Genomic DNA, 57,671 nt, shown 5'->3' on the forward strand with positions numbered 1-57,671 from the left:
GCTTGGTAAATATAGATAGCTAACAAAAGTATCTAGTTCCCAAGAAGCTCCCACTTCAATCAGACCGCAAGGTCGATAAGTGGTGAGTAGTTCACCTGTGCGGACTATGCCCAAAATCCTGAATTATTAATGGGGCATGTTTTTGGGATTAAAAAAGGTGCATATACAGGCGCTTCTCAAGATGAGATTGGATTAGTAGAACAAGCGAATGGTGGAATTCTTTTTCTCGATGAAATCCATCGATTACCACCAGTAGGACAAGAAATGCTTTTTTATTTAATGGATAAAGGAGTATATAGACGATTAGGAGAGGCTGGAGTCGATCGGAAAGCACAAGTGATTTTAATCGGTGCGACAACAGAGTCCCTTGAAGAAACACTTTTGCCAACTTTACTGCGGCGTTTTTCACTAAAGCTTACTGTTCCAGCATTAAGAGAGCGCTCCGAAAAAGAAAGAAAACGATTGCTTTATTTCTTTTTAGAAAGAGAGGCAAAAAAAATGGGAGTGCCTCTATTTATCACTGCTGATTGTCGAGAAGGATTTCTTCAATATGCATGTACGGGAAATATTGGGCAATTAAAAAGTGATATTCAAATTTCTTGTGCTCGTGCATTTTTACGGTATATTCAGCAGAATGGAACAGAAGTGACGATTAAAAAGCAAGATTTGCCGTCTTATGTGACGAGCAGCTTGATGCCTGAAAAAGAAATGATTGCGGATGAACAAAAAATCTTAACCTCTCCTTTCAATGAGACATATCCATTTCCCAATATTTATTCACAGATTAAAGGTGCATCCAGCGAAAATTCATCCCCGAAAAATGATCAGCTGCAAGCCATTGTTGAACATTATATCAATGAATTAAAAGAGAGTTCTGAAAAGCGAGCGGAGGCTGAGCCAGCTTGGGCTCGATTTATTGATCATGATATATTAGAAGCCCTTAGAGAGGCCGCATTTTATTTTAAAAATGAATTTCCTTTTGACTATCACATGAAGCACTTGGTCATTATTGGCATGCATTTACAAGCTTTTCGAAAACATTTATTAGATGGAGAGCGGACTCAGCGGCTCCCTCTTCATGATGTAGCCAAACCAATTTATCGAGAAGCAGCTCAAAGGCTGGCTGACTTTTTACAAGAAAGAATCCATCTGCACTTGCCGCGAGAAGAAGTTGAGTTGATTGCGCATTTCTTTGCACCACAAGAGGATGGAAAAAGAGAAAGACGCAGCGTTGCTATTTTGGTCGCTACCCACGGTGATTCTACTGCTAGTTCAATGGCATCAGTTACAAATTATTTATTAGGAAACCAGGTGATTCATGCCATTGATATGCCATTAAATGAACCTACAAGTGTTACTTATCATCGGCTATTTAAAAAGATAGAACAGATTCATCAAGGTTCAGGTGTTCTGATGCTTGTAGATATTGGCTCACTCGTAACAATAGGGGATACGCTGAAAAAAGATCTAGGCATTCAAATTATGACGCTTGCCAATGTGAATTTGCCGATGGTGATTGAAGCAGGAAGAAAATCACTGATAAAGGAAAATGAATTAGAGTCTGTTTTTGAAGCAACTAAAAAAGCCTTTTTAACGCTTGCACCAGAAAGACAGCGTGGAGGTTATCATAAAAAAAAGCAGCGCTTAATTGCAACGGTTTGTTTTACTGGGGAAGGGACGGCGCAATTACTGCAAGACTGGCTGGAAAAACAGTTAGTTGAAACAGATTGTGATGTTGTTATTAAAGCAATCCGGATTGATCCTGTCAGTCGTGACGCAAGTATCCTTCTAAAACTTAAAGAACAATATGAGTTGATCGGTGTTGTCGGAACCGTTCCTGTAGAAATAGATGGTATTGCTTTTATTCCAGCATGGGAATTGCTGCAGGAAGATGGAAAGACGCGGCTTCATCATTTATTGGAATTTTCTCGTCCACCCGAGAAAGAAGAGGACAGTGATATACAAATCGAGGAAATACCTATTCTTGTTGAACAAGGATTAAGTCAAATTGTTCATTGTCTTAATCCAAAATTGCTTTGTCAGCTTTTAAAGACCCATCTACCTTCCATAAAAGCGGCCTATCATTGGGATATCAACCGTGAGCTTGGGATGTGGATGCATATAGGCAGCGTCGTCGATCAAATGATTCAATCAGAGCTCGAAAATGGTGTTATCTCTCTTCACAGAGATAATGATGTTCAAACTGTCAAAACAACGGAGACAGATAGCGGAATATGGCGGCCTTTATTTCAGGCGATTGAAGAGAATTTTCATATTATCATTCCAGAAACAATTCAAATGGAGCTGATTGCTTTAGGAATGGCACAGTAATTGCTAGAGAAGAATGATTGTGAGAGACTGATGAAATTGACGAATAATGGAAAGTAAAAGAGGGCATTCATTCAACGGCCTAATGATATTCTTATCATATACCCTATTAATTAATGTAAGGAGATGAGCAGCCATTCCAATTAGTATATTAGAAAACGTATACGAAGCTTCTGTATTACTGCTAGTCTTATGTTCATTTTTTTATTTTATCCCACATCTAACTGGCAGTAAGACCCCCACCTCAAGATTTAAGAGGAATCGAAGTCTAGGTGGGGGATAACTGCCAGTAAATGTCCGATTGGTTCAACTAACCATGAGTGGGGGATGAGAGAAAACCCCCACTCATGGAAGTTTCACTTTATACAGCTAAGAAGAATGAAAAGAAAGAAAACTTTCTCTTTTTGAATTTACAATGTATATGGTCATTCAACTTGCATATTTTCTTTGGGCAGGCAGTTCTCTTCTTATCATTTTGTCAACATAAAAATGGAATAATCATGTCATTAGGGTCTGCCCTAAAAGTTAAACAAATAGACTTTGGATCAGTCCTTTTTCATATGATCATTCCATTAGAGTTGGCTGAAAAATAGCGTTTTATAAACATATCAAGTGTGCAATGTGTGCAGATATTCATTTTGCACACTTTTTTTTGTTGCAAAAAAGCAGCAGCCATGCGGTGTCATCATGTTGGCACAGTAATTGCTAGTAAGGATGTTTGTGAGAGACTTTTTCATTTAATAAAGAAGGGAGGTTACTGAAATGAGTCGTTTTGCTAAACTTTATGTAATCGTTTTTTCCGTTATTTGGATTGGTTTTGGCCTACTTTGTGTCATTCAGAAAAAACCAGCTGGATTAACGGTGCTGCTTTTCGGTATTGCTTTTTCTGTCGTTTTTTTCTTTGCTACATGGTTTAGTCAATGGGTGTTATGCAATTATCAGAAAGTTGATCGACAAAGCAAAGAAATAGCAGCTCAATTAAAGAATTAGTAAGTAGACTTTAAAAAAGGAAGCATCTCTCACAAAATAAAAGTTGGAGGAAAAAAAAATGAGTGAACAGATTAAATTAATTATTTTATGCAGTTGGGGAGCAACTTCTAGCCAATTAGCCAAAAAAGTACAGGAAGCAGCAAGCAAACGAAATCTCAATGTCATTGCAGATGCAGGAGGCACCGGAGAATTTAAGAAAAAAGCAAAAGATTACCATGTTGCTCTCCTGGAGCCGCAAGTTCGCCATTTAAAAAAAGAAATGACAAAAGTAGCAGAGGAATATGGTGTTCCAATTGATCTTGTCGAACAAAGAGCCTTTGCATTAATGGACGGAGATAAAGTGCTTGATCAAGTGTTGAAATTGCTCGAAAAATAATCGGGGAGGAATAAAAAATGAATGCTGTTCAATTTCTTGAAGATCGTTTGATGGGGCCTTTAAGTAGATTTGCACAAAACATTTATTTACAATCAATTCGTGATGCCTTTGTCATTTTTGCCTTGCCAGTTATTTTAACAGGAGCGATCTTTCTTATTATTGCTAATCCTCCAACTACCATTGATTGGGGAATCATTCATGCGTGGGAAAGAGGTATTGCTCCCATTCAAGCTCAAATTATGTTCCCGTTTCAATTAACGTTTGGTATCATGGCCTTGACTGTTGCTTTTGGTGTCGGATACAGCCTAGCTGAGAGGCGAGATATTGACTCTGTCATGGCTGGCATTCTTTCGATGTTAGCGTTTTTAATGACGACATTCCCAGTCACTGACATTACGCAAGTGCCATTCGGAGAAATTTTAGATTATTTAGGTGGACAAGGTTTATTTGTTGCAATTTTGCTAGGGATTATGACAACAGAGTTGATGGCTTTTTTTATTAAGAAAGGCTTTGCTTTTGAAATGCCGGCAGGAGTACCGCCATATGTGATGAGGACTTTTCGCGCACTTGTTCCATTTATGGTGATCCTTCCACTTGTGTGGGCAATGGAGTGGATTGTGTGGTCTAACTTTGGGATCACGATTCCACAAGCAGTCTTAAATATTTTTAAACCGCTTGTCTCAGCATCAAACTCCTATTTTGCGGCAATTGGTATGAGTTTGCTGATGATGATCCTATGGTCTATGGGGATTCACGGGATGAATGTTGTATCTTCTGTTGCTTATCCTTTTTGGATGAGTCAGCTTGCCCAAAACGCAGATGCTATTAGTGCAGGGAAACAAGCAACTGGTATCGTAACAGAACCGTTTTTTCATATGTTTACACATATTGGCGGGTCTGGGGTTACATTAGGATTAGTCATTTTCATGTTATTTTCAGCTTCCAAACAGATAAAACAAGTTGGTAAAACAAGCTTAATACCATCTATTTTTAATATTAATGAACCAGTTATTTTTGGATTGCCAATTGTATTAAACCCGATACTGATTATTCCATTTATTTTAGCTCCAACAGTTATTGTGACATTGAATTATATTTTATTCGCAACCGGAATCTTACCGCCAGTAGTCATTCAGCCTCCATTTACAGTCCCGATTTTTATAGGTGGTTTCATTGCGACTGGGGGATCTGTTTTCGCTGGTTTCATACAAATTGTAAACGTCGTTATTGCCGCTCTTATTTACTTGCCATTCTTTAAACGTTATGAAAAAACACTTGTCAAACAGGAGCAGGAAGCTGCTGCTTCTGAAGCATAAAATATAGAAAGCACATTGAAAATGAGGTGATTTGCAATGAGTTATGAAGATACATCATTTCAACTTATATTACATGGCGGAAATGCTCGTGGAGAAGCCTACGAAGCACTTGACGCCGCCGAAGCATTTGATTTTGAATTAGCTGAAAAACATTTGGAAGCAGCAGAAAAGGAATTTGTAGAAGGACACAAATGGCAAACGAAGCTTATTCAGAGAGACAATAAAGAGGATGAACCGAACTTTTTGATGATCCATGCACAGGACCATTTAATGACAGCACAGGCGGAATTAAACTTGATTAAGCGCCAAATAGAAAGTTATCGCCTGATAAAAAAAATGGAACAACGCATTGCAGTATTAGAAAAACACTGTGCTGCTGAAAAATAGGAAACTCCTTATATCATGATAATTATTGGTTTCATTTTGCAATTAAAGTAGAGATACGTTATGATAGAATGAAATAAAATAGTGATCACATGTTACTGATTCGACCAGGCATGGTGAAACTTTACAAAAGTGTTTCTACGCTTTTGTTTCGTTCACCGTGCCTTTTTTGTTTGTCACGTGCAAGTTACAAACTCGTTAGGCTATTGTATTGGCCTAGAATCTTACGAGAAGAAATGAGGGATTTTCATAGAGCTGGAGAAATCATGAAGTTAATAAGAAATACCTAGTTCTTTGCTTATATCTAGGTGAGAGAGCAAGGGGTGATGCAATTGAAGATTAAAAAAATCTTGAATAACAATGCTGTCGTTGTAATGAGTGGGCAATTGGAGAAGATTGCGATTGGTTCTGGCATCGCTTTTCATAAAAAGAAAAATGACCTCATTAATCCTAATAAGGTGGAAAAGATGTTTGTGATGGAAGAACATGATAAATTTCAGCAGCTGCTTCTCCAAGTTCCAGAAGAGCACTTTACTTTGTCGGAGGACATTATTTCCTATGCTGAAATGAAGCTGGGTTGTAAGTTAAACAATCATATTCATATTGCTTTAACTGATCATTTGTCATTTGCAATTGAGCGAGCTAAAGAAGGCATTCATTTGCGAAATAAACTGCTTCATGAAATCAAAGTACTTTATAAAAAAGAATTTTCCATTGGTACATGGGCGCTTCATCGTGTGAAAGAAAAACTTGACGTGCACATGCCTATTGATGAAGCCGCCTACATAGCACTTCATCTGCATACAGCAAAGCTTCCTGAAGGCAATATGCAGCAAACAGTCCGGCAAACAACGATTATTAGCGACATGGTTCGAGCTATAAGTGAATACTTGCAAATTGAAATCGAAGATGATGACATTGCCTATCAAAGACTCATCACTCACTTGCGCTTTGTCATTACACGGTCTGATCACATAGAACTGCATACAATGGACAAAGAAATGTTAGACATGATCAAGAAAAAATTTCCTGTTAGTTTTCGCTGTTCCCAGGAGGTGGCCCGCTTATTAAAGCGTGATTTTGCCATACAGCTTCCTGTTCAAGAACTGGGGTTTATTGCTCTTCATATTGAACGTTTACAGAAGCGCTCGAATGAAGATTAATGCAACATTAAAATGAAGATGGAGGTATGGATGATGTTAGGTTATCTTCAAAGACTTGGTAAATCATTGATGCTGCCTATCGCAGTATTGCCAGCAGCTGCATTATTGCTGCGGCTAGGGCAAGATGATTTATTAGATATTCCAGTAATGGCCCAGGCTGGTGATGCTCTCTTTAAAAATTTGGCATTGCTATTTGCGTTAGGAATTGCCATTGGGTTATCAAAAGATGGCAGCGGGGCTGCTGCTTTATCTGGTGCCATCGGTTATTTAGTTCTCACATATGTATTGGCAGCCATAGATGAAAATATTGATATGGGCGTATTAGGAGGGTTTATAACCGGAATTATATCGGGTCATCTGTACAATCGCTTTCATACAATTAAACTGCCAGATTGGCTTGGATTTTTCGGTGGGAAACGGTTTGTTCCCATTATTACCTCGATTACAATGATGATCGTTGGGGTTCTTTTCGGATTTGTCTGGCCGCCAATCCAAGAATTTATCAATTCAATCGGAGAGTGGATTATTGGAGCTGGCGCACTAGGAGCGGGAGTATATGGTCTCTTAAACCGGCTGTTGATACCTCTAGGACTTCATCATGTCATCAATACGTTAGTATGGTTTGTTTTTGGTGAATATAACGGGCAGACAGGGGATATTGCTCGTTTCTTTGAAGGCGATCCAACTGCTGGAACGTTTATGACAGGTTTTTTCCCGATTATGATGTTTGCATTGCCAGCGGCAGCGTTTGCGATGATTCTCGCTGCTAAAAAAGAAAATCGCAAGCTTATATCAGGCATGCTGATTGGTCTTGCTTTCACTTCCTTTTTAACAGGTGTGACAGAGCCGATTGAATTTATGTTTATGTTTCTATCGCCATTGTTGTATATCATTCATGCCTTATTAACTGGGTTATCAATGGGATTAGCAGCAATGTTTGGCATAAAGAGCGGCTTCGGTTTTTCAGCCGGAGCAATTGACTACTTGCTTAACCTGGGGATCGCAACAAAACCACTGCTTATTATTCCGATTGGGCTTATCTATGCAGCTGTCTACTTTATCATTTTTTATTTCTTAATTGTGAAATTGGATTTAAAAACGCCGGGCCGTGGGGACGATGATGAGTTCCTTATGGACGTGGATGCTGATAATGAGGTTGCGGCGGGCAGCGGCCTATCAAAATATCAATCTCTTTCTGTTCGTTATTTAGCTGCGCTTGGCGGCAAAGAAAATGTCACTTCTATCGATAATTGTGTAACGAGATTACGATTAAAAGTAAAGGATGCCGATCGTGTGGATGAACCGGAACTTAAACGACTAGGTGCACGGGCAGTTGTAAAATTAAGCAAGACAGATATTCAAGTGGTTATAGGGACAGATGTGGAGTTTATTGCAAATGAATTAAAGAAATATTGAATATAACTAGAGGATAGTGATGTTCATTAATGGGCAAGTAAGAGCCATCAATGGGGGAGATGAGAAACCCCCATTGATGGTCGTTTCACTTTTTGTACGCTTGTATGACTCTTTGCGAATGTGTATACACATTCAACCTCCTATTGCGAATAAAACCTACGGCTGTAATGCCAAGGTCATGGGCAAGATCAAGGGCAAGCGACGTTGGTGCTGATTTAGAAAGAATAATGCCTGCACCGATTTTGGCTACTTTTAATAGAACTTCAGAGGAAATGCGGCCGCTAAAGACGATGACTTTATCACGGTGGGCAATATGATTGAGCAGGCAGCTGCCATAGATTTTATCGAGAGCATTGTGGCGGCCGATATCAGAATAGCCAACAAGCAGCTTTTCTGTAGAACAGAGAGCGGCGGTATGGACACCGCCGGTTAGTTGAAAATCGGCAGAAAAATGCTGCATTTGCTCCATTAAGTTGAAACATTGTTGAATGCTAATGGTTGTTTGACTCGTAATCGTTTTAGCTGTTCTAGCATCATTATGAAAATAAAATTGTCTGCTCTTCCCACAACAAGAACCGATAAACCGTTTTGAAAAAAACTCCTTGTTAATCGTTTGTTTTTGTACTAGCTCAACATATGCAAATCCCCGAGCTTCATCTATGGAAAGAGCATTAATTTCTTCAGGGCGGCGGATAAAACCTTCTGAAGCTAAAAAGCCGATGACTAGTTCTTTAAGATGAGTTGGCGTACAAACCATTGTCGCAAATTCATCGCCGTCAACGTAAATGGTGAAGGGGAACTCCACTGCAATTTCATCTGTTGCTTGTTTAAAGGAGTTTCCATCAAATTTCAGAATCTGTTTACTTCGTCTTATTGGATTGTCCATCGTCTCACCTATTTCTAACTAATCTCCATCTCTAAATCTTCAATTCTTTTTTCTACGTATTTTGTATCTTTTTGGGCATGGAAGGTTTCTGCCTTTTCCACGACAACACCAGTATTATATTCAGGAATCCCAGCGTATTTTTCATATACGCCTTTTGGAATTAAGACATTTCCTTCCGGCCAGTATACTTGGATGTTGCCTTCCCGTGTATCAGCATACTTTGCTCTGCCATGGTAAACGCCAAATTTATTATAGGCAACAATTGCTTCCCCTTCTTTAATATTTAATTCATTCGCATCTGCTTCATTGATAAGAATATCGTAGCGATCAGCATTGTTAAATGCATCTTTTTCTCCATAAATCATTGAGTTAAACTGTTTGCCACGTCTTGTTGTCACATAGAAGTGTCCTTCAGGCTTCCTTAGCTCTGGAAGCTCAATTGGCAAGAGATTTCCTTTACCATCAGCGGTTGGACAGATGCCATCTTCACAAAGCCAAGCCCCTCCCCACTGAAATACATCCCCTTTTTCTTTCAGATGTTGGATGCCATCGTAATTTGGGTTTGCTTTAGCAATTTCAGCGCGGATTTCTGCAGCATTTGAAAAATACATCAGCTCTTTTGCTTCTGGCTTGATTCGAGCTGCCAAATCAACATATATTTCCCACTCTGAGCGGGCTTCTTCAATTCGCGGCCCTTTAATCTCAGGAGAAAAGTAGACCATTCTTTCCGTTGATGTCGATGTTCCGCCGCCTGGTTGTTCATAGCGGGTCATCGCTGGCAGTACTATCACCTCTTCTTTCGCATCTACGAGTGTTGAAGTGTTTAGGATAATATCTTGATGTACACGAAGTTCTACATTTTCTAAGCTTTTTCTCACGAAATCTGGATCAGGCATTGTTTCTAAAAAGTTGCCGCCTGATGTGTAGAAGACCTTCAATTTTCTTTCATTTTCTTCTGGGAGCAGCGCATTTTCAATGGTGACGCCAACGATGTCGCCTTGCCATCTCGGAATCTCAAAGTTCCATATTTTTTCAACCCTATCGATGTTTTCTTCATCGAAGTCACCGCCGGGAAGCACGAATGGGTCTGCTCCCATTTCTCCAGAGCCTTGGACGCCTGAATGGCCGCGAATTGGCATCACACCACAATATTTTCGGCCAATAAATCCACGAAGCATGGCTAAGTTTGCTACCTGTGAAATATTGTCTGTACCAAAGCGATGCTGGGTGAGACCCATAGACCAGACAAACACAGCACTTTTAGCATTAGCAAGCAAAACAGCAAATTCACGCATTCGCTCTTTAGAAAGGCCAGAAGAAACTTCAAGCTGTTTCCAATCCTGCTGTTGTATATGTTCTTTTAATTGTGCGATGCCGTTCGTATGGTTTTCAATAAACGCATGATCTAAAGCAGAGCCTGGATTTTCTGCTTCCATATCGAACCAATGCTTCATTACTCCATTCATGAAGGCGATGTCTCCGCCAATATTTACTTGATAGAAATCATCGGTTATTTTTGTCCCAAACAGCGCTGAATCTGGCACAGAAGGAACCCAATAGCCATCCATTGCCGGCTCGCGATATGGGTTGATGCAAATGATTTTCGTTCCTTTTCTTTTTGCTGCATACATATATTTTGTTGAGACAGGTTGATTGTTAGCGGCGACAGAACCCCAAAAAACAATACAATCGGTTCCAATCCAATCTTGGTAATTGCAGCTGGATGCTCCGATTCCAAGCGAACGCTTTAGTGCCGTTTTACTCGGTGAATGACAGATGCGCGAGGCATTGTCAATGTTATTCGTACCAATAAAACGTGCAAATTTCGCTGCTGTATAGTAGACCTCATTTGTAATGCCGCGAGCAGTTAGAAAGAAGGCCAGTTGTTTCGGATCAATCGTTTTTATTTTCGCTGCAATTCGATCCAAAGCTTCATCCCAAGAAATTCTTTGAAAGGTTGAATCGCCTGGCTTTCGGGATAAAGGATAAGGGATTCTTCCTAGCTTTCTTAAAGCAGCACTATCCATTTTTTGCAATTCTTTGATGTCGCTGTGCAATAGTTCTTTTTTTATTGCCGGCATCGTATTTAAACGCAGCACATTCAATCTCGTTGTGCAAAGATGCGGCCCAGCGAGCGTTTGATCGTATAAGCCTGCAACTCCCAACGCACAGCCGTCACAGACTCCCTGTGTCAAAATCCGGACAGCATATGGCAAATTATCGCGATTATCCCAGACAACTTTCATTGTTTCGCGAATATGCTTAGGCTTTACTTTTCCTAATCCGAATGGAATAGGGCTAACCCAAAGTGATGGATCTGGTGTTTTCGGCAGTTTTATTGGTCCTTGATGTTTTGTTTTTCCCATTTATAATCACCCTTACTATTTTATTTACGAATATCGTACAGTATGAAAATAAGAATCGTGAGCTAGTGAACAATTTAAATAAAAAACCACCGCAAATGCTTATTTGAAAAAATTAGCATTTAACGGTGGTTAGTCTTTAGCAGGATCGCTACCAAGTGCCAACACCTATTATTGATGAATTTGAGCCGCAGTGTGAACTACTCACCACTTATGGAAGTTTCACTTTATTTTTGGCAGACAAATTTTGTTCAATGTTGTCATCGAAAACAAAAATAGACATGCCAAAATCTTTTTCAATATCGATATCGACGAATAATTCGACAAAATTTGCTCCTACAAGCGCTTCCATTTCAGCAGGACGGTTGTTTTTATAAATTTCTTTTACCATTTCTGTTCTTGCAGCACGGAGCATTTGTTTTCCTTCATCGGCGGTAGCGATAAATTTTTCTACAGGCGAAAGATTTCCTTTCATTTCGCATATAGCCCAGCAATTACAAAATGTAGTTTTTACATAACTAGGCCCTTTTCCCATATGGCGCTTTCGGAAGGAGCGAACTAAATTACTGAATTCTGCTTCAAATTTTTTCATCGCCAACAACCCTTTTTGTCTCTATATATAGCATTCTATCATTACTAATGGTGTTTTCTCAATAGTGATGTGCGAATATTCTGCTGGAAAGCAGTTAGGGGCTGATGAGTATGCAAGCGATCCTACTTTAGTTCATTTGTTTCAAAGGTATTTGATCGAAAACTTGTCTATTCCGAATCTTTCTTATATTAAAGCGAATAGCAATCGATACGATAAAAGCAATCACAAACATTCCTGAAAAGAAAATGAGACTGTTTGCATAACTTCCAGTGACGTCTTTCATCCAAGCAGCAAACATAGGACCAGCCAGCCCAGCAGCAGCCCACGCTGTTAAAATATAGCCATGAATAGCACCTAGCTGCTTCGTGCCAAATAAATCGCCAATATAGGCTGGAATTGTTGCAAAACCACCGCCATAGCATGTAAAAATAATTGCGAGCATCACTTGGAATAAAATAGAAATCGTTGTGAACGGCAGTAATGCAAAGAGAACGATTTGTAAAAGAAAGAATGTCATATACGTATTCGGTCTGCCGAAATAGTCTGAAAAAGTTGCCCATCCCAACCGGCCAAGGCCATTAAAGATTCCTAGTATACCGACAAGCGCAGCTGCTTCAACAGTACTCATGCCAATGCTTTCTTCTGCGAGCGGTTTGGCAGCTGATAAAATCGCAATGCCGCAAGTGATATTGATAAATAGCATCAGCCATAAATAGTAAAAGCGTGTTGTTTTGATGGCCTCATTTGCTGTAAGCTGTGCTAAATCTGTTACAGCTTTCTTTTGTCCACTATCAATTTTCGCTTGATAGCCTTTTGGCAGCCAATTTTTAGGCGGCCTTTCTAAATAAAGCGATGAAGCCATCATGATAACAAAATATGCAATGCCTAATAGAAAAAAAGTATTGGCGATTCCAACTTGTTTGATAAGATAATCCATGATTGGGCTGCTAATAGCTGCGGCAAAACCAAACCCCATTATGGCCAGTCCAGTTGCAAGGCCTCTTCGATCTGGAAACCATTTTACTAGCGTCGATACAGGAGCGATATAACCAACGCCAAGCCCAATGCCACCGAGAACTCCATAGGTTATGTAAAGAAAAAATAAAGATTCAGCTCTTACTGCAAAACCGGCTGAAAATACACCAATCCCAAAAAAACAAGCTGCTAGTATTCCGGCTTTCCGAGGGCCATGTTTTTCCACATAATGGCCCAGAAAAGCAGCCGAAAGCCCTAGAAATAAAATGGCGATGCTAAAGGTTAATTGAACTTGACTAGAGCTCCAGCCAAATTCTTCAATCAATGGATTTGTAAAGTTGCTCCATGCATATACAGAACCAATGGAAATGTGAATCCCAACAGCTGCCAGTGCAATCAACCAACGATTTTTCGTTTTATTCATGATTATCACCTCAATTTTTTAGCATTAAGAATGACTACTATTCTAGATGAGATGTCCAAGGTGAGCAGCATGAATCATTCTATGACATTTTATCATGTTATTATTTAGATGTCATTCTATTAAATTAATTCGGAATATTTATGCTTATATACCATATAGTAGGTAATATATCATACTATTCAAAATAATTCGTTTACAATTTATCATTACAATAGTATAATAAATAGGCTGATCAGCCTATTTATGAAAGAGAAGGAGGATGTAAAAATGCCTGAAACGTTATTTAAAGTGGATTTGACGAAACCGATGAAAGAGCAGGCAGTACCTGGGCATAATCGTTGGCATCCAGACATTCCAGCTGCCTTTGCTGTCAATCCAGGAACGAGTTTTAGAATGGAGTGTATGGATTGGACTGATGGTCAAATCTGCAACAATGACGATCCATCTGATATACGGAAAGTTGATTTAAACCGTGTACATATGCTTAGTGGCCCTGTTTATGTAAATGGTGTCGAGCCGGGAGATTTACTCGTTGTTGATATTCTCGATATTGGGGCGTTTCAAAATGAAGAATGGGGATTTAATGGTATTTTTGCAAAGGAAAATGGCGGCAGCTTTTTAACCGAGCATTACCCTGATGCCCAAAAATCAATTTGGGATTTTCATGGCATTTATACAACTTCCCGTCATGTTCCAGGGGTCAAATTTGCTGGCATCATTCATCCGGGATTGATTGGCGTTGCTCCGTCAATGGAATTGCTGGAAAAATGGAATAAAAGAGAACAAGCACTCATTCAAACAGATTCAAATCGTGTTCCAGCGTTGGCTAATCCTCCTGAAATTGAAAGCGCTGTATTAGGAACTTTGACGGGAGCAGCATTTGAAAAAGCAGCAAGAGAAGGAGCTCGGACTGTTCCGCCAAGAGAAAACGGGGGCAACTGTGATATTAAAAATCTATCAAAAGGTTCCCGTATTTATTTTCCTGTTTTTGTCGAAGGGGCAAAGCTTTCAGTCGGTGATCTCCATTTCTCGCAAGGAGACGGAGAAATTACGTTTTGCGGCGGAATTGAAATGTCAGGATGGATTGATCTCCATGTTGATGTGATAAAAGGTGGAATAGACAAATATCAGATAAAAGACAACCCAGTTTTTAAACCTGGTCCAATAGATCCACTTTACTCAGATTACTTGGTTTTTGAAGGGATTTCCGTTGATGAATGGAATGGAAAGCAACATTATCTAGATGCAACGATTGCGTATCGGAGAGCATGCTTAAATGCAATTGAATTTTTGAAAACATGTGGGTATACGGGGGAACAAGCATATATGCTGCTAAGCAGTGCACCTGTTGAAGGGAGAATTGCAGGCATTGTCGATATTCCGAATGCATGCTGTACGATCGCCATTCCTACTCAAATTTTTGATAAAGATATTTTGCCGCGTCTATAAAAGAGGGGCTATAAACGTGCTGTATAGAAAAAATAATGGGGACGGAGAGATGAGCGATGCCAAATTATACATTTGATTGCCAAGCATGTGGTCCATTTACCCTATTTTATAAGCAAATGGCAGGCGACAAACAAATTGCAGTCTGTCCTACATGTCAAGAAAAAGCAAAGCGGATTTATTTTGCTCCTCATCTATTAACTGGTTCTTGTGCATTAAGACAGCGTATTGAGAAGGGGATAGAACCAAAAATCGTCTCAAAATCGGAATTGGCAGGCAGAAGTATAAAGCCGGCTTCTTACACTTCAAATAGGCCATGGCAAATTGGGCACTAAAATGGTTATACCCTGCGGCTAGCAGTGAGTAGCTGCAGGGGTATACACAGGGATAGAAATGCTAACTTAAAAATGGCTCTTACGTTCTTTTGGTGAAAGAACTTATAATCAAAATGACAAGCTATTAAGGTAAAACAAGGGTCGAAGGGATAGTCTTGGGGGATAGCTAAGTATGATATATTCTATCGAGGTCTCTCTTAGGCTATATAAAGTACATCTTCATTGATCCCAGGTGCGTAATAATTGTTTTTTTATGGATGTTGCTGCAATTAAAATTATTGTTAATAGTAACGTAACAATGATGATGATACGTGCCTTTTCCCTCATATCATCTTCCCCTCCTTTTTAAGTAAGTCATTGACATTTATTAAAGAAAATCATTTTTTTACATAAAAAAACACCAAGCCCCAAAAAATGGGGATCGGTGCTTCCGTTCTCAATAACGTTTAACTGGATCTCCGAAAAGAATTCTCCCACTTCTAAATGTGAAGGGCATAGCCCAATGAAAGTGGGAGAGGAATTTTCGGTTGGCGTAAGCCAAAAGATTGTTCTATGATTAGATATACAATATGGAGTTTGATAGCACTATAAAAACCATGTGCATGTTTCAGGCACATCCGAATAACATACAAGATACAATTGCAATAGAGGAAACTGTGTTGATGACCGTTGATACTTTTCCTAAATGCTGGTAATCGTAATAATGATAAATCATTTTTCCATATATGGTACCGGATATTCCTATTAATGTGAATGTGATTGCAAATAAACAGAGCTTGATGAAAAGGTTGTCAATAAAGACAATAAGTATGATGGCTACTCCGGTAACAAGATAATCAATCATAAAAAAATTTTTATACGCTGTCTTAAATTTTTCCGATATAATTGTCCCGAACATCTCAGAACCTCTTTGAACCGCCAGCAATATACCTAAAAATTCAACACCTACGTTAATGAGTACTAAAACTACTATGAATGTAGTTTCATTTGCGGGATAAATATATCAACGTTCACAACGTTGAAAGAACGTTTATGATTGAAAGCCTAAAAGAGTGAGGAAATTCTGTTTTCTTTTTTGGAATTTATGTGTATAATAAGGGTAAGACATCAATACAATAAAAATACCGCAGGTGCTAGTAACACCTACGGTATGCACAATAGACGTCTCCAAAAGCGGAGCGACTCATATTTTCTAAGATGAAATAGACCGTTGTCCTATAGCGAAGGGCGGTCTATTTCTTTTTGATATATGTGATCAACATGACAATAAATGTTGAATAAGCCACAATCCAAATTCCAAATTGGAACATGATGGATAGCGTTTCATATATCGTCATCAGCCTCACCCCCTTTCTTTGGGGGATAAGCCGCAGACCGCCCTAGAGCCGATGCTATTGTATGAGTTTATTATAGCACAAATTTATTCAATTTTCGGACGAAAAATCCCGAGAGACAAGAAAATTCCCTGCTGCTAGTAGTGAGTAGTTGCAGGGTATTCTCGCACCTTTGTCTTGTTTACGTTTTGAGCAGTTATCACCCGCAAAATACTTTTTTTCTTATGAATGAGGTGAGTTATCATGTTAGGCGAACTTATACATATTAAATACTCTTTGGTTACTTAAGGGAACTTTTGTCATAAACCTATTTAGTTTTCAATAAAGCAAAATGGGTTTTCTTTTTTTTCTATAATATCAGTTTCAGAATGAAACGCATGGATTATATTGAGATGATGTTTGTATTCCTGATCGCCAATTTGTTCGCAATAATCAGGAGGAATAAAACTTTATGGTGAAGATGCGACTTTTTATTATATATTTCCGTTAGGTGTGAAATTGCTTCTTGAGACTGATTTTGTTCTGAAAACAGAAAGCCTAGATTATATCGGAGGATTAATGTAAGTTGTGCATCTTCTTTTACCATTTCTAAAGCAGCAAGAAAATATTTTTTTGCTGTATCAAATTGTTTCAACTCAACGCAGGAAAGACCCATTATATTTTTACACCCTGCTTGTTGTACTTCATAGCCACTATTGGTATGAAAAATGGCGCTTACCTTATTCGCATATTCCCATGCTACTAAAGGTTTTCCAATATGATAATAGAATTCTGAAACCTTGAAGTTGAGTGGGGGATGAAAGAAAACCCCCACTCATGGAAGTTTCACTTTATTAGGTTTGTCCATTATTTAGTTCACCAGTATTCACCTCATATAAAACACGATATACTAGATAATGATGTTTAACCATGATTTACTAGTCCTTTTGTATTGCATCACTATGAATACAACCTTTTTCTAATTATTTAAGTGCTTATGGAACGTGCACTAGAAGAGTAAAAATGGGTGGTGTAGACATGGAACGGAAAGATCAAATACTAGCCCTTTTAAGACAAAAGAATGAACCGCTGTCTGCAAAAGATGTTGCGAATTATTTTCGTTTAGACAGAGCGAATGTGAGTAGATACTTAAATGAACTTTTTAAGGAAAATAAAATCAAAAAACTGACTGGAAAACCTGTTCTTTATCATTGTACAGATGAAGACAAAGAAAGCAATAAAGACGGGGTGGATTCGAACGTCTTTACAAGGCTGATTGGTGCAGAGGGCAGTTTAAAGGTGATGATTCAGCAAGCGAAAGCAGCAATTTTATATCCACCGAGAGGTCTGCATACGCTTGTCCTTGGTCGGACAGGGACAGGCAAGTCATTATTTGCAGAATGTATGTATCAATTTGCTTTAGAAGCGAACGTTATTTCAGAAGATGCTGCCTTTATTTCATTTAATTGTGCTGATTATACACAAAATCCCCAGCTTCTTTTTGGCCATATTTTTGGAGTAAAAAAAGGCGCTTATACAGGAGCAGATGAAGATAGAATCGGCCTTCTTGAAAAGGCTGATAAAGGAATACTATTTTTAGATGAAATTCATCGTCTTCCGCCAGAAGGACAGGAAATGCTTTTTACATTTATTGATAAAGGCGCATTTCGCCCGCTTGGAGAAACTGAGCATTTTAAAAGTGCGTCTGTGCAAATTATCGGGGCTACAACAGAGTCTCCAGAAAATTATTTGCTAGAAACTTTTACGAGAAGAATTCCAATGACGATTACGCTGCCAACATTAGAGGAGAGACAGCTGGAAGAACGCTATCAACTAATCGAGTATTTTCTTATTCAAGAATCCAGGCGTTTGAATGAGACGATCTATCTTGAAAGGCAGGCGCTGATTGCTCTTCTTTTTTACCATGCGACTGCAAATATTGGGCAGCTGCAAAGAGATTTAAAACTAGCTTGTGCGAAAGCTTTTTTACATTATAAAACAAAGACACTCCCCTACTTATTTATTGAACAGCACGATCTGCCAATTCACGTCCAAAAAGGGCTGCTTCATATAAAAGATTCTCCTGAAAAGATGGATAGGCTTATCGATGCAGAGCAGGATATTTTTAAGTTTTTTGATAGTAAAGAGATATCGAGGGACTTTCAATCAACATATGAACATGATTTCTATACACAGCTAGAGAAAAAGCTTCATCAGCTCCATCAGAATGGTGAGAGTGAAAAGAATATCCAGCACAAGCTTACTTTAGATATCCAGCAATATTTTAATCAGTACGTAGACCAATTTCCATCACAAGCAAATATCAAAGAGATGATTGATCGTGAGATTTGGGAACTTACTGAAAAAATATATACATATGCTGAGAAAGCATTAAACCGCCTATATAGTCAAAAAATGAGATTTGCTTTTTCTCTGCATTTGCAAGGAACAATTGATAGGATTAAGCATCATAAGACTATTTTTCACCCCAATTTAAATGATATTCGCAAAAAATATGCAGAGGAATTTAAAATATCAATTGAAGTAGCACAAATGATTGAAGAAGCATTAACTGTCGAAATTCCGCTTGATGAAATCGGATTTATCGCTATGTTTTTAGCCTCAGAAATAGAGGAAAGTATGCATCAACAAAAACAGAAAGTGGACATTATCGTGATGATGCATGGACAATCGACAGCGACTAGTATGCTGCAAACAGTGGAGGAGCTCCTAGGAATTCAGCATGGCCTCGCTATTGATATGCCCCTTAGCATGGAAGTAAGAACAATGTATGAACGAGTAAAAAAAGCAGTGTTAGAAAGACAAACAGCTAAAGGAGTTTTGCTGCTTGTTGATATGGGTTCACTGACTTCATTTGGCCATATGCTTTTTGAAGAAACAGGAGTTCGGACAAGAACAATGACGATGGCTAGCACTCCAATTGTATTAGAAGCGGTGAGAAAAGCGTCGCTCGGACGGAGTTTAGAAGATATTTACCAAAGCTGTCAGCAAATTTTTGAACAGCAGTATCAATCGACAGCACTGCGTACCAAACCGCTGAGAAAAGCATTTATTATTACTTGCTTCACAGGGGAAGGTGTTGCCCAAAAAATAAAGGAGAAAATTGAACCTTTAGTAGCCGATACTGACATTCAAATCATTACACTGCAATTTCTTCATCGTGATGCATTTAGAGAACGGATTGATGAGTTAATAGAAGTGTACGATATTATTGCGATTGCCGGAACTGTTCATTTTCAGTATGATGATATCCCCTTTTTCACAGCATATGATGTTTTTCAAGAGAACAAACAGGTAGAGATTCACCGTCTTGTTCATAAGGAAGCACCATTTCAAAAAATGGTAAAGTCGCTAGAAGGTCATTTGACGCAAGTTGGTTCCATTCCAAAGTTAATTCAGAGGTTGCGAAAAGTCTTGTTGGAACTGCAGTCGCAATTAAACCTTACATTAGAAGAAGGCGTAGATATGGGAATGATTCTCCATCTGGCATTTTTAATTGAAAATCGAAAATTGCAGCAGCCAGTAAGGGTGTTTCTTACCCTTGAACAATTTCGCAAACGTTATATATATGAAATGAATATCGTAAAAGACATTTTATATGGACTTGAAGAAGCATACCAAATTCAGTTTGATGAAAATGAAATGGCTTATATTTTACAAATGTGCTTGGAAAATAAACGAAAATAATATCCTTGCAAAAAAAGATGTGTGTATTGAGTTACACACATCTTTTTTGTACTGTGTATGAAAAAATGACGGAAAGAGTAAGGGTTAAGCCGCTAAAAGCTGGCATGGGATTTGCATCTATAAATGATAGGGAGGTGAGAAGGACTTCTTTTGCTGCACCGATATATTTCTAGGAGAAGTTGCAATAATGTTGCGGAAAATAGACAGTGCAGCTACTTATTGATAGACACAAAGAAAAAAGTATTTGGATGAGAGAGAGCGGGGAGGATTTATCATGAAATCGATATTGTTAGTCTGTTCTGCGGGAATGTCAACAAGTTTATTAGTTACAAAGATGGAGAAGGCGGCTCTAGAGAAACAATTAGATATAACGATTTTAGCTGTTGCGGAAGCAGAAGCGAGTCATCATTATGATCAAACAAATATCGTCTTGTTAGGCCCTCAAGTACGATTTTTAAAATCGAAAATTGAAAAGCAGTTAGCGGGAAAAAATATTCCTGTGCAAGTAATTGATAGTATTGATTATGGGACGATGAACGGAGAAGCTGTCTTAACAAAAGCGCTGCAGATAATGGCATAAGAAACGGGAAGATTTATCACTTGTTGGGGAATGCCTTGAAGCAACATATTTCTGATCATGCATGTTGATTCAGATAAAGGGATAAAAACTGATAAAAGGGGAGGAGACACATGTTTGGTTTTTTAGAGAAATATTTTGTACCAATAGCAGGAAAAATTGGTGCACAAAGACATTTAGTTGCGATACGTGATGGTTTTGTCGTCATTATGCCGTTAATGATTCTTGGTTCGATGGCAACGCTGATCAACAATTTACCCATTACAGCTTATCAAAATTTCATGAATAGTATTTTTGGGGGAGAGACATGGAAACAATTTGGGGGCAGTCTATGGGCAGGTACATTTGCGGTCGTTTCAATATTAGTGGCCTTTTCAATCGCATATCAATTGGCAAAATCATATCAAAAAGACGGCTTGTCAGCAGGTATTGTTTCAATTGCTTCCCTGCTGACGATTATGCAAGCTACTGAAGATGGAGCTGGCATTCCGTATGGATGGGTTGGTTCTTTAGGACTTTTTGTCGCTATTTTTGTCGCTATTATCTCAACGGAGATTTTTACAAGATTACTAGGAAACAATAAGTTGGTCATTAAAATGCCTGATAGTGTTCCACCTGCAGTATCTCGATCATTTGCGGCATTGTTGCCAGCAATGATAACGTTATCTATTTTTGGTTTGATTAAAGTGATTGCCATTGTTGCTGGAAATCCCGATTTGCATCAGGCTTTATATGATATCTTACAAGCGCCAATCTCAAAAATGGCCAATACGTTTTGGGCTGCAATTGTCATTGCGATCTTAAATCATTTCCTTTGGTTCTTTGGGCTGCATGGATCAAACATTTTAGAGCCATTAATGCAAGCCGTTTATTTGCCGGCTATTGATGCAAATGCGGCTGCGCTGGCAGCTGGAAAAGCAATACCTAATATTGTGACAAAGCCTTTCTTTGATGCATTCGTCTTTCTTGGCGGTTCTGGAGCAACATTGGCATTGATTATCGCTGTATTTATTGCGGGCCGTCGTCATAAGCAATATCGTTATGTATCGGGGATGTCAGCTGCACCCGGAATGTTTAATATTAACGAACCCGTCCTTTTTGGTCTTCCGATTGTATTAAATCCAGTTTTGTTTATTCCATTTATTTTGTCGCCGCTCGTCTTAACGATTATTAGCTACTTGGCAATTGCAGTTGGGTTAGTGCCAAGGACAATTGCATTTATTCCATGGACAACGCCACCAATAATAGGAGGTGCACTTGCAACTGGTTCATGGCAAGGCGGGGTGCTTGCTTTTGTTAATTTGCTCATAGCTGTTTTGATTTATATCCCGTTTATTAAAATGGCAGAACGGACAGAAATTCGCAAATTAAAAGAAGTTCAATCTGGAGAAGTTGCTGCAGCACAACAAGTGGACTAGACAACAAAGGAGATTATAAAAATGGAACTAGAATTAATCGTTATGAAGATCATTACGCATAGTGGGAATGCAAAAAGTGATGCAATGGAAGCGATTCAAGCAGCAAAAGCTGCAAAGACGAACGAAGCTCATGAACTGATTGATAAGGCTGAACAGGAGCTGTTGGCTGCACACCGGGTGCAAACGGATTTAATCCAGCAAGAAGCCCGCGGGGAGAAGGCCGACATTTCTTTGCTTCTCATACATGCACAGGACCACTTGATGAATGCAATTACTTTCAAGGATTTAGCTAAGGAATTTGTTGCACTTTATGAGGAAATATCGTGTCATTCTCTCAAATGAATGTTTTTTTCATAAACTGTCTTTTCAAAAGGTGAGAGGTGAGTTGACGTAATTTTTTACCTCTCACTTTAAGAAAGCTTCTTGAAAAAAGAAGGATACGAATTTTTTATGGACAAACTTCGTATTTAAAAGTGCCACTGCTCTATTTCATACAGGGGCATATAAAAGAAAGGATTGATAAGATGAAAGTGGCAGTTATCGGAGGTGGAAGCAGTTATACACCTGAGTTAATCGAAGGCTTTATTCTCCGAGCTGGGCAAATGAAGGTCGATGAAATTGCACTGGTCGATATTGCGGCAGGGAAAACGAAGCTCAAAATCATTGGAGAATTAGCAAAAAGAATGCTCAAGAAAAAAGGCCTTTCTACGAAAGTGACGATAACCTTTGATCGTGTAGCTGCTATCACTGATGCTGATTTTGTTTTAACACAATTTCGTGTTGGCGGATTAGACGCACGAGCAAATGATGAACGCATTCCTTTAAAATATCGCGTCATTGGCCAGGAAACAACAGGGCCAGGCGGTTTTGCCAAAGCTTTAAGAACCATTCCAGTGATGTTAGAGATTTGCCGTGAAATGGAAGCCTATGCTCCAGATGCATGGCTCATCAATTTCACCAACCCCGCTGGCATGGTAACAGAAGCTGTCCATCAATTTACGAATGTGAAAGCGATTGGACTTTGCAATGTACCGATTAACATGCAGCAAATGACAGCTGATATTCTTGAAGTAAAACGTGAAGAAGTGAATATGCGTTTTGCTGGTTTAAATCACTTAGTCTATGGTACGTCCGTACATGTTAAAGGAAAGGATCAATTAGATGTATTAATCAAGCGAATTGCCGCTGGCAAAAACATGAATATGAAAAATATATATGATGCCCCTTGGGAGGAAACATTTTTACAGGCATTGCGTGCTTTGCCGTGTCCTTATCATCGCTATTACTATATGATGGATGACATGCTGGAAGAAGAACTGAAGACAAGCAGAGAAAAGGGAACACGCGCTGAACAAGTAAAAAAGATCGAACAAGCTTTATTCATGACTTATCGAGATCCGGCACTTGATATAAAGCCCCTGGAATTGGCTGATCGAGGCGGCTCCTTATATTCGGAAGCAGCTGTTTCTCTTATTGCCTCGATTGTGAACAATGACCATGCTATTCATACTGTGAATGTCCCTAATAATGGAACGATTACACAATTGCCCGATGATGTTGTCGTGGAAGTAACGTGTATGGTAAATCGTGAAGGACCACAGCCATTGCAAATTGGAAAATTGCCAACTGCTTGCATCGGCTTGATTCAGCAAGTGAAGGCGTTTGAACAGCTCACGATTGAAGCAGCTGTTAAAGGCGACACACAAAAGGCTTATCTCGCTCTTGTTGCAAATCCTTTTGTACCGTCAAGTAAAGTAGCAAAAGCATTACTGGAAGAATTATTGGAGATCAACCGTCCATACTTGCCGCAATTCGAGCTAAAGAAGCAGGCTTCATCTGTTTAATGGCGATTTGGCGGCTCTATAAATTCTGTTCTAGTTTTCAATGTGAATGCCACTTATGAAAAAGGAAGGAGAATAGAGAATGAGAAAGCTAGGCATATCAATCTATCCGCAATACGGAACAATGACAGAACAAATTGACTATATGGAACGGGCCAGTTTATCCGGATTTTCTAGAATGTTTACTTGTTTATTGTCGGCAACAGAAGAGACAGAAATAAACAATCTGCGTATACTCATAAAAAAAGCAAACTCGTTAGGTTTCGAAGTCATTGCAGATGTTAGTCCGAGTGTATTTACTGATTTGAAGCTATCTTACGAGGATTTAGGCTTTTTTCATGCGCTTGGCTTATCTGGTTTGCGACTCGATTTAGGGTTTTCTGGGCTCGAAGAAAGCATCATGTCCTTTAACGAGTATGGTTTAAAAATTGAGCTGAACATGAGCCAGGGAACGAAATATTTAGAGCAAATATTGTCTTATGCCCCTAATAAAGCAGCGATTATCGGCTGTCATAATTTTTATCCACGCCGGTATACTGGACTTGCTCGAGATCATTTTCTAACATGTTCACAACAATATAAACAGCATGGCATCCGTACCGCAGCTATGATTTCTTCATCTCAAGCGGCTTATGGCCCATGGCCTGTACAAGAAGGTTTAATGACATTAGAAGAGCATCGTGATCTACCAATCGAGGTTCAAGCAAAAGATTTGTTTCAAACAGAATTGATTGATGATGTTATCATCGGCAATGCCTTTGCTTCCGAAGAAGAATTGAAAAAATTATCTACGCTAAATCGCTTCCTTCTCGAACTAGAGGTAGAGTTTAAAGAAGCTGCTACTATCACTGAAAGGGAGATTGTTCTAAAAGAAAAGCACCTAAATCGCGGCGATATTTCTCCCTATGTCATTCGTTCAACACAAAGTCGTGTTACATATGGGAAAGAAAATATTGAAGCGCATGATACGAAATCTATTAAACGTGGTGATATTACGATTGATAATAATGGTTATGAACGCTATAAGGGTGAGCTGCATATTGCATTACAAAATATGGAGAATAGCGGGAACACGAATATCGTAGCAGCTGTTGCTGAAGAGGAGCATTTTTTGCTTAATCAGATCAAACCTTGGCAAAAATTCTCATTTATTGAAAAGAAAGATTAAAAAGCACAAAGTAGTTATTATAAAAAAGGACAGAGCATTGTCGAAGAAATAATAAAATTTCAAAAACTAATTAAATAGTGAAAGGAAAGCCTTTCATTCTTAAAAAATATGATCATATCTGTATCCCAAGTGAAAGCGATTCACTTGGGATTTTTCTGCACTTTTTTCACTACAACAAAAATACAACTTTCAAAGGACAAAATTTGCTATGGTTCGACAAATTGTACTTCCTAGAAGACAAAAAAAGCGACTTTTTTTGAAATGAACAACATTAAAAAAAAAGAATTAGTTTGTTAAGATATGAGCATACTTTCTTCATTCAACATACTAACTATTTCTCGGGCGGCACTCGGATTAGTTTTTATGTTTAAAATGATGGGTTGAGGAGATGATATTGATCAAGGTGTATGGTTGGAAAAAAATGATAAGAAGGAGAAGAGCATATGCAATCCGATAAGCAATTAACCGGTAAAAACAAACAAAAGTTCTCAGGTTTATTTTGGGCTGCTGTCGGTTTTACTGGAATATTTTCTGTATGGGCAGTTCTAAGTCCTAATACGTTAACGACCACATTGTGGGATTGGGTATACAAATACCATGCTAATTTTAGTTGGTTTACAGTACTAATGCCATTAATTATTCTTTCTTTATGTTTGTATCTCGCCTTCAGTAAGTTTGGAAAGATTAAACTGGGAGGCAAAGATGAAAAACCAGAGTTTTCCACTTTTTCATGGATGGCCGTGCTGTTTACAGCAGGTATCGGTGTAGGTCTCGTAAACTTTGGTGTTGCTGAGCCGCTTTCTCACTACTTAAATTCCCCACTTGGATTGGCAGGCGGGCATGATGAAGTGACAGCTGCAAAAAATGCTCTATCAATGACATTATTCATCTGGGGGCTGCCAGCTTGGAGTATTTATACGATTTCTGGATTGGTCATTGGATACTTTGCTTATCATAAAAAAGCAAAATTTTTACCAGGGACTCCTATTGAACAAGGGTTTAAGCATAAAAAATGGGGCAGACCAGTTGGCCAGCTTACAAACGTTGTCGCTGCAGGTGCTGCTTCATTAACGATGGCCGCTTCCATTGGACTTGGCGTTTTCCAAGTAAAGAATGGTGTACAAGCGGTTACAGGAATGAGTTTTCCAGGAGTTACGTCTTCTGTCGTCATTTTATTAATTATGTTTGCTGTCTACACATCAGCAGCGGTATTTCCTGTACAAAAAGGGATGAAAATCCTTGGAGATATTAACGTTTATGTTGCTGTCGCCTTACTACTTTTCGTATTTGTTGTTGGAAATACAAACTTTTTCATGAGTACGATCATGTCAACATTTAAGTCGACATTTTTTGATATTATCCCATTAAGTTTTGAGAGTTATACTTTCTTTGATAAAGGATGGTTCTTTGATTGGCCGAATACAACGTTTATTTGGTGGGTATCTTGGACACCTTTCCTTGGAATATTTATTGCAAGGGTTTCTAAAGGAAGAACGATTAGACAAATTGTACTAGCTTCTATCCTTGTTCCAACACTTTTCCTTATTATGTGGTTTAGTGTGTTTGGAGGATTTGGTATTCATGAAGCAATCATCGGAAATGGCGAGATTGTCAACTATATTATAAACAATCCGGATGATGTTTATTTGTCCTTTATTATGGTATTGCAATCATTGCCGTGGTTCCCAATAATGGGTACATTGTTTATCATTCTTATTATCGTTTTCCTTGCTACATCAGCAACAAGTGCTGTAATCTCATTAGGTATTCTAACTAGTGATGGTGTTGAAAATGCGCCGCCATATAGAATATTCATCTGGTCAGTTATCACTACAATGGTTGCGTTTGCTAACGTTGTCACAGGTACTCTAAATGGGGTAAGGGCAGTTGCAGTTATCATAGGAATCCCCTATATGTTCTTCCTGTTTTTAGCGATTGCGGGCATGTTCCGACAGATGAGAAAAGACTATAGGGAAGGAAGTGTTTAATGATGAAAAATGGTATGCCATTAGATCCGGCATTATTAGCTGGACAAACGTATGGACAAAGTGTGTTTCAAGCTATACTTATCATTGCATTTCTAGGTTTCTTTGTTTGGACAATCAAATTGGTTTTTGAAGAATAATAAAAAGCTCTCCCCTGAAGTTTTTTGAAGGGGAGAGCTTTTTATGATAGAATTACGCTTTTGTCACTTCTATTAATTTGACGCCATTTGCTGGCAGCAGCTGTTTTAGTAGCAGTTCATCTTGAACGTCAACCGTTGCACTTTTAAGCCTCATTATTTCTTTTGATTTAATAAAATTAAATTCTTCATTATCAAAGTCTTTAGGTTTGCCCATATTGATCCATTCATCAAAAACAGAACCATTTTCTTTATCTAAAGTATAGGATTTTAATTTATATTTACCTTGTTCAAGATTCATCCTTAATTTTATTAATAAACTATCATGATTGCTCGCAGTTCTGTTTCTTTCATAAAAATCGATCGTACTTGGCTCATCATCAACCTGTTCAAAATTGCTGTACAGTAAAATGATGATTTTATTTTCATTTTTAACAACATAATAATTTGACCCGTTGCAAATGACGTATCCTTTTAGTTTGTCCAACAAATAATAGGCGTGATATACAGGCTTTTTTAATCCATTGTAAGTTAAGAGTCCGAGACCGCCGTGAAATAGTTTAGTTGTTTTAAGATGATCAATAAAGTTTACCGGCGCATCGATGCCATGATGTTCGTTCAAAAAGTCATGGATAAGCTTATTCGCCTTGAAACACGTATCATTAAAATAATTCCGGCTTTCTGTTTTTATAAAATATGTTTTCAATCGTAAATTTTTTATCGAATTAAATAGGATTTTTACAAAGCCTTTTCTTTTATTATACATTTCTTCCGTCATCTCCACAGAAATAAAGTGAAGATGTTTGTTCTTGAAATTTTCCAGAAAATATTCTTCATGAAAGTTGCTGGAAGGAATAAATTCTATTCCATATTTTAATTTATCAAATTTCTCTTGGAAATAATCTAAGCTTTTCGAATAAAGTTCGATCATTTTACTATAGCTTCGATCTTCATGGGCGAATTCGAACTTCCATTCTTTCACATTGGATAATCCATATCTTTTAATACAGTGCTCGATAAAGTTTTCCAGCATGATATGCCAAGATTTGATCGTAAACTCTTTTTTATTATAGCTGAACTTAATGAACGGTTTTATCTTTTTATTGACGAAGAAGTCTAAAATATTATCCACATTAAACCAATTATAAACCTTTTCTTTGTCATCGTAAAAGTACATTCCATGATTAAATATCCCGCTGAATCTTATATAATCGAAGTTAATTTCATTGTGTATTTTCTCTAAGTTTGTTTGCCAATTGATATTTAATTCATCATAAACATAATCAAAATAAAGTATTTTTTCGAAAGAGATCCATTGCTTATTTTTAGCGTTTATATCGTCCACTTCGATTTCGAGCGTATTCGGTTCATTTTTGTTTGCCGCAATAGGGTTAGTTTGATAGTTGTGCAAAATATCTAAAAGGGCAGTGGTGCCTTTTGTAAATTTGATTTTTTCCTCTTGTGATTCTTCAGTTGTAAATAATTGCTTTCGGTAGTCATTCGGTGTCATGTTATAGTTTTCTTTAAAAACAGTGCGATATGCTTTAGCTGAGGAAAAACCATTATCTATAGCGATTTCTAAGATGCTTTTATTTGTGTTCACAAGATCATACATTGATTTATCCAACCTCAGCATGTTTAAATATTTATTAAACCCGATGCCCATATGTTCCGAAAAAAGCCGAGATAGATAGTAGATGCTAATATATTCTTTTTTGGCCAAGTCTGACAAAGTGATTTTTTTATCGTAATTTTTCATTAAATATTCAAGTATTCGACTAAATCGTTGATGTAGATAATCATCGGTAATCGCATTTACGCCTGTAGCATCTTTCCTGAAATTCTCAACTAGGTATGCTACAAGTTCAAGAGATTCACTCAATAAGTTAATTTGATAAGTCTTGTTTAATGATAATAAATGGATCATAATGTTGGAAATTTTATTGCGCAAATACGAATATTTGTCTTCTGTTTTATCTTCCAAAAGGGATTGGCGTTCAAAATAAATGTCAGAGAAACCGTCATAATATACTTCATAGAAATACGGATTGAGCAGTAATGATAAAATAATCGTGTCTGAATCGACTTGAGTTACTTGATGTATTTCATTTCTATTAATTACTAGTATATCTTTCGCATATAGATGATAAGTTTGATCTTTTATATTCAGTGTCGCCTTACCCTTCAGAACAAAGAGAATTTCGATCTCCTTATGCCATGTGAGATATTCGTCGGCTTTTTCATAAACAAAAATATTCAAAGGCAAACTTTTATGATATTCAATAAATTCATATTTGCATTTCATAGAGGAATCCCTACTTTACATAAGAATGTTTTTTGGGAAAAAATCATTAGTGTCGTACGAAAATATAAATCCTTAAATATCAGCATATATTCTCCTATTATTTGGAGTCCCAGATTCTAATAGGATTCCAATTAAAGTAAGTGCTTTCAATAAATCAAAAAAAACTCTCCATTTATACCACCTTCCAAATGGCTTTAGGAATGAGATAGAATAGCTGATTTTTCCTGATGTTCAGTATATTTTGTTGGATTTCCTACAATCTTTTTCTCATTGCAACAGAAGTTAAGTGAAAATTTGCTGTTGATAAAATCTCATAAAGGCGATCCTTACTAGTAGATTAGAACAGGAAGGAACCAATATGCAAATTTTAAAAAAGAAAATGTAGATTCCGTAACATTCACGGAGAAAAAAGACAAATTATTCAATAATAACAAAATAAACATCTAGCTAGGTATAACTTTGTTGTAACAAAAGCAGCACCTTGTTTTTTCGACAAAAAAACAGTCACTTGTTTTTTAGTTATTATCACATATTTTTTTTGGATTGTGATAATCTAAAAATGACAATGAGGTGAAATAATCTTTCGCACATGCAACATAATAAAGTGAAACTTCCATCAGTGGGGGTTTTCTTTCATCCCCCACTGATGGTTAGTTGAACCAATCGGACATTTACTGGCAGTTATCCCCCAACTAGACTTCTTCGATACCTCTAACTCTTGAGGTGGGGGTCTTACTGCCAGTTAGATGTGGGATAAATTTTACGAAAATGACTGATGGAGGTCAATAGTATGGGGAAAACGTTTAAACATCAAAATGAATTACCATCATTACCAATCCCTGAATTAAATGAGACGAAGTCAAAACTTCTCGAATGGGTCAAGCCTATTGTCAGCCCAGAGCAATTTCAAGAAACTTCGAAAGTTGTGGAAGCGTTTTTTAAAGAAAATGGCGAAGCGGAAAAACTGCAAAATAAATTAGTGGAATGGGATAATCAAGTAGAAGGTAGCTGGCTTAAACCTTTTTGGGACAACATGTATTTATCTCATAGAGGGCCTGTATCTACTGAAATAAATTTCAATGTTCTACTAGATAATAAAGAATATAAAGATCGATACACAGTGGCGGAATTAGCCGGTAAAGCAGCCTATCTAACAACAGAATTATATCATCTTATAATAGATGAAGAAGTAGACCCTGAAACAATAAAAGGGACGCCTCTTGATATGAGTCAATATAAAAACTTCTTCAAATCGGTTCGGATTCCTAGGTTGGAAAAAGATGATTATAAAGTTGGAGCATTTGATAAAAAGAATAATCATGTTGTCGTCTTGCATAAAAAGAATGTATATAAAGTAAATGTTACTGATAACGAAGGAAATCAGTATTCTAGTAAAGCAATTGCTGCTGCTATTAAAACGATGTTATCGTCTCAGGATAGCGAAGGGGAGAACATCGGCATTTTCACAACGGCAGAACGAGATAAAGCGGCATCCATCTACGAACAGCTGACGGCCTCGAAAGTGAATGACGAAAACCTTCAGATCATAGCAGATTCAATCGTTGTTATCTCTATTGATGAAGAAAGCGCTGATTCAAAAGAAACGGTTAAAAATCTATTGGTTAACGGCAATAATCGCTATTACGATAAAGGAATTGAAATTGTTATTAACAAACATGGTGAAGTAGGCTTTAACATCGAACATACAGGTATTGATGGGACAACCTCCTTTGCAGTGTTTAACTATGTGAATGATGGATTAAACAAGGATAGTTCTGAAGTTGATCATGCAACTGCCCATCCTCTAGTACAAAAGTTAGCTTGGGAAATTTCAGAGGAAATGAAAGATACTTTAGCTCATTTGCAAAAAGAAAATGAAGAATCAATAAAAGATTTTTATTTAGATTTAAGAATCTTTGATGATTTTGGCTCCGATCAAATTAAGAAATTGAAAATTAGTCCGGACGCTTTCTTCCACATGGCGCTGCAATTAGCCCAGTACAGAACTTTTGGTGCAATGAGAAGTACGTACGAACCTGTAGCAGTACGATTTTTTAAAGATGGCAGAACAGAATGTGCCAGATCTTCAAGTACGGAAAAATGGAACATGATCAAAGCGTTTGAAGACGGCGAAGATAAAGAAACACTCTATGCCTTAATGCAAGAAGCAGGTGCTGCCCACTCCAGCCGCTTAAAAGAGTGTCAAAAAGCCCATGGGGTTGAAAGACATATGTATGGTCTGCAGCAAATGTATGCATTATATGGCGAAGAGCTTGGATTGAAAGAAATGCCAAGTATATTTACCGATAAAGGATATCAAACCCTGCGCTATGATTTTATTTCAACGAGCGGAATGGCCAATAAGAACATTAAATATTGTAGTTTTGGCCCAGTTGTAAAAGACGGGTATGGCATGTTCTATGTTATTTTAAATAACAAAATAACGATCAATATGTCAAGCAAAACGAAGGACGCAGAAAATGCAACCAAACTAACTGATAACATAGTGGCAGCTTTAAAAGAATTAAGAGCTGTTGCAGAAAGCAGCCTTAGCTAAAAGGTTGAATGATAGAATAAGCATTTTTTGAAAGGTTGCAGGTTCTAGCTCAATTTACATTAGAACCTGCAACCTTTTAGGAGTGGCATTATTCAAAAGCTGAAAAAATTGACAAAGGTGACCGTTCTTCATTATGATGTTGATAAATGGAAAAAGCTTTTTATTATATATCTCAGTATAAAGATATTGAAAATTGAGATATTAATTGTCATCAAAGCATATTTGCAGGAGGAATATTGATGGAAAACTTTGAACAACTTGTCATGAATCGCCGTTCGGCAAACAATTTTTTAGAAGGAAATCCTATTACGCAGAAACAATTAGATGAAATATTTGAATTAGTAAAGTTGGGTCCTTCAGCTTTTAATTTACAACATACGAGATACATTGCGGTTTTGAATCAGGAGCTAAAAGAAAAAGTAAAAAAAGCAGCAAATGGACAGTATAAAGTCGGAACTGCTTCAGCTGTCGTAATTGTATTAGGAGATACCCTTGCATATCAAGATGCTGGAGAAATTTATGAAGGTCTACAATCACTTGGAATATTAAACAAGCAAGAATATGATGCGATGGTTGAAGATACTACTTCCTTTTATCAAAAAAGGGGAGAGTCATTTCAACATGATGAAGCGATAAGGAATGCCTCACTCTCTGCCATGTTATTTATGCTTGCGGCTAAAGCGAAGGGATGGGATACATGCCCAATGATCGGTTTTGATCCAGAACAAATCAAAGATGTATTCCAAATTTCTGATCGTTTTGAACCAGTCATGCTTATCACTATTGGAAAAGAAAAAACAGCAAGCAGGCAGCCAAGAGGCTATCGGCGCCCAATGAGTGAATTTGTTCATTATCATTTATAGGTGGTTGAATTCCGCTATGATAAAAGAGGAGTTTATAGGATTAAAATAGGATGAGAGAATTGCCTTGCCTCTATAGAAATTCCGCTCTTACTGCAGATTGAAAGTTGAATGATATTCTCGTTTTTTTTATCACTTTTAAAAGAATAAGAGCAAAGCAGTTTACAATAATTTTGTGAAATAGTACACAAAAAAAGATTTGAGCATCCGATTGCGGAATAAAATAGACATAAAAAAGCAGGGAAATGTTTAGTTTCCCTGCAGATTCATTAGTTGTGGAGTTGGAGAAGCTTTTCGGCATGATTGACAGCTTCTTCGCTTGGCGGCTCGATTCCTTTTAATTCATAATCCAAACCTAGAGCCTCCCATTTGTAGACTCCGAGTGTATGATAAGGAAGCACTTCGACTTTTTCAACATTTTTTAATGAGCGAATAAATTCCCCTAAATGTTGAAGATCTTCTTCTTTATCTGTTACGCCAGGAACAAGGACATGCCGCACCCAAACGGGCTTTTCTTTTTCCTCTAAATAATGAGCAAAGTCTAAAATGTGTTTATTAGACACTTTCGTTAAAGCACGATGTTTTTCTTCATCAATGTGTTTTAAATCAAGCAGCACCAAGTCTACTAAAGGCATGAGCTCATCAAGCGCTTCGATAAATTTTGGTTTGCGGCTGAAGCAGCCTCCGGAACTATCTATCGTCGTATGAACTCCTAACTTTTTGCACTCTGTAAATAGCTCTATGAGAAATGGGATGTGTAAAAGTGGTTCTCCCCCGCTCACAGTAACTCCGCCGCCTGATGCTTTTAGGAAAGGGATATAGTCTTTTATATCTGCGATTAGTTCTTCAACAGAGACTTCTTTGCCTTCGCCAATTTTCCATGTGTCTGGGTTATGACAATATTGACAGCGCAATAGACATCCTTGTGTAAAAATAACATAGCGCAGGCCTGGGCCATCAACCGTTCCACATGATTCCACGGAATGAATATGCGTTTTTAATTTCATTTGGCATCAATCCTTTTGGTTTGATCACACTGCAAGATAGAAGGAATCTCTCCTTGGAGGAGAGATTCACTTCTTCTTACCTTACATTGTTTCATGGAATGTCCGATTAATAACATCAATCTGTTGTTCTCTTGTTAATTTAATGAAGTTAACTGCATATCCAGATACACGAATTGTTAATTGTGGATATTCTTCTGGATGTTCCATAGCGTCAAGCAATGTTTCCCGATTAAAGACGTTAATGTTTAAATGATGACCTTTTTTAGTCATATATCCATCTAAAATAGCAGCTAAGTTATCCTCTCTTGAACTGTCTTCACGTCCAAGTGCTTTTGGTACAATAGAGAAGGTATTAGAAATACCGTCTAAAGAATATTCATAAGGCAGTTTCGCTACAGAGCTGAGAGAAGCAAGTGCTCCTTCTTTATCGCGGCCATGAAGCGGATTTGCTCCTGGAGCAAATGGTTCGCCTTTACGTCTGCCATCTGGAGTATTACCAGTCTTTTTACCATAAACAACGTTAGATGTAATTGTTAATACAGATAATGTTGGTGTCGCATTACGGTATGGACGATGTTTTCTAAACTTGTTCATAAATGTTTTGACGATTTGAACTGCAATTTCGTCCACACGATCATCATTATTTCCGTATTTTGGGAAGTCGCCTTCTATTTCGAAGTCAACAGCGATGCCATCTTCATCACGTATTGTTTTTACTTTCGCATATTTAATGGCACTAAGTGAATCGGCAACAACGGATAATCCTGCGATACCACCTGCCATCGTCCGCAAGATTTCGCGGTCATGAAGCGCCATTTCAATTCGTTCATAACTATATTTATCGTGCATATAATGAATCACATTAAGTGTATTCATGTACAAGCCAGCTAGCCATTCCATTACATCATCAAATTTACTCATTACTTCATCATAATCTAAATATGTTGACGTAATAGGAGCCAATGCTGGTCCGACTTGATCTTTGGATTTTTCATCGACACAGCCATTAATTGCATATAGCAAGGCTTTCGCTAAGTTTGCGCGTGCTCCAAAGAATTGCATTTGTTTTCCAATTGCCATTGCAGACACACAGCAAGCAATTCCATAGTCGTCTCCATATATTTCTCTCATTAAATCGTCATTTTCGTATTGGATAGAGCTCGTTTGAATAGACATTTTCGCACAATACTTTTTAAATAAATTAGGAAGCTTTGTTGACCAAAGAACCGTTAAGTTTGGTTCTGGTGAAGGTCCTAAATTGTCTAATGTATGGAGAAAACGGAATGAGTTTTTAGTTACTAAAGGTTCTCCATTTAGACTAACTCCACCAATTGATTCAGTTACCCATGTTGGATCGCCACTGAATAGTTCATTATATTCTGGTGTTCTTGCAAATTTCACAAGACGGAGCTTCATGACAAAATGATCGACTAGCTCTTGCGCAGTTTTTTCGGTTAGAACGCCTTTGGCGAGGTCTCGTTCAATATAAATATCTAAAAATGTAGATACCCTACCTAGGCTCATCGCTGCACCATTTTGTTCTTTGATTGCTGCTAAATAAGCAAAATATAACCATTGAAAAGCTTCTTGAGCATTTGCTGCAGGTTGAGAAATATCATACCCATAAACGGAAGCAAGCTCTTTTAGTTCTTGGAGCGCCCGAATTTGCTCAGCCATTTCTTCACGATCTCTGATGACATCTTCTGACATTGTCCCATTGCAAGAAAGTTCGTAGTCTTTTTGTTTTTCTTTAATTAAGAAATCGACACCATAAAGTGCTACACGACGGTAATCGCCAATAATACGTCCACGGCCATAAGCATCAGGGAGACCAGTGATAATGCCAGCTCTTCTTGCTTTTTTCATTTCTGGTGTATATACATCGAAAACGCCTTGGTTATGTGTTTTTCGATATTCTGTAAAAACATGTTGAACCTCTTCATCTACTTCAAAACCATAAGATTGAGCAGCTGCCACTGCCATGCGAATGCCGCCAAAAGGCTGCAATGAACGTTTGAATGGTTTATCTGTTTGAAAACCAACAATTTGTTCCAACTCTTTTTTCAGATAGCCCGGTCCATGTGAAGTAATAGTAGAAACAGTTTTAGTATCCATGTCTAAAACTCCACCATTTTCACGCTCTTGCTTGCTCAATTCCATGACTTGTTCCCATAATGCTTTTGTATTGTCAGTTGCTGTTTCTAAAAAACTATCATCGCCTTCATACAATGTATAATTTCGAAGAATAAAATCACGTACATCTACTTCTGTTTGCCATCTTCCATCATAAAAAGAATTCCATTGCTTCATCATCAGTATTTCCTCCTTAAAATATTTATATGTTATGAAAGGTAAATATTTCATAGTGGAGCAGGAGAAGGACTGTCATGATGGGCAATGTCCTTCTCTACAAACATCATATCATTAAAATCATGTGAAACATTTCACAGAAAAAGTAACTTTTTTTGACAATTCCGTATCAATTGTTCATTTACTGTTGCATTTAGAAGAGAAATCTGTATCAGTTAAAAAAATGGTTACTATTTATAAATAGAATAGCCTAAAACCCTATTAATATCAAGAAATTAAGAATGGATTATTATTTGTTTTATATAACAGATGAATCTGTTATAGTGTTGTTTTACAATAACTTGAGACAGATTTTTTCTGCTTTTGCGTGAGAAAAACAAGCGTATATCCAATGGAAAGCAGCGAGCAAATGAAAGCAACAATGCCGATCCAATGAAAATGAACCCAAAAATATCCACCGAAAGATCCTAGCAGACTTGAGCCAAGGTAATAAAATAATAAGTATAAAGATGAAGCTTGCACCTTATTAACTTTTGCTTCATCTCCAACCCATGCACTTGCGATGGAATGACTGCCAAAAAAGCCGAATGTAAAAATAGCAATGCCAATAACTTTTATCACAAGCGAAGGAAGGAGAGTCAGGACACTTCCAGCTGCCATGATTGTAATCGATTTTTTCAAAGTGGCTCTTCGACCATTAAGACCAGCTTTTTTTCCCATGTAAACCGAGCTGAATGAGCCACATAAATAAACGAGAAAGATAAAACCAGTTAACGTTTGGCTTAATGAATACGGGGGCTCAACAAGCAAGAAGCCAATATAGTTATATAATGTAACAAAACTTCCCATTAATAGAAATGGAAGCAAAATTAATAACATTAATTTTTTATTGGAAAAATGAACTTTATAAGACTGCCAAGCTGAAGCGCGATTGAATACCTCCCTCTTTTTTTGATAGCGTGGCGCCGGAAGACATTTCCAAAAAAGAAAACTAAATAAAAGTGTTAAAATTCCAATGATTGCTAATGCTATTCTCCAATTAAACAAATCGGTAAGAATACTTGTTAAAATTCTGCCTGCCATTCCACCCATACTTGTTCCACAAATATAAAGACCCATTACTTTCCCGATCGCTTTTGAATCAAACTCTTCACTTACATAACCCATAGCGATAGAAGGTACGCCTGCAATAAAAATTCCCAGCAGGGCGCGCAGTAGTACAAGCACAATGAAATTTGGACTCAATGAAGTTAGCAGTCCAAGAAACGACGTAAGAAACATGGATATAACCATCAACTTCTTTTTGCCAAATACATCAGACATGGAAGCTGCAATCAGCATTACAATGGCAAGCAGCCCTGTAGATATTGATAACGTTATACTTGCAACAGGGGCTGATACATGAAATTGCTTTGCAAATATTGGCATCAGCGGCTGAGTCGTATATAAAGTAGAAAACGTGACAAAGCCTGCTAAGAAAAGTGAAAAGCTAGCCCATTTATACCTTTTTGTACCTTGTTTAATAGACATTTCTAGCTCCTTTTGTGAAGTAATGTACATACAATACTATACGCTTTATAAAATGATGCGTCTAATTTATAATTTGCATTAATACGATGCATTTTAGTTATAGATGAAGGAAGGTTGAACAAAATGGAATGGCATCAGATTGAAAATTTTATCGCTGTGGCAAAGCATAGCAATTTTACAAAAGCTGCTAAAGAAAGGGCGATATCACAGCCGGCTTTAAGCAGATCGATTATGAAGCTGGAGGAAGAACTAGGTGCGCCTTTATTTTTAAGAGAAGGAAAGAAAGTCAAACTTACGCATAATGGTGAAAAATTTTTGCAAAAAGCAAAACAGGCTCAAGCAAGTATTCAAGAAGGAATGATAGAAATTCAAGAAAATATTGCTGGTGACAATGGAGAAATTTCTGTCGCTTTCTTGCACACTTTTGGTCCGCATTTCGTTGCAAAACTAATCGCTCATTATAAAAAAAGGTTCCCAAATGTTTCGTTCAAGCTATACCAAGGTGCAAATGATTACTTGATTACGAAAGTTCAACAAGGGCTTGCTGATCTATGTATTTCTTCTCCACCTGTTCCAAGCAAAGGGATTGAGTGGACAATATTAGGGCCAGAACCATTATATATTGCCGTACCAAATTCCCATCCTCTTGCTACTTTTTCGATTACTTCATTTCGCAGCTTGGATCAGGAAAATTTCATTTGCTTAAAACAAGGATATGGCTTGCGGCATATTTTTGATCGAATGTGCACACAATTAGAGGTTGAACCGGAGATTACTTTTGAAGGAGAAGAAGTGGCAACCTTAGCTGGATTTGTTTCAGAAGGCTTGGGAATAGCATTATTGCCAAAAACGGAAGAGTTAGAACATTTTCCAATTCGTTTTTTGCAGATTAATGATTACTTATGCCAGAGGGAAGTAGCCATCGCAACCTTATCTTCATATGTATCTCCGGCAGCGAAAAGATTCAAATCATTTGTGATTGATTATTTTCAAGAGTTTAATCAACAGCCCTAATATAGAAGTTTCATTTGTTAATTCAGTGATTCTTTGTTTCCATGTATACATTTGCATTTTTTACAAATGATAAAGATTAAAGTATCATCCCGTATTTACAGAAAGGATGGGATAAGATAAAAGATTTTTAACATCTAAGGAAATGAAATCCAATATATATTTGAAAGAAAAGATAAGGATTGTTTACTTAGAGCTCTTTAATCGTTCACTATGAAGGTTCTCTCTAAAGTAAGAAAACTACCTTAAATCAAAGAAGCAAAGGCCGTCATATAATTTTCGAAAATATACCTTTACAAATGTATCGATTCGTTTTATACTTCAGATAGATACTGGTTATAACCACTAGGTAGTTTTCGGGAGGTGATTCTTTTCGTAGTGGATAAAAATAGTAAAATTCCGCTTTATTTGCAGCTTATGGATATTATGATTAAAAAAATAGAAAACAAAGACTATGCAGAAAATGAAAAACTTCCTTCTGAGCGAGAGCTGTGCCAAATATATGATCTAAGCAGAATCACTATTAGGCAAGCGCTTCAGGAATTAGAACGGGAAGGATATATTTATAAGCTGCATGGAAAAGGAACATTTGTAGCTCCGAAAATGTACAATCAACATCTTGTCAAACTGTATAGTTTTACCGAAGAAATGAAAAGACTTGGCAAAGAACCACGAACAAAAGTGCTTTCTTTTCAATTGATGCCAGTGGAAGAACGTCTGGCAGCGAAGATGGACTTAACTCCAATGGATGAAGTATATCAAGTTGTTCGTCTTCGGTTGGCAGATGAGGAGCCTTTAATGTATGAAACATCGTATTTACCGGAAAAATTTTTTCCAGCGTTAACAGAGCAGGAATTAATTGAAAAGCCAATGTATGATATTTTTCAGGAAAAATATCATGTCGTAGTCACAAAAGCAATTGAACGTTTTTCGGCTGCAATTATTCGTGAAGAAGAAGCGGCGTATCTGAATACAAAAATAGGCTTTCCTGGTATGTTGATCAAACGATTTGCGTATCAAGATAATCACTTAATTGAATACACGATTAGTGTGGCACGCGGCGATAAGTTTGATTATACAGTTGAATTAACGTAGACGACTCTATTGACTTTTGTCGATAGAGTTCATCAAAACTGGTTATGACAATATAACCTCTTTAAATGATAGTAGGAGGTAAGGAAATGTTTAATTTAACAACAGAAGAATTACAAACGAAACAAGCACTTACAACTGCAACGGAGATTTACCAGCAGCCAGAAGTGTGGCAGGAATTAGTCAAAAATTTGATGGCAAAAAAAGAGAGCATGCAAAGCTTTCTAAACATGATTCTTTCTAAGCATGAGCAGGTGCGAGTCATTTTTACAGGAGCAGGCACTTCCGCATTTATTGGTGATATCGTTGCACCGGTGCTGCAAAAAGAAAATCTTGACAAGCTTTCTTTTGAATCAATTCCGACGACAGATATTGTTTCTAATCCAGATTACTATTTGCAGAAAGATAAACCGACGATAATGGTGTCCTTTGCAAGATCCGGCAACAGTCCAGAGAGCGTTGCGTCTGTAGCATTAGGAGAACAAAAGATAATTGATTTTTACCAAGTAGTAATTTCTTGCAATAAAGATGGCCAACTTGCGAAAAATAGTAAGGATGATAAAAATAGCATTATTTTATTAACACCGGACAAAGCACATGATCAGGGCTTTGCGATGACAAGCAGTTTTAGCTCCATGATGTTAACAGCATATGCTTTTTTTGCACCAACTAGCTTTTACAATAACGAAATGATGAATCATTTAATCTCCAATGGAGAGCGTATTGTAAGCAAAGTCGCAGACGTGATTGATGAGATTCTTGACTTTGATTTTACTCGACTTGTTTATCTCGGTTCTGGGCCATTAGCACAGCTATCTCATGAAGCCGCTTTAAAAATGCTGGAATTAAGTGCAGGAAAAGTGGTTGCTGTTCATGAATCAACACTTGGTTTTCGACACGGTCCAAAATCCATTTTAAACGAGCAATCACTAGTAGTAATGTTTCTATCTTCCGACCCGTACACAAGAAAATACGATCTTGATATGCTGAAAGAATTATCTAGTGAAGATTCCGGCATGAAAGTAATCGTTTTAACAGAAAAGGAAGAAGAGAAAGCCCTTACTGCAGAAGCAGATTGGGTAATTGCTGTAAATGACAGTGAAAGCAGCTTTGATAGTGATTTTTATTTGTCATTGCTGTATGTGATTTTTGCTCAGGCGCTTGCCTTGAAAAAATCGATTCAATTAGGAATTACCCCAGACAATCCAAGCCCTGATGGCAGAGTAAACCGTGTTGTAAAAGGGGTTACAATTTATCCGAATTAAGTGCTAGTTATTTAAAATGACATCGAAAGGATGGAAGGCAATGGCAAATCCAAATATTTTATGTACAAGAATCGATAATCGCTTAATTCATGGCCAGGTGGGGGTGACATGGGTCAACCACCTTGGCGCTAACTTGATTATCGTTGCCAATGACAAAGTAGCAGAGGATGAAGTTCAACAAAATCTGATGGATATGGTTGTTTCTGATGCTGTGCAAACGCGGTATTTTACCGTCCAAAAAACAATCGATATTATTTTTAAAGCTTCACCAAGACAAAAAATATTTCTCGTTGTAAAGGATATACATGATGCTTTAAGACTGAAAGAAGGTGGTGTCCCGATCGATTACGTGAATGTGGGGAATATGCATTTTGAAGAAGGAAAAAGACAGATTTCTTCTACTGTATCTGTTGATGAAGCAGACATTCAAGCATGTAAACGTTTGAATGAGCTAGGAGTAGAGCTTGATGTAAGAAGAGTGCCAAATGAAAGAGGTCAAAATTTAATGGATTTAATCTAATAAGAGGAGGTATGTTCGATGGCGTTAGAAGCGATTTTAATTGCGATCTGGGCAGGAATAGCTGGAATTGACTTGTTTGTCGGACTTACTCACTTGCATCGACCGGTTGTAACCGGTCTTGTGGTGGGTCTAATCTTAGGGGATGTAACAACAGGTTTAATTGCTGGCGGTACGCTTGAATTAATTTGGATGGGAATGGTTCCGCTTGCGGGAGCACAACCGCCTAACGTAGTAATTGGAGGAGTTATTGGTACTGCATTTGCAATCATTACCGCTCAAGATCCGAATGTTGCTGTAGGGATAGCAGTGCCGTTTGCTGTAGCTGTTCAAGGATTAATTACATTGTTCTTTACATTATTTGCACCGATGATGCATAAAGCAGACAAATATGCACTAAACGCGGATTACCGAGGGATTGAAAAGATTAACTATCTCGGGATTACAATCTTATTTTTCTTCTATGCAATTATCGCATTTTTGCCAATCTATTTCGGTAGTGAGGCAGCAGCAAACTTAGTGGAAAGTGTTCCACAGTGGACGATTGATGGTCTAGCTGTAGCTGGTGGAATAATGCCTGCGATTGGTTTTGCTATGTTGCTTAAAATTATGTTGAAAACCGAATATCTCATGTTCTTTATTGTCGGATTTGTATTAGCATCTTATTTGCAAATGCCTGTTCTTGCAATTGCATTAATTGGTCTTGCGATTGCATTGTATGATTTTTACCAACAAAAAAATGGACCTAAAAATGAAGGCAGGGAGCCTGGAGGGGAGGAAATAACTGATGGCATCTAATGCATATGCAGATATGACAGAAGGTCAAGCGCTTTCAAATAAACAGCTGCGAAACCTTGTTTGGAGATCTCTCGTTTTACAAGCATCTTTTAACTATGAACGCATGCAAGCTTGCGGTTGGCTATACTCGATTTTGCCAGGCCTTCGGCAATTTCATAAAAATAAAGATGATCTAAGCAAATCGATGAAAGATCATATGGAGTTCTTTAATACCCATCCTTTTCTTGTAACGTTCATCATGGGAATTGTACTTGCAATGGAGCAAAAGAAAGAAGATAGAGAAGCAATTCGCGGTATTAAAGTGGCGACAATGGGTCCGCTTGGCGGAATTGGCGATGCCCTCTTTTATCTTACTTTATTGCCGATTACTGCTGGCATTGGCGCGTCATTAGCAATGGAAGGAAATATTGCGGGGCCGATTATCTTTTTACTCGCTTTCAACGCCATCCATTTTGGAACTCGCTTTGGACTAATGACGTATGGCTATAAAACTGGTGTTAAAGCAATCTCGAAATTAAAATCTGGCACACGCCACGTTTCTCGAGCAGCATCTATAGTTGGTTTAACCGTTGTTGGCGGTCTGATTGCAACTTATGTACAGTTTAAGATCGGTTATGTTTGGAAATCTGGGGAAGCAGTATTAAATATTCAAACAGATGTATTAGACCAAATTATGCCAGCTTTGCTTCCACTTATTTACACATTATTTATGTATTACTTATTGAAAAAAGGCCGTTCCCCAATTATGCTAATCGGTTTAACCGTTGTCGTAGGTTTGGTAGGGAAATTTTTCCACATCCTATAAATGATCAAACAGAAAGGATGATTTAGCATATGATCGGAATCGTATTAACAGGTCACGGCTCATTCGCCCCTGGCATGTTGAGCTCTGTTGAGTTAATAACTGGAGAAATGAAACAAATTCAAGTTGTTACATTTAATGAAGATCAAGATTTGCTGCAAAAGCAATTAGAAAAAGCAATTGCTGAAGTAAACACAGGTAGTGGCGTTGTTTGCTTTACTGATTTAGCAGGAGGAACGCCATTTAATGTGTGTGCAAAAATTGCTGCCGCTATGGACGATGTGAAAGTGATCGGCGGCACGAATTCTCCTATGTTATTGTCTGGTTTCTTTCAACGAGAAAGCAGCTTAGATGAATTTGTTGAAAAAGTATTAAATGAAGGAAAAAGTAATATTAAACAATTTCTTGCCAAAAAGAAAGTTTCTGAGACAGCGGAAGACGGTATTTAGAATCTTGTTATAAAGAAGGTATAACAATGAAGACATACTATATAAAAGCTGATAGGTTTTTATTGGAAAACAGAACAATAACAAATAAGTATTTACAGATCGAAGATAGCAAGTTTGGGAGTTTTGTCGATCAGCCGCCGGCAAACAGTGAAGTGGCTGATTGGTCTGGCTATACAATTGCACCTGGACTTTTTGATACGCATATTCACGGCATTAAAGGCAATGATGTCATGGACGGTTCTAAACAAGCCATTAAAAACATTTCCAAAGAGCTGTTGAAGATTGGTGTAACGAGATTTTTACCAACGACATTAACAGCCTCGACTGAAGATTTAAATCAAGCGGTTGCCGCCGTTGCTGAAGCAGTAGACGAAGGGTTGCCTGGCGCTCAGTCGGAAGGGATTTATCTAGAAGGGCCTTATTTTACAGAAACACATAAAGGTGCGCAGAATCCAGTTTATTTTAAAGATCCGAGCTACGAGGAGTTTCAACAGTGGCAGCAGCGATCTAACAATCAGATTGTAAAAATTGCGCTTGCTCCCGAACGGAAAGGTGCAAAGGAATTTATTCGAAAAATGACTCTGGAAGGGATCAAAGTGAGTCTCGGCCATACCAATGCCAGCTATGATTGCTGTCGGGAAGCGGTTGATGCAGGGGCGGATATATTTGTCCATTTGTTTAATGGGATGAAAGGATTGCATCACCGGGAACCGGGAGTTGTCGGGGCAGCTTGTACACTTCAGCATACATTTGCAGAGTTGATCTGTGACGGGCACCATGTTCATCCAGTTGTTGCTAGTATGGTTGCTCAAATGAAAAAGGAGCAGCTTGTGTTAATTACAGATTGTATGCGTGCTGGTTTAATGCCTGATGGCGTCTATCAATTAGGAGAGTTTCCAGTGCATATGGAAAATGGGATGGCCCGAACAGAAACAGGATCATTAGCTGGCAGTACATTGCAGCTTGTTCACGGAGTGAAAAACTTGCAAGCATGGACACAAATGCCGCTGTATGAAATATGGCACCGTGCATCGCTTTCACCGGCAAAAAGCCTTCATAAAGAGAATAAACTAGGAAGCATTGCGCCAGGGAAACTTGCAGATTATGTTGTATTGGACAATCAATTGGAAGTACATGCTGCTGCTATCGAGGGTGAAGTCAAATATCAGCAGAAGCACGAATAAAAGGAGGAAACATGATGGGTTATGTGCAAAACACGAAAGATATGTTAATCAAAGCAAGAAAAGAAGGCTATGCAGTACCGGCGTTTAACATTCATAATTTAGAAACAATTCAAGTCGTCGTAGAGGCAGCCGTAGAAATGAAATCCCCTGTCATTCTAGCAGCAACTCCTGGAACGATGAATTATGGAGGCAGAGCTTATATTCAGGCTATCGCGGAAGTAGCAGCAAAAGAAAACAATATTCCAATTGCTTTACATTTAGACCATCATGAAAATCTCGAGACAATTTCCACTTCTTTAGATTTAGGGACGAAATCTGTCATGATTGATGGATCACATGCTTCTTTTGAAGAGAACGTAGCACTTACGAAAAAAGTTGTTGAAAAAGCACACGCTTATGGTGCAACGGTAGAAGCAGAATTAGGCAGACTCGTTGGACAAGAAGACGATATGATAGTAGAAGCAAAAGATGCAATGTATACAGATCCTATGAAAGCAAAAGAGTTCGTCCAATTGACAGGAGTCGATTCCCTCGCAGTTGCGATTGGAACAGGACACGGCCTTTATGAAACAGAACCAAAACTCGATTTTGAACGTTTAGCAGAAATCAAAGATGTCGTTGATATTCCGATCGTCTTGCATGGTGCGTCTGGAATTTCAGAAGCTGATATCCGAAAATGCATTTCACTAGGATGTGCAAAAGTGAATATCGCAACGGAGTTGAAAATCCCATTTTCAGATACATTACGCCAATATTTAATTGCGCATCCTAGCGAATCTGATCCGCGTAAATATATGAAAGAACCAAAGGAAAAAATGAAAGAAGTTGTAAAAGAAAAGATACTCATTTGCATGAGTAATCAAAAGGCATAGAGGTGCAGCAATGATTTTAACAGTAACACTGAATCCATCCGTTGATATCGGCTATCAATTAAATACTTTTGAATTAGATGGAGTGAATAGGGTTGAAACTGTATCAAAAACGGCGGGAGGAAAAGGATTAAACGTTACACGAGTCCTTCGTTTGTTAAACGAGGACACTGGTGCAGCCGGTTTTCTTGGCGGAAGTCTAGGCAACTTTATTCATGCTCAACTTCAAGAGCTTGGCGTAAAGGATTTCTTTATCGAAATTGATGGGGAAACCCGCAACTGTATTGCTGTTTTACATGAAGGAAAGCAGACGGAAATATTAGAAAGCGGACCGGAAATAGCTGAAGCAGATGCTGAGCGGTTTATGAAGGGATATCGCGATTGGCTGGAAGCAATGGATGTCATTACCCTATCCGGCAGTTTGCCTAAAGGGATGCCAGACGACTATTATGCACGCTTAATCGCTATCGCTGCTGAAGCGGATGTTCCAGTTTTACTAGACACAAAAGGTGAGCTTTTAAATCAAGCATTACGAACAGATAAAAAACCATTTTTAATAAAACCAAACGAAGATGAATTGGCTGATTTACTAGGTGAAAAACCAGAAAATCTAATTGCTGCATTACATGCGCCGATATTTGCTGGAATTGAGTGGATTGTCGTTACCCTTGGAGCAAAGGGTGCGCTAGTGAAACATTTAGATACTATTTATAAAGTGTCGCCGCCTCAAGTAAATGCAGTCAACCCCGTTGGTTCTGGAGATTCAGTTATCGCAGGCTTTGCATCTGGACTCGTACGTAAGCTGCCAGAAATCGAGCTTATGAAATATGCATTATCAATGGGTGTGCTAAATGCATTAGAAGAAAAGACCGGCCATATTAATCCTGACCGTGTTGAATGGTGCATGAAGCAAATGAAAGTAGAAAAAGTATGTTGAAGAAAACGCCGGCAGTGAAGTGAACCCAAAAATATTTTAAGCTACTGAGGATTGAACGCTGTATTTCTACAGGGCTCAATCCTTTTCGTTTTGTTTTTTTCGTTTGTAATTGTAAATATTTTACTAGTTCTCTCTTAAAATACTACATACTCTCAAATTCTTGCAATCACCAACTAATTTTCACGCATTGATCATACTTCTTAAAAGATCAATGCGTATGGAACTTAAAAGGAAAAAATTTTACTCCAATAATATTAATTCATTTTTAGTTTTTTAAAGATAGAAAATTTTCCGTAGTAATTATATTGTTAAATTACGGATGAATACAAAATGATACAGATAAAAAGATAAAAAACAATGACGGGCAAACACCATTTGATATTGCTGCAGAAAGAGACGATATAGAAAATAGTAGTATTTTGCAATTATAAGAATATTAATGGGGAAAAAGGAATTTATCCCACATCTAACTGGCAGTAAGACCCCCACCTCAAGAGTAAGAGGAATCGAAGAAGTCTAGGTGGGGACAACTGCCAGTAAATGTCCGATTGGTTCAACTAACCATGAGTAGGGGATGAGAGAGAACCCCCACTCATGGAAGTTTCACTTTATCCCACATCTAACTGGCAGTAAGACCCCCAACCTCAAGAGTAAGAGGAATCAGAAGCGCTGGGTGTGGGATAACGGAAACACGAAGAAAAAGTGAACTTCTTTTTCGAGGACGTAGGTCACTCAAGCGTTTGCGACAGGACAAGGAAAGCTTCGGCAGTGATACATCGTACGAAGAAAAAGCGGTTTCCTTTTTCGAGGACGTCGCGCTTTTAGCTTGAGATCCTTTGTATGGGGGATGAGAGAAAACCCCTACTGATGGAAGTTTCACTTTATTTTACGGCAGAAAGGATTGTTTCTATAAGGGAGCTATGTGAAATATTGTTGATAATTCCAGAGCTGAATCAATGTATGTTTATAAACACAAGAGAATAGTTTGTGGTAAAATATGTAAAAAACATTTGACTGAAATAATAATATATGATATGATTCTCTTGTAAAATACGTTTTTTAACGTAAAAACAAAGATAATGATACATAAATATTTATCTTATTCAAAAGTTTATTTAGCATGCTTAGTCAAATAAGGGAAACAATAATCATGTATTTCGTTTATTAATGGGAGGGATATTCATAATGGGCAATGAAATGAAAACAGCAATTGTAACTGGAGCAGGACAAGGAATTGGGAGAGCTATCGCTTTACGCCTTGCTCATGACGGATTCAATGTAGTGATTAACGATGTGAATATTGATAATGCTCAGGCTGTTTCTGAAGAAGTGAAATCATTAGGCAGGGAAAGTTTGGCTATTCAAGGCGACATCAGCAAAAGGGATCAAGTATTTCAATTAGTAGATGAAACGGTTCAGCGTTTTGGAAAATTGGATGTTTTCGTTTCAAATGCTGGAATTGCACAAATTAAACCTTTGTTGGAAGTATCAGAAGAAGACATTGAAAACATTTTCCGCATCAATGTTTTTGGAACTCTCTATTGTTTGCAGGCTGCAGCAGAACAAATGAAAAAGCAAAAAAGCGGAAAAATCATCAATGCAGCTAGTATTGCAGGGAAAAAAGGTTTTGCACTTTTAGGATCATATTCAATGACGAAGTTTTCCGTTGTTGGACTTACACAGGCTGCTGCACAAGAATTAGCACCATTTGGAATTACAGTCAACGCATACTGCCCAGGAATAGTAGGAACTAGCATGTGGGACCTCATTGATGAAAAAATGGGAGAATACATGAACATTGAAAGAGGAGCAGCGATGAAAAAGTTCTCTGAATCCATTACATTAGGCCGTGTTGAAAAACCGGAGGATGTAGCTAAATTTGTTTCTTACTTAGCTTCTCCTGATTCAGACTACATGACTGGACAATCCGTACTTATTGACGGTGGAATTTTGTTTGACTAATTGCGAATTAAATTACCGTTATTCAAAGCTGTCGAGAAATAAACCCTCGGCAGCTATTTTATTTGGGCCATTTTTATAAAAGTACTAGTATAATTGAAAACACTCGATTTTATAAAATATTACGTCCAAAAACTGAGTTTAGTTCATGGAGTTTTTGCTCTGTTATTGTCTTATAATGAATATAATTATCTATTTTTTGTGATATTTGTCGATATTTAACTAATGAATTTTATAGGAGATAATGCCCTCCTTGTTTAATATATCTTACAAGGAGGGATTTTCCATGATGCATTCAAAAAGGGAACCTATTGTTGCTTATGTAAATAATGAAGATGGCCAGACAGCAGAGATAAAATATTATCGAAATGATGACGGTGAATACTGTATTGTGGCTAATGTATTGGGAGAGCACCTTCATCATGGACAACAAAAAAATATTGGAATTGGAAAGTCACACTTCATTAAAAAAGCGTTATCAGAAGCGATGTGTGGCTTAGGGTGGAAATTGAATCAATGATGCGATCAAAAGCGCCTTTGAATGGATGACTGATAAAAAGCAATGTTTATAGGAGTAATGCCGTTCCTTACAATATTAAAACGTTGTACATTATAGAAAGGAGTTGATTAGAATATGCTTGAAGTGTATAACGTTTTTATTATTCCGCTTATTTTGGGAATAGTGGAACTGTTCAAAATAAGTGGGATGAAGGCAAAATACTCACCGATCGTTGCAGTTGTATTTGGCATCGTCATAGGTGTTGTCTACTTGACTAACTATGATTGGAAACAAGGTATACTTGTCGGAATTATGTTAGGATTATCAGCAACAGGACTTTATAGTGGAGGAAAAAATGTGATGAGAAGGGATGACGAAAAGTAGTGCTAAAATGTTTTTGTCATTCATTATACTGATTTTGAGCAATCATAAGATAAAAAAAGCATTTGCATCTATATTTTATAATGAAAAATTTAAATATTTTGATATTGACTAAATTTTTAACCGATTTTTAAAATGTTTATAGATACAAGATTGAGAAGACTGTCCCTAAGTAATCTCTACCTTAGGGGCAGTCCTTTATTATCCATCATATAAAAAAACACGTTTCATCTAAAGTGAAACACTTTTTAAGAACGCTTTAAAAAACGGTTTAAATTTCTCTTTTTTATTCTCGGCCAGTAAAATCTTGGCACATACTGAATCATTGTTTTAAATATAATTCCCCACTGACCTTCACTGAGTGTTCCAACAGGGGTTCCTTTATCTACTTTTAAATTTTTTCTCAAATGCTTGATTTGTGGTAGTGTAAATATTCCTCTTAAAGCAAAATCAATAGGAAATTGTGGTTTTTTTAAAGCATGTTCTGCAAGACCTAGAAAAGCAATGTAATCTTTATATGGAATTACCGGTTCTTTTTTTCGTGTTATCTTGATTATTGCAGAATCTACTTTCGGTGGAGGAGAGAAATAATCTCTTGAAACTTCTTTAACGTAACGTATATCAAACCACATTCGCCAAGCTAAAACATAAGCGTTTTTTACTGATCTTGATGTGAATCTTTTTGCTGCTCCTTTTTCCATTAAGATAACCCCTCTTTGAAAGCCATTTGAAGGATTATTAAGAAGCATCTTCATGATAGGTGTTGTAATGGAGTATGGAATATTGGACACAACAACAAACTTTTCCTTTGGCAATTGTATTTTCATTATATCCTGATGAATAATGTTTGTATTTTGTTTTTGAGCTGTTTTTCTTTTTAAAATATCGATAAATTTAATATCATTTTCTATAGCCAATACTTTTCCAGCGCTTTGATTCAGTATTGTTGTCAAAGCACCTTTTCCGGCACCTAATTCTAAAACGGTATCTTTTGTGCTTATGTTTGCTAATTCGACAATTTCATTAAGCAACTTTTTATTGTGCAATAAATGCTGTCCAGAAAAATTGGGAGGCTCCCCACGGCTTAACTTTTTCCTGCTATACTTATGAATTTTTTTGGTCATGTTATCTCTTCCTTTCGAAAAATAAAAAAATCACAGGCTATCTGCCTGTGATTCAGAGTAAAGGGAAGAAGACCTATCCTTATTAGATTAATGCCAAGGTAGCCATCGCCAAATAAAACCTCTTTTTGCTAAACAAAAAAAGCAGATCGATACATAACATAAATAAAAAAGGCAGAACGATCCGCCTTTCTACATATTACATATTTTATGCAAAATGAAGATTATTAAAAAAGGACAGACTGATCCCGTTTACTCTGCATACACAAACAGAGCCTTTGAACGTATGAAATTACTAGTTCAAAGTTGGGAAACGAAGTCTGACAAAATACATATTTAATAATCCTCCTTTACATTTAAAAGTACAGTGCTTATTATAGAGTTCCTTTTAGAAAAAGTCAAAGAAAATTAACACTTATTCAACTATTCTCCTGTTAGTAAATTTTTCCACAAGATTATCCGAATAACGATTTTTATAAAGCATCGTCTTGATTCTCTAAAAAATGGATGTGATCCGAATATAAAAAGACTCCGGTAAATGAGGATGTTTTTTTATTGTTATCCTTTCATTTTCAAAACTTGATTGGCGTTTTTTATATCATTTTGAATGACTTTATCAATATTATAACTAGGATATAAACCTTTAGAGAGCATGTAATTAAAAATTCTCGCATGTGCTTTAATATCTTGATTTAGCTGTTTTGTTAATACCTCTCTTACATAAGGAGTAGATGTCTCTGTTATTGCAATACTTGTATTTCTGATTGCATTTTTCGTAGTTCCTAATAGGCTTCCAGCAGCAAATTTGTTCACAACATCAGGCATAGTATTCATTCCCTTCTTGAACGTACGCTCTATCTTGTAACAACCCAACTAATTGGCGAATGTGAGAACTGTATAACTGGATGGCTTCTTTATAAATTTCTCTTAGTTCCGGATCTGTGATCTTAGGAAGTGTTTTTTTCATATTGTAAAGTGACCCAGTTTTTGAAGCTAGAAGTTCATGTAGCTCTAACGTCTCATGTGGGGCTAAATTTTGTCTATGGTAAGCATTTTCATATGTTCTAACGCTGTAAGGATAATTGTGATAGTAGTACATTGCAAACCTCCTCAAATTGTTGTTATTAAAGTATATACTGATCTTTAACTAGACGTTCATCATTCACTTTAAATGTGCTATTGCCTATATAAAATCAAGGGATTTTCACTTATGTAAGGAGAAGGGATTTGCTTAAAAAGAAATAGAAGTCACGTAAGACGGCGCAATTGCGATAGGAAATGGTAGCCGTGGCAAATGGGTTGCGAAATAACATTTCTTCCATAATAAAAGGATTAAAGGAATGAAGGGGTTGGTATAAAAGGTCGAGTTGTCGTTCATTATCCAAGCTAAAAGATGATGAGAGCAACTTTATTGGAATCTAGATGGGAAGTCGGATATATCTATAACTGAGCTTTCGTTGTGAATTAGTTATTACTTCAAGACCAACTTAAAGGAAAGGGTCTTAAAATAGTGAGGTGAACTTAAACAATTATTATTTGTCAAACCCTTATTAGGAAAATAGTTTTATCGATAATTTCCAACAAAATTAATGAAGGAAAGCGATCACGATAGATAGCGTCTATTTTTGTTTTTTTAAAAGTTTTTTGTTTGCATAAAATGTGACTAAAGCAACAACAATTGAGATTGGAATTGCATAAAGTTGTCCAATCAAAAATTTCCAACCTATTGTATTGTAACCATCAGATGTTGGAGATAAGACTGCACTTATACATAAAATTAAATAGACTATTAATGGCGGAATAATATTTTTCATTAGGTTCCGCTCCTTTCTTAGATTTTATAGCTAATATCATCAAGTGATTATTAAAATAACCTCCTGATTCACCAAACTGTTGTTCTGCCTTTTCTTTGGAATCAGTATCAAATCTACAGACTCAAAATTATCCCACATCTAACTGGCAGTAAGACCCCCACCTCAAGATTTAAGAGGAATCGAAGAAATCTAGGTGGGGGATAACTGCCAGTAAATGTCCGATTGGTTCAACTAACCATGAGTGGGGGATGAGGGAAAACCCCCACTCATGGAAGTTTCACTTTATTTTCCCAAGGATTTTCTTTTTTTAAAAGTGCCATTTTTACTATAAACCAAAAATTCATTAATCCTATTATTGATTTTAACTTTTTTTTCTTAATCTACTTCCAATTAATTTACAATTAAATTTATTTCGCAGTTATCAGCTTTTTAAACATACCCCACTTCTTATGACGACTTTACAGAAATGAAAAGTGTAAGGACACATACGATAGGGAAAACATTTGGATAGTTAAGCTATGAATGAAACTTTATATGGTGACGATCGTCTTATTAAAAGAGGAGGGATTTTTTGAAATTAAAACATCTGTTCATTGCAATGTTAGTATTTTCCTTACTTTGGGTATCTGGTTGTTCAAACGAAATTGTTAACGAAGTAAAAGGAAAAGAAAATGAGTTTCCCCCTTCTATGACAGGATTCATCCATACTAATGGAACGAAATATGAAATAGTCTCAGGAGGTTATAAATGGGAAAGAGAGAAAGGCTTAAATACTCAGATTGTACAAACTGATGCTGCGTCTCCAAACCAAATAGCTGAAAAAATAAAACCTATTGCTTTAGAACCGAATCAAAAAATCAATATTGAAATAGAAGAAAATCCTCAATTATCTGTTTACCTATGGAATCAAAACGGAATAGAAAAAGAAATGAATCTTCATGCAAATCAAATAACGGTTCCTTCAAGTAAAGGTAAATATATATATGAAGTTTTAGCAAAATGGTCTAACCAGGAAGTTAACGGCGAAGTTTCCTATACATTTGTTGTAGAAATTCAATAAATGATATTGAAACCTTTTGTCACCTTAAACGTATTTCTTTACAAATACTTTATGAGAGGAGTGGATAACCTTGGGAATTATACTGGATTTGTTAAACCTTACTCTTCATATACCTTTTCTAAAGGTATCTGAAGAAGACATAGGTAGAAATCTAATGCATCTAAAAAAATATCAATGGTTCCAAAACTATCTTCATAATGAAAAGTATAGGGAACTAATCATTCATAATAACGATGTTCGTCAAGCGATCGGGAAATTTAAAAGCAATAAACTTGATAAGGATTCCTATAACATGAAGTGCGAAAAAAGATTACACAAAGTGTTACTTAAAAATTTAAATAATGTTGCCTAATTGAAATAAAGCGACCTCTAATTTGAGGTCTTTTTTTATCCACTTCTAAAACATTTCAACCATTGCATAGTTGGATTTCTAACACGCTGAAATAAGTATTTATTCCACCCATTTATCAAATACTAAGTATTTACCTATATCAAGCCAACGGAACCGATAGAGGAAGTTATCCAAATATTTGGTTGCTACTCATAGAATTCTCTTCATCTACTTCTACTCTAATCTAATCTTATAGTCATCAAGTGCAATCGTCCCGTATATAGTACACGAACTTTAAATTATTCGCAAATTCCTTGTATATTTCGAATATTGCCTTGCCCGTAACTCATTGATAAGCTTTTATTTTCCGCGGTAATAACGTTTAGATCGAGTCGTATAGGTGACCAAACATTATCAATAAAACAGTGTACAGATATGGCAAAACTAAGATGCGTTTTCTCAGACTTTGTTTTCTCATACCAAATTTCACTAATGCACGTTCAATTTTACCTAGCATACTTAGACTTTATATATTTAGCCAATATCTTTATTCCCCAAACGTCTATAAAAAACCCCATCCCTAATATTGCTAATATGATTAAGATACAAACTAAAGTTCCCACTGTTCAATCTCCTTTTCTTACCTTTTATTTACTGAAACCTCTCGTGCAAATATAAAATCTAATTACAAAAGGGTGCTACCTCTGCTATCTATTATTTCAAATCCTTTTATATTTTACAATAATTACTTCTATTTAGGGAATAATGTTTGTATATAATAAGAACAAACATTCGATTATGTGGTAAAGTGAAGAAAAACAAATTAACCCCAGGAAACAATTTAATGTACCTAATCTAGCCGCATTATACTGCCAGAACACAGGGAACAGTTATTAGAGGCAAGACGAGAGCAATGAAAGTGAATTAAATGGATAGGCTTTGTTTTAAAAGGAGGTACAAGGTAATAAAGGATGGTTCAAAAAGCGGATCTTGTACCGAGGGATTATTACATCCATTTCTATACATTTGGATAAATTCGATTAAAGAGAGAATCCCCCTCCCCTAGATTTTCTGTATTAAGTCGACTGAATTATTTTTAGGTGAATTAACAAGGCTAGATACTTCATAAGCTTCCATAGAATTTGCGTCGTATGGCTTTAATAGATTATGAAGCAGATCGGTATCAGTAATCGATTTATCTAGCCAGACTTGTTCATCTTTCTGTTTAAGGATGACGGGCATGCGATCGTGGATGGCTTTTACAAGTTCGTTAGGCTTTGTAGTGATGACAGTACATGAGTTGATTCGATTACCGTCTGGTGAATTCCATGTTTCCCAGATGCCAGCCATTGCAAAGAGGTCGTCGGATTTTAACTTAATTCTCATAGGAGTCTTAGTGTTATCGTCATGACGTTTCCATTCGTAAAAGCTATCAGCAAGGATTAGGCAACGTCTTTTCTTAAAGGCATGACGGTAGCTAGGTTTTTCGGCCAAAGTCTCGGCACGGGCATTGATCATGTTGTAGCCGATTTTCGGGTCGTTTGCCCAAGGAGGTATTAAACCCCAACGGAGGTAGCCTAGGCGATTATTAGTACCATCGTTGATGACGGCAAGCACAGACTGAGAAGGAGCAACGTTGTAATTAGGAGAGTATAAGTCTTCGTCAATGAACTGTTCGATATCAAATCTCATTTGTATTTGATCGATTGGAGCAGTAAGAGTAAAGCGGCCGCACATAGTATCACTCCTGTAAAATAAATTTTTGACTAACTATAACGATGTGTAGTTTTTGACGAAAAAGAAGTAATTTTGTTTAATGTATATTTCCGGACATAATATGCAACCGGATAAGCAGGAAGAATCATAATTAAAAAAGTGTCCTAGGACACTTTTAAAATGACTAGGATATTATTTAGCAGCCCAAGCTTCAATTTCAATTTTAATATCTGGATTTGCTAGTGCTGATACGAATGCTTTAGTTGTTGCAGGTGGATGTCCCTTATGGAATTTAGCCCATATTTCAGAGAAAATATTTTTTTCAATATCTTCCGTTAGCCAAAAATTAATTTTAAAAATATTATTTATATCTACACTTTCGCTTTCGAGAATGCTTTTATATTTTCAAGTGCATTTTCAAATTGGATTTCAATATCTTTTGGCAGTATGCCATTTTTATCATTACCAATTTGTCCTGATAATACAACTAATTCAGCGTCTTTAGGAATGACTGTAACGTGATGATATTGAGCTATTGGGGGTGATAGGTTTTCAGGATTTGCTTTTTTAATTTCTTCTCCTCCTCAGATTGATTTAATTTCATGATATACATTAGTTTTTTAAATATCAATAAAATTCAGTTAATAGACGTTTGAAAAATGAAACTCGATCATAGAACAGTTTAGGAGGAGGAAAAAAATAAGGTTGAAAGATCAGAATGATGAAAGTACAGTAAATAAAGTTTGAAGATATACTTGCAGTTGAAGTAGTGGAGTATTAATCATATATTCATAGATATTTTAAGTTAAAGGAATGCTTTAGTATACTAAAGGTGACCAATTCACCTTTTCCACGAAAAAAGACAAGGGAACAGAAATAGCTGTAATCCTTGTCTTCACTGGATGTGTAAGCAGCGGCCCCGGCAGGAATCGAACCTGCGACGCACGGTTTAGGAAACCGACGCTCTATCCTCTGAGCTACGGAGCCATTGTTCGATAATGGATGCAGGAATGAAAGTAAATTAAAAACAACAATTAGCGTCATTTAATATTATATAATACGATATTGATTTTGAAAAGATGCACCTTTTATTCCCATTTATTAGTTTTATTATTTAGAGCAAAAAGGGATAGAGCTAGCTAATTTGGGTTTACTTTCATCAAGTACAATCTTTGTTATATATGTGTTACACTAATAGTGAGAATGAGAGGATTTAAGCAAAAAGCTGCTTTTTGTTAAAAAGAATCTTCGAAGTGTACTGCATAATACCTCTTTTTTGAGCTGGTTTTTATGCAAACTTCAAGCATTGTTTATCACATCACTTAAAGCTTCTCAATCAGAAGGAGGGTTCAGGATGGCAGATTTGTGGGTTATTACGTTTGGCATAGTGGGTATACTGGGACTGTTTGGTGGGATTTTAATGTATTTCCTAAGTAAAACGCTTGATTCCAGAGATGCTTCTAAGGTTGACGCTTTACCACCGAATAAAGATAATTGATTAAAATGGCACCCAATCGATAGGTGCCATTTTACTGTTTAGCGACCTAAAAGTGTTTTTTTGAACTTTCCTCATGTATTTCTTCTTATGATCTTAGATCTCTCTCCTACACCAAGTTTCATTACTGTTTTTTATCCGTTTATAAAGTCTATATACCGTTGTAGTTTTCATTTTCGATTACGAGGTTCATTTTTCGTCATTTTTATATTTGAATAGTTGATATAGTATACAGAGTGGCTGGGGCTTAAAATGCTTAAAAAAAAAGAGATTAATTGTTAGAAAAGAAAGAAAATGATGGGTAATTGCTGCGATCGAACATACTTATAATACATGATATGGAAGGGGGGATGTAGTTTCATGAAGAAAGAATAGGTGATGGCAGCAAATGGCTTATTTTGGATTGATTACTTCACTTAATAATAAAATATCATTATAAATGTCATTTTTTATTTTTTCACATTCGCAGTTATAATAATCTTGTATAAGACGTCCAAGTTCTTTAGTAAATAATAAAATTTCTTCATCATGGATCATTATTAGCACATCCTTAGGATAATGGTACTATTTATTATATAGTATAAATGGTCTGTTTTAAAGTGTTTTATAATGTCGTGAATGTTTAATTATGGTAATAGATGGTTCTAAATAAGTAAATTTT

Annotated in this window: 53 protein-coding genes, 1 tRNA gene and 1 pseudogene; 36 read left to right on the plus strand and 19 right to left on the minus strand. The window is 37.1% G+C overall.

Features of this window, described 5'->3' with window-relative positions:
- Positions 1 to 108 precede the first annotated feature (108 nt).
- From J2S08_RS06895 to nagE, 8 genes and pseudogenes are all read left to right on the plus strand, one after another.
- Positions 109 to 390 (plus strand): annotated as a pseudogene (locus J2S08_RS06895) (sigma 54-interacting transcriptional regulator); the annotation flags it as partial.
- Between the two features lie 108 nt (positions 391 to 498).
- Positions 499 to 2,331, plus strand: coding sequence for a PTS sugar transporter subunit IIA domain-containing protein (locus J2S08_RS06900; protein WP_370875647.1), 1,833 nt, complete (start codon positions 499 to 501; stop codon positions 2,329 to 2,331).
- Positions 2,332 to 3,090: 759 nt separating this feature from the next.
- Positions 3,091 to 3,318 carry a hypothetical protein gene (locus tag J2S08_RS06905; protein WP_307227972.1) on the plus strand — a complete coding sequence of 76 codons (228 nt, stop codon included), beginning with the start codon at positions 3,091 to 3,093 and terminating at the stop codon, positions 3,316 to 3,318.
- Between the two features lie 58 nt (positions 3,319 to 3,376).
- Positions 3,377 to 3,694, plus strand: a complete 318-nt coding sequence (locus J2S08_RS06910; RefSeq protein ID WP_307227973.1) for a PTS sugar transporter subunit IIB — start codon at positions 3,377 to 3,379, stop codon at positions 3,692 to 3,694.
- A 17-nt stretch (positions 3,695 to 3,711) separates the two neighbouring features.
- Positions 3,712 to 5,010, plus strand: coding sequence for a PTS sugar transporter subunit IIC (locus tag J2S08_RS06915; protein WP_307227975.1), 1,299 nt, complete (start codon positions 3,712 to 3,714; stop codon positions 5,008 to 5,010).
- Between the two features lie 36 nt (positions 5,011 to 5,046).
- A complete protein-coding gene (locus J2S08_RS06920) occupies positions 5,047 to 5,397 on the plus strand; it encodes a PTS lactose/cellobiose transporter subunit IIA (RefSeq protein WP_307227977.1) in 351 nt (116 codons plus the stop codon).
- A 323-nt stretch (positions 5,398 to 5,720) separates the two neighbouring features.
- Positions 5,721 to 6,557: a PRD domain-containing protein gene (locus J2S08_RS06925; protein ID WP_307227979.1), complete on the plus strand. Its 837-nt coding sequence runs from the start codon at positions 5,721 to 5,723 to the stop codon at positions 6,555 to 6,557.
- A gap of 33 nt (positions 6,558 to 6,590) precedes the next feature.
- The gene (gene nagE / locus J2S08_RS06930) at positions 6,591 to 7,973 is read left to right on the plus strand and encodes an N-acetylglucosamine-specific PTS transporter subunit IIBC (protein ID WP_307227981.1); all 1,383 of its coding nucleotides are present in this window, start codon (positions 6,591 to 6,593) and stop codon (positions 7,971 to 7,973) included.
- A gap of 85 nt (positions 7,974 to 8,058) precedes the next feature.
- Here the strand turns inward: nagE and fdhD are convergent, their stop codons facing one another.
- From fdhD to J2S08_RS06950, 4 genes are all read right to left on the minus strand, one after another.
- Positions 8,059 to 8,859 (minus strand): formate dehydrogenase accessory sulfurtransferase FdhD, encoded by an 801-nt coding sequence (gene fdhD / locus J2S08_RS06935; protein WP_307227983.1) that lies wholly within the window; start codon positions 8,857 to 8,859, stop codon positions 8,059 to 8,061.
- 14 nt (positions 8,860 to 8,873) lie between these two features.
- The gene (locus J2S08_RS06940; RefSeq protein WP_307227985.1) at positions 8,874 to 11,225 is read right to left on the minus strand and encodes an FdhF/YdeP family oxidoreductase; all 2,352 of its coding nucleotides are present in this window, start codon (positions 11,223 to 11,225) and stop codon (positions 8,874 to 8,876) included.
- A gap of 208 nt (positions 11,226 to 11,433) precedes the next feature.
- The gene (locus J2S08_RS06945; protein WP_307227987.1) at positions 11,434 to 11,814 is read right to left on the minus strand and encodes a Na-translocating system protein MpsC family protein; all 381 of its coding nucleotides are present in this window, start codon (positions 11,812 to 11,814) and stop codon (positions 11,434 to 11,436) included.
- Positions 11,815 to 11,941: 127 nt separating this feature from the next.
- Complete coding sequence (locus tag J2S08_RS06950) at positions 11,942 to 13,213, minus strand: L-lactate MFS transporter (protein WP_307227988.1); 1,272 nt, start codon at positions 13,211 to 13,213, stop codon at positions 11,942 to 11,944.
- A gap of 267 nt (positions 13,214 to 13,480) precedes the next feature.
- Between J2S08_RS06950 and fmdA the strand changes: the two genes are divergently transcribed.
- Entirely contained in the window at positions 13,481 to 14,662 is a 1,182-nt protein-coding gene (fmdA, locus tag J2S08_RS06955) for a formamidase (RefSeq protein ID WP_307227989.1), read from the plus strand.
- A 56-nt stretch (positions 14,663 to 14,718) separates the two neighbouring features.
- Complete coding sequence (locus J2S08_RS06960) at positions 14,719 to 14,994, plus strand: zinc ribbon domain-containing protein (protein ID WP_307227991.1); 276 nt, start codon at positions 14,719 to 14,721, stop codon at positions 14,992 to 14,994.
- Between the two features lie 607 nt (positions 14,995 to 15,601).
- On the opposite strand, the gene J2S08_RS06965 is transcribed toward J2S08_RS06960, so the two are convergent.
- The 3 genes from J2S08_RS06965 to J2S08_RS06975 all read right to left on the minus strand — a co-directional run bounded on the left by J2S08_RS06965 (position 15,602) and on the right by J2S08_RS06975 (position 16,983).
- Complete coding sequence (locus J2S08_RS06965) at positions 15,602 to 15,892, minus strand: hypothetical protein (protein WP_307227993.1); 291 nt, start codon at positions 15,890 to 15,892, stop codon at positions 15,602 to 15,604.
- Between the two features lie 334 nt (positions 15,893 to 16,226).
- A complete protein-coding gene (locus tag J2S08_RS06970) occupies positions 16,227 to 16,331 on the minus strand; it encodes a putative holin-like toxin (RefSeq protein WP_307227995.1) in 105 nt (34 codons plus the stop codon).
- A gap of 379 nt (positions 16,332 to 16,710) precedes the next feature.
- Positions 16,711 to 16,983, minus strand: coding sequence for a tetratricopeptide repeat protein (locus J2S08_RS06975; RefSeq protein ID WP_307227997.1), 273 nt, complete (start codon positions 16,981 to 16,983; stop codon positions 16,711 to 16,713).
- Between the two features lie 362 nt (positions 16,984 to 17,345).
- On the opposite strand from J2S08_RS06975, the gene J2S08_RS06980 reads away from it, so the two are divergent.
- The 8 genes from J2S08_RS06980 to J2S08_RS07015 all read left to right on the plus strand — a co-directional run bounded on the left by J2S08_RS06980 (position 17,346) and on the right by J2S08_RS07015 (position 27,144).
- The gene (locus J2S08_RS06980) at positions 17,346 to 20,015 is read left to right on the plus strand and encodes a sigma 54-interacting transcriptional regulator (RefSeq protein WP_307227999.1); all 2,670 of its coding nucleotides are present in this window, start codon (positions 17,346 to 17,348) and stop codon (positions 20,013 to 20,015) included.
- Positions 20,016 to 20,289: 274 nt separating this feature from the next.
- On the plus strand, positions 20,290 to 20,595 hold the full coding sequence (locus J2S08_RS06985) for a PTS sugar transporter subunit IIB (protein WP_307228002.1): 306 nt from the start codon (positions 20,290 to 20,292) through the stop codon (positions 20,593 to 20,595).
- A 110-nt stretch (positions 20,596 to 20,705) separates the two neighbouring features.
- Positions 20,706 to 22,010, plus strand: a complete 1,305-nt coding sequence (gene celB / locus J2S08_RS06990; RefSeq protein WP_307228004.1) for a PTS cellobiose transporter subunit IIC — start codon at positions 20,706 to 20,708, stop codon at positions 22,008 to 22,010.
- A 21-nt stretch (positions 22,011 to 22,031) separates the two neighbouring features.
- The gene (locus J2S08_RS06995) at positions 22,032 to 22,352 is read left to right on the plus strand and encodes a PTS lactose/cellobiose transporter subunit IIA (RefSeq protein WP_307228005.1); all 321 of its coding nucleotides are present in this window, start codon (positions 22,032 to 22,034) and stop codon (positions 22,350 to 22,352) included.
- Between the two features lie 173 nt (positions 22,353 to 22,525).
- Positions 22,526 to 23,854: a 6-phospho-beta-glucosidase gene (locus J2S08_RS07000; RefSeq protein WP_307228267.1), complete on the plus strand. Its 1,329-nt coding sequence runs from the start codon at positions 22,526 to 22,528 to the stop codon at positions 23,852 to 23,854.
- Positions 23,855 to 23,933: 79 nt separating this feature from the next.
- Positions 23,934 to 25,019 (plus strand): DUF871 domain-containing protein, encoded by a 1,086-nt coding sequence (locus J2S08_RS07005; protein ID WP_307228007.1) that lies wholly within the window; start codon positions 23,934 to 23,936, stop codon positions 25,017 to 25,019.
- A gap of 443 nt (positions 25,020 to 25,462) precedes the next feature.
- On the plus strand, positions 25,463 to 27,007 hold the full coding sequence (locus J2S08_RS07010; protein ID WP_307228009.1) for a BCCT family transporter: 1,545 nt from the start codon (positions 25,463 to 25,465) through the stop codon (positions 27,005 to 27,007).
- A gap of 2 nt (positions 27,008 to 27,009) precedes the next feature.
- Positions 27,010 to 27,144, plus strand: coding sequence for a hypothetical protein (locus J2S08_RS07015; RefSeq protein WP_307228011.1), 135 nt, complete (start codon positions 27,010 to 27,012; stop codon positions 27,142 to 27,144).
- 52 nt (positions 27,145 to 27,196) lie between these two features.
- Here J2S08_RS07015 and J2S08_RS07020 read toward each other — a convergent pair whose 3' ends face one another.
- The gene (locus tag J2S08_RS07020) at positions 27,197 to 29,446 is read right to left on the minus strand and encodes a GH39 family glycosyl hydrolase (RefSeq protein WP_307228013.1); all 2,250 of its coding nucleotides are present in this window, start codon (positions 29,444 to 29,446) and stop codon (positions 27,197 to 27,199) included.
- A 790-nt stretch (positions 29,447 to 30,236) separates the two neighbouring features.
- On the opposite strand from J2S08_RS07020, the gene J2S08_RS07025 reads away from it, so the two are divergent.
- Complete coding sequence (locus tag J2S08_RS07025) at positions 30,237 to 32,003, plus strand: choline/carnitine O-acyltransferase (RefSeq protein ID WP_307228015.1); 1,767 nt, start codon at positions 30,237 to 30,239, stop codon at positions 32,001 to 32,003.
- Positions 32,004 to 32,242: 239 nt separating this feature from the next.
- Positions 32,243 to 32,866: a nitroreductase family protein gene (locus J2S08_RS07030; protein ID WP_307228017.1), complete on the plus strand. Its 624-nt coding sequence runs from the start codon at positions 32,243 to 32,245 to the stop codon at positions 32,864 to 32,866.
- Positions 32,867 to 33,132: 266 nt separating this feature from the next.
- Here the strand turns inward: J2S08_RS07030 and pflA are convergent, their stop codons facing one another.
- The 3 genes from pflA to J2S08_RS07045 all read right to left on the minus strand — a co-directional run bounded on the left by pflA (position 33,133) and on the right by J2S08_RS07045 (position 37,710).
- Positions 33,133 to 33,870, minus strand: coding sequence for a pyruvate formate-lyase-activating protein (gene pflA / locus J2S08_RS07035; protein WP_307228019.1), 738 nt, complete (start codon positions 33,868 to 33,870; stop codon positions 33,133 to 33,135).
- A gap of 81 nt (positions 33,871 to 33,951) precedes the next feature.
- Positions 33,952 to 36,180 (minus strand): formate C-acetyltransferase, encoded by a 2,229-nt coding sequence (gene pflB, locus J2S08_RS07040; RefSeq protein ID WP_307228268.1) that lies wholly within the window; start codon positions 36,178 to 36,180, stop codon positions 33,952 to 33,954.
- Positions 36,181 to 36,498: 318 nt separating this feature from the next.
- Entirely contained in the window at positions 36,499 to 37,710 is a 1,212-nt protein-coding gene (locus J2S08_RS07045) for an MFS transporter (RefSeq protein WP_307228021.1), read from the minus strand.
- Between the two features lie 123 nt (positions 37,711 to 37,833).
- On the opposite strand from J2S08_RS07045, the gene J2S08_RS07050 reads away from it, so the two are divergent.
- The 13 genes from J2S08_RS07050 to J2S08_RS07110 all read left to right on the plus strand — a co-directional run bounded on the left by J2S08_RS07050 (position 37,834) and on the right by J2S08_RS07110 (position 49,476).
- Positions 37,834 to 38,724 carry a LysR family transcriptional regulator gene (locus J2S08_RS07050; RefSeq protein WP_307228023.1) on the plus strand — a complete coding sequence of 297 codons (891 nt, stop codon included), beginning with the start codon at positions 37,834 to 37,836 and terminating at the stop codon, positions 38,722 to 38,724.
- Positions 38,725 to 39,099: 375 nt separating this feature from the next.
- Positions 39,100 to 39,816 carry a GntR family transcriptional regulator gene (locus tag J2S08_RS07055; RefSeq protein WP_307228025.1) on the plus strand — a complete coding sequence of 239 codons (717 nt, stop codon included), beginning with the start codon at positions 39,100 to 39,102 and terminating at the stop codon, positions 39,814 to 39,816.
- An 86-nt stretch (positions 39,817 to 39,902) separates the two neighbouring features.
- Positions 39,903 to 41,078, plus strand: coding sequence for an SIS domain-containing protein (locus J2S08_RS07060; RefSeq protein ID WP_307228027.1), 1,176 nt, complete (start codon positions 39,903 to 39,905; stop codon positions 41,076 to 41,078).
- A gap of 40 nt (positions 41,079 to 41,118) precedes the next feature.
- Positions 41,119 to 41,598 (plus strand): PTS N-acetylgalactosamine transporter subunit IIB, encoded by a 480-nt coding sequence (gene agaV / locus J2S08_RS07065; RefSeq protein ID WP_307228029.1) that lies wholly within the window; start codon positions 41,119 to 41,121, stop codon positions 41,596 to 41,598.
- Between the two features lie 18 nt (positions 41,599 to 41,616).
- Positions 41,617 to 42,393 carry a PTS N-acetylgalactosamine transporter subunit IIC gene (gene agaW / locus J2S08_RS07070; RefSeq protein ID WP_307228031.1) on the plus strand — a complete coding sequence of 259 codons (777 nt, stop codon included), beginning with the start codon at positions 41,617 to 41,619 and terminating at the stop codon, positions 42,391 to 42,393.
- Positions 42,383 to 43,198 (plus strand): PTS system mannose/fructose/sorbose family transporter subunit IID, encoded by an 816-nt coding sequence (locus tag J2S08_RS07075; protein WP_307228033.1) that lies wholly within the window; start codon positions 42,383 to 42,385, stop codon positions 43,196 to 43,198. The genes agaW and J2S08_RS07075 overlap by 11 nt, the downstream gene beginning before the upstream one ends.
- Before the next feature lie 29 nt (positions 43,199 to 43,227).
- The gene (locus J2S08_RS07080) at positions 43,228 to 43,644 is read left to right on the plus strand and encodes a PTS sugar transporter subunit IIA (RefSeq protein ID WP_307228035.1); all 417 of its coding nucleotides are present in this window, start codon (positions 43,228 to 43,230) and stop codon (positions 43,642 to 43,644) included.
- Positions 43,645 to 43,670: 26 nt separating this feature from the next.
- On the plus strand, positions 43,671 to 44,828 hold the full coding sequence (gene nagA, locus J2S08_RS07085; protein WP_307228037.1) for an N-acetylglucosamine-6-phosphate deacetylase: 1,158 nt from the start codon (positions 43,671 to 43,673) through the stop codon (positions 44,826 to 44,828).
- A 14-nt stretch (positions 44,829 to 44,842) separates the two neighbouring features.
- A complete protein-coding gene (locus J2S08_RS07090) occupies positions 44,843 to 45,700 on the plus strand; it encodes a tagatose-bisphosphate aldolase subunit GatY (RefSeq protein ID WP_307228039.1) in 858 nt (285 codons plus the stop codon).
- A 10-nt stretch (positions 45,701 to 45,710) separates the two neighbouring features.
- On the plus strand, positions 45,711 to 46,634 hold the full coding sequence (locus J2S08_RS07095) for a hexose kinase (protein WP_307228041.1): 924 nt from the start codon (positions 45,711 to 45,713) through the stop codon (positions 46,632 to 46,634).
- 1,185 nt (positions 46,635 to 47,819) lie between these two features.
- Complete coding sequence (locus J2S08_RS07100; protein WP_307228043.1) at positions 47,820 to 48,596, plus strand: acetoin reductase; 777 nt, start codon at positions 47,820 to 47,822, stop codon at positions 48,594 to 48,596.
- A gap of 283 nt (positions 48,597 to 48,879) precedes the next feature.
- A complete protein-coding gene (locus J2S08_RS07105) occupies positions 48,880 to 49,113 on the plus strand; it encodes a hypothetical protein (protein ID WP_307228045.1) in 234 nt (77 codons plus the stop codon).
- 114 nt (positions 49,114 to 49,227) lie between these two features.
- Positions 49,228 to 49,476: a hypothetical protein gene (locus tag J2S08_RS07110; RefSeq protein WP_307228047.1), complete on the plus strand. Its 249-nt coding sequence runs from the start codon at positions 49,228 to 49,230 to the stop codon at positions 49,474 to 49,476.
- A 245-nt stretch (positions 49,477 to 49,721) separates the two neighbouring features.
- Here the strand turns inward: J2S08_RS07110 and erm are convergent, their stop codons facing one another.
- From erm to J2S08_RS07130, 4 genes are all read right to left on the minus strand, one after another.
- Positions 49,722 to 50,597, minus strand: coding sequence for a 23S ribosomal RNA methyltransferase Erm (gene erm / locus J2S08_RS07115; RefSeq protein ID WP_307228049.1), 876 nt, complete (start codon positions 50,595 to 50,597; stop codon positions 49,722 to 49,724).
- 555 nt (positions 50,598 to 51,152) lie between these two features.
- Positions 51,153 to 51,419, minus strand: coding sequence for a spore coat protein (locus J2S08_RS07120; RefSeq protein WP_307228051.1), 267 nt, complete (start codon positions 51,417 to 51,419; stop codon positions 51,153 to 51,155).
- A complete protein-coding gene (locus tag J2S08_RS07125; RefSeq protein WP_307228053.1) occupies positions 51,412 to 51,693 on the minus strand; it encodes a hypothetical protein in 282 nt (93 codons plus the stop codon). The genes J2S08_RS07120 and J2S08_RS07125 overlap by 8 nt, the downstream gene beginning before the upstream one ends.
- 520 nt (positions 51,694 to 52,213) lie before the next feature.
- Entirely contained in the window at positions 52,214 to 52,408 is a 195-nt protein-coding gene (locus tag J2S08_RS07130; RefSeq protein ID WP_307228055.1) for a DUF4017 family protein, read from the minus strand.
- 571 nt (positions 52,409 to 52,979) lie between these two features.
- Between J2S08_RS07130 and J2S08_RS07135 the strand changes: the two genes are divergently transcribed.
- Positions 52,980 to 53,468 carry a hypothetical protein gene (locus J2S08_RS07135; RefSeq protein WP_307228057.1) on the plus strand — a complete coding sequence of 163 codons (489 nt, stop codon included), beginning with the start codon at positions 52,980 to 52,982 and terminating at the stop codon, positions 53,466 to 53,468.
- A gap of 70 nt (positions 53,469 to 53,538) precedes the next feature.
- Positions 53,539 to 53,820 carry a hypothetical protein gene (locus tag J2S08_RS07140; protein ID WP_307228059.1) on the plus strand — a complete coding sequence of 94 codons (282 nt, stop codon included), beginning with the start codon at positions 53,539 to 53,541 and terminating at the stop codon, positions 53,818 to 53,820.
- A gap of 1,041 nt (positions 53,821 to 54,861) precedes the next feature.
- Here J2S08_RS07140 and J2S08_RS07145 read toward each other — a convergent pair.
- The 3 genes from J2S08_RS07145 to J2S08_RS07155 all read right to left on the minus strand — a co-directional run bounded on the left by J2S08_RS07145 (position 54,862) and on the right by J2S08_RS07155 (position 56,502).
- A complete protein-coding gene (locus J2S08_RS07145; RefSeq protein ID WP_307228061.1) occupies positions 54,862 to 55,536 on the minus strand; it encodes an SOS response-associated peptidase in 675 nt (224 codons plus the stop codon).
- 171 nt (positions 55,537 to 55,707) lie between these two features.
- A complete protein-coding gene (locus J2S08_RS07150; RefSeq protein ID WP_307228270.1) occupies positions 55,708 to 55,908 on the minus strand; it encodes a RidA family protein in 201 nt (66 codons plus the stop codon).
- 521 nt (positions 55,909 to 56,429) lie between these two features.
- Positions 56,430 to 56,502, minus strand: a tRNA-Arg gene (locus tag J2S08_RS07155).
- Positions 56,503 to 56,869: 367 nt separating this feature from the next.
- Here J2S08_RS07155 and J2S08_RS07160 point away from each other — a divergent pair.
- Positions 56,870 to 57,013: a hypothetical protein gene (locus J2S08_RS07160; RefSeq protein WP_307228063.1), complete on the plus strand. Its 144-nt coding sequence runs from the start codon at positions 56,870 to 56,872 to the stop codon at positions 57,011 to 57,013.
- A gap of 390 nt (positions 57,014 to 57,403) precedes the next feature.
- Here the strand turns inward: J2S08_RS07160 and J2S08_RS07165 are convergent, their stop codons facing one another.
- On the minus strand, positions 57,404 to 57,547 hold the full coding sequence (locus J2S08_RS07165) for a hypothetical protein (protein WP_307228065.1): 144 nt from the start codon (positions 57,545 to 57,547) through the stop codon (positions 57,404 to 57,406).
- Between the last annotated feature and the right edge of the window lie 124 nt (positions 57,548 to 57,671).

This window comes from Bacillus chungangensis, assembly GCF_030812995.1.
Lineage (GTDB): Bacteria > Bacillota > Bacilli > Bacillales > Bacillaceae_C > Bacillus_CF > Bacillus_CF chungangensis.

Excerpts from the sequence above, each read along its gene's own strand:
- J2S08_RS07120 (WP_307228051.1), bottom strand. The coding sequence starts at position 51,419 with ATGCCTGATGTTGTGAACAAATTTGCTGCTGGAAGCCTATTAGGAACT.
- J2S08_RS06985 (WP_307228002.1), top strand. The coding sequence starts at position 20,290 with ATGAAATCGATATTGTTAGTCTGTTCTGCGGGAATGTCAACAAGTTTA.
- J2S08_RS07045 (WP_307228021.1), bottom strand. The coding sequence starts at position 37,710 with ATGTCTATTAAACAAGGTACAAAAAGGTATAAATGGGCTAGCTTTTCA.
- J2S08_RS07010 (WP_307228009.1), top strand. The coding sequence starts at position 25,463 with ATGCAATCCGATAAGCAATTAACCGGTAAAAACAAACAAAAGTTCTCA.
- J2S08_RS07110 (WP_307228047.1), top strand. The coding sequence starts at position 49,228 with ATGCTTGAAGTGTATAACGTTTTTATTATTCCGCTTATTTTGGGAATA.
- J2S08_RS06940 (WP_307227985.1), bottom strand. The coding sequence starts at position 11,225 with ATGGGAAAAACAAAACATCAAGGACCAATAAAACTGCCGAAAACACCA.
- agaW (WP_307228031.1), top strand. The coding sequence starts at position 41,617 with ATGGCGTTAGAAGCGATTTTAATTGCGATCTGGGCAGGAATAGCTGGA.
- nagE (WP_307227981.1), top strand. The coding sequence starts at position 6,591 with ATGTTAGGTTATCTTCAAAGACTTGGTAAATCATTGATGCTGCCTATC.
- J2S08_RS07100 (WP_307228043.1), top strand. The coding sequence starts at position 47,820 with ATGGGCAATGAAATGAAAACAGCAATTGTAACTGGAGCAGGACAAGGA.
- J2S08_RS06975 (WP_307227997.1), bottom strand. The coding sequence starts at position 16,983 with ATGGGTCTTTCCTGCGTTGAGTTGAAACAATTTGATACAGCAAAAAAA.
- fmdA (WP_307227989.1), top strand. The coding sequence starts at position 13,481 with ATGCCTGAAACGTTATTTAAAGTGGATTTGACGAAACCGATGAAAGAG.
- J2S08_RS07130 (WP_307228055.1), bottom strand. The coding sequence starts at position 52,408 with ATGAAAAATATTATTCCGCCATTAATAGTCTATTTAATTTTATGTATA.
- J2S08_RS06910 (WP_307227973.1), top strand. The coding sequence starts at position 3,377 with ATGAGTGAACAGATTAAATTAATTATTTTATGCAGTTGGGGAGCAACT.
- J2S08_RS06960 (WP_307227991.1), top strand. The coding sequence starts at position 14,719 with ATGCCAAATTATACATTTGATTGCCAAGCATGTGGTCCATTTACCCTA.
- J2S08_RS07090 (WP_307228039.1), top strand. The coding sequence starts at position 44,843 with ATGGGTTATGTGCAAAACACGAAAGATATGTTAATCAAAGCAAGAAAA.
- J2S08_RS07005 (WP_307228007.1), top strand. The coding sequence starts at position 23,934 with ATGAGAAAGCTAGGCATATCAATCTATCCGCAATACGGAACAATGACA.
- fdhD (WP_307227983.1), bottom strand. The coding sequence starts at position 8,859 with ATGGACAATCCAATAAGACGAAGTAAACAGATTCTGAAATTTGATGGA.
- J2S08_RS07165 (WP_307228065.1), bottom strand. The coding sequence starts at position 57,547 with ATGATCCATGATGAAGAAATTTTATTATTTACTAAAGAACTTGGACGT.
- J2S08_RS07030 (WP_307228017.1), top strand. The coding sequence starts at position 32,243 with ATGGAAAACTTTGAACAACTTGTCATGAATCGCCGTTCGGCAAACAAT.
- erm (WP_307228049.1), bottom strand. The coding sequence starts at position 50,597 with ATGACCAAAAAAATTCATAAGTATAGCAGGAAAAAGTTAAGCCGTGGG.
- J2S08_RS06965 (WP_307227993.1), bottom strand. The coding sequence starts at position 15,892 with ATGTTCGGGACAATTATATCGGAAAAATTTAAGACAGCGTATAAAAAT.
- J2S08_RS07060 (WP_307228027.1), top strand. The coding sequence starts at position 39,903 with ATGTTTAATTTAACAACAGAAGAATTACAAACGAAACAAGCACTTACA.
- J2S08_RS07020 (WP_307228013.1), bottom strand. The coding sequence starts at position 29,446 with ATGAAATGCAAATATGAATTTATTGAATATCATAAAAGTTTGCCTTTG.
- agaV (WP_307228029.1), top strand. The coding sequence starts at position 41,119 with ATGGCAAATCCAAATATTTTATGTACAAGAATCGATAATCGCTTAATT.
- J2S08_RS06920 (WP_307227977.1), top strand. The coding sequence starts at position 5,047 with ATGAGTTATGAAGATACATCATTTCAACTTATATTACATGGCGGAAAT.
- pflB (WP_307228268.1), bottom strand. The coding sequence starts at position 36,180 with ATGAAGCAATGGAATTCTTTTTATGATGGAAGATGGCAAACAGAAGTA.
- J2S08_RS06915 (WP_307227975.1), top strand. The coding sequence starts at position 3,712 with ATGAATGCTGTTCAATTTCTTGAAGATCGTTTGATGGGGCCTTTAAGT.
- J2S08_RS07125 (WP_307228053.1), bottom strand. The coding sequence starts at position 51,693 with ATGTACTACTATCACAATTATCCTTACAGCGTTAGAACATATGAAAAT.
- J2S08_RS06945 (WP_307227987.1), bottom strand. The coding sequence starts at position 11,814 with ATGAAAAAATTTGAAGCAGAATTCAGTAATTTAGTTCGCTCCTTCCGA.
- J2S08_RS06995 (WP_307228005.1), top strand. The coding sequence starts at position 22,032 with ATGGAACTAGAATTAATCGTTATGAAGATCATTACGCATAGTGGGAAT.
- pflA (WP_307228019.1), bottom strand. The coding sequence starts at position 33,870 with ATGAAATTAAAAACGCATATTCATTCCGTGGAATCATGTGGAACGGTT.
- J2S08_RS07015 (WP_307228011.1), top strand. The coding sequence starts at position 27,010 with ATGAAAAATGGTATGCCATTAGATCCGGCATTATTAGCTGGACAAACG.
- J2S08_RS06970 (WP_307227995.1), bottom strand. The coding sequence starts at position 16,331 with ATGACGATATATGAAACGCTATCCATCATGTTCCAATTTGGAATTTGG.
- J2S08_RS06900 (WP_370875647.1), top strand. The coding sequence starts at position 499 with ATGGGAGTGCCTCTATTTATCACTGCTGATTGTCGAGAAGGATTTCTT.
- J2S08_RS07080 (WP_307228035.1), top strand. The coding sequence starts at position 43,228 with ATGATCGGAATCGTATTAACAGGTCACGGCTCATTCGCCCCTGGCATG.
- celB (WP_307228004.1), top strand. The coding sequence starts at position 20,706 with ATGTTTGGTTTTTTAGAGAAATATTTTGTACCAATAGCAGGAAAAATT.
- J2S08_RS07095 (WP_307228041.1), top strand. The coding sequence starts at position 45,711 with ATGATTTTAACAGTAACACTGAATCCATCCGTTGATATCGGCTATCAA.
- J2S08_RS07050 (WP_307228023.1), top strand. The coding sequence starts at position 37,834 with ATGGAATGGCATCAGATTGAAAATTTTATCGCTGTGGCAAAGCATAGC.
- J2S08_RS06925 (WP_307227979.1), top strand. The coding sequence starts at position 5,721 with ATGCAATTGAAGATTAAAAAAATCTTGAATAACAATGCTGTCGTTGTA.
- J2S08_RS07160 (WP_307228063.1), top strand. The coding sequence starts at position 56,870 with ATGGCAGATTTGTGGGTTATTACGTTTGGCATAGTGGGTATACTGGGA.
- J2S08_RS06950 (WP_307227988.1), bottom strand. The coding sequence starts at position 13,213 with ATGAATAAAACGAAAAATCGTTGGTTGATTGCACTGGCAGCTGTTGGG.
- J2S08_RS07025 (WP_307228015.1), top strand. The coding sequence starts at position 30,237 with ATGGGGAAAACGTTTAAACATCAAAATGAATTACCATCATTACCAATC.
- J2S08_RS06980 (WP_307227999.1), top strand. The coding sequence starts at position 17,346 with ATGGAACGGAAAGATCAAATACTAGCCCTTTTAAGACAAAAGAATGAA.
- nagA (WP_307228037.1), top strand. The coding sequence starts at position 43,671 with ATGAAGACATACTATATAAAAGCTGATAGGTTTTTATTGGAAAACAGA.
- J2S08_RS07105 (WP_307228045.1), top strand. The coding sequence starts at position 48,880 with ATGATGCATTCAAAAAGGGAACCTATTGTTGCTTATGTAAATAATGAA.
- J2S08_RS07145 (WP_307228061.1), bottom strand. The coding sequence starts at position 55,536 with ATGTGCGGCCGCTTTACTCTTACTGCTCCAATCGATCAAATACAAATG.
- J2S08_RS07075 (WP_307228033.1), top strand. The coding sequence starts at position 42,383 with ATGGCATCTAATGCATATGCAGATATGACAGAAGGTCAAGCGCTTTCA.
- J2S08_RS06905 (WP_307227972.1), top strand. The coding sequence starts at position 3,091 with ATGAGTCGTTTTGCTAAACTTTATGTAATCGTTTTTTCCGTTATTTGG.